Genomic DNA, 56,035 nt, shown 5'->3' on the forward strand with positions numbered 1-56,035 from the left:
GTACCGCGGTCGACGCCGACGCGCCCATCGGCACCACCCAGGCGATGACCGCGCCGTCGCGCACCACGAGGAAGCGGCCTGCCGCGGGCGTCGGCCACGCCTCATCCTCGCTCAGCTCGCGGAAGCCCGCATCCCGCAGCCGGCGCGCCACCTCGGCGGCCGCGTGATAGCTCGACGGCGATGCGGCCACGAAGTCGGCCAGGTCGTCGGCATGGGTGCGGGCGGCGGCGGGGACGGGCACGGCGGACCTCCTCGGAGAGACGGACGGTCCTCCGATGCTACGCGGGCTGCGACTTCTTCTTCAGTTGCAGGCGGATGCCGCCGGGCTTCGTCTCGATGGTGAACAGGCCGATCGCCTTCACGAGATCGGAGAGCTTGGCATAGCCCCAGTTGCGGGAGTCGAAGTCGGGCTGCTGCTTGCGCATGAGCTGGCCGACGGCCCCGAGGTTCGCCCAGCCGTCGTCGTCGGATGCGGTGTCGACCGCCTTGCGCAGTGCGGAGGTGAGCTTCGCGTCGCCCCGCAGCTTCGCCGGCGGCACGCGCGTCGACGGGGCCGCCGCGGTGTCCGCCACCTCCGGCTCCTCGACCTCGAGCACCTCGAGGAACGTGAACTTGTCGCACGCGTTGCGGAACGCATCCGGGGTCTTGCGCTCGCCGAAGCCGTACACCGTCACGCCGTCCTCGCGGATGCGCGAGGCGAGGCGTGTGAAGTCGCTGTCGGACGACACGATGCAGAACCCCTGGAACCGGCCGGTGTAGAGCAGGTCCATCGCGTCGATGATGAGCGCACTGTCCGTCGCGTTCTTGCCTGTCGTGTTGTCGAACTGCTGGATCGGCTGGATGACGTGCTCGCTCGCCGCATCCTTCCATCCGCGCAGCTGGGTCTTCGTCCAGTCGCCGTACACGCGTTTGACGGATGCCGTGCCGTACTGGGCGATCTCGGCGAGAACGGCATCGATGCGCGCCGGCGAGACGTTGTCCGCGTCGATCAGGACGGCGAGGAGGTCGTTCGGCTGGGCCATGCGCCACACACTAACGTGAAGCGGTGACTTCCGTATCGGGCGAATGGGATGTCGTGGTCGTCGGGGCCGGGCCCGCCGGCTCGATCGCCGCTCGGGCAGCGGCGGCCGGCGGCGCCCGAACGCTCATCATCGACCGTGCGACTTTCCCCCGCTACAAGACCTGCGGCGGCGGACTGATCGGGAGGAGCCTCTCGCTCCTGCCCGCTGCGGCGACCGAGACGATCGAGCAGCGGGTGAACACGGTCGTGTTCACCCTGCGGGGTTCGCACCCCGTGCGTGTGGCGAGGGATGTGCCGTTCCTCGCGATGACCCGCCGCGAGACGTTCGACGCCGCGCTCCTCGCGGACGCGCAGGCCGCCGGCGCCGTGTTCGTCGGCGGCGCGGCACTGCGCGAGATCGCGGCGGAGGACGACGGCGTCCGTCTCGTGACCAGCGCCGGCGATGCGACGGCGCGGTGCGTCGTGGGGGCCGACGGCGTCGGCGGGCGCGTCGGGAGGTACGTCGGTGTCGTCCCGGAGCGCATCGACCTGGGGCTGGAGGACGAGGTCGCCGCCTCGGGAGACTCGACCGTGCTTCTGGACTGGGGGCCGGGAGCCGGAAGCTACGCCTGGACCTTCCCGAAGGACGCGATCGACACCGTCGGGGTGATCGAGGCGAAGGGCCACGCCGAGCGGACGCGCGCGTACCTCGCCGAGTGGCGGTCGCAGCAGGCGGATCCGGATGCGGCGCTCGTGCACTCGAGCGGGCACCTCACGCAATGGCGCCGCGCGGATTCGCCGCTGCGTCGCGGGCCTGTGCTGGTCGCCGGCGACGCAGCCGGGCTCCTCGAGCCCTGGACGCGCGAGGGGATCTCGTTCGCGCTGCGCTCCGGCGCGCTCGCCGGCCGGGCGGCCGCCGCCTTCGTCGCGTCCGGCGACGAGCGGGCCCTCGACTCCTATGTCTCCGGGGTCGAGCAGACGCTCGTGCCGGACATGACGGTCGGGGCGCTGCTGCTCGCGGTGTTCGAGAAGCACCCGCGACTCGTCCACCGTGCCTTCCGGCACTCGCGCGCAGCCCGCCGGTTCTTCGTCGATTTCTGCGCCGGCAGGCGCAGCCTCGCCGACCTCGGCGAGAAGCGGTGGCTCATGCACGGCCTCCGCCTGCTCGCCTGAGTCGGATCGGCGTCAGGCCTCGACGAGCACCTTCTCCACCGCGGGTCGCCAGCAGCGAGCCGTCACCCCGATGGCGTTCCAGGCGTTGATGCTGACGAGCAGCGCAAGGATCGCGGCGGCCTCCGCCTCCGTCCAGACCTCCCGCAGTTCGGAGACCACGGCATCCGGCACGTGCGTCTCGGCCATGCGGGCGACGGAGTCGGCGAGCGCGAACGCCGTGCGCTCCTTCGCGGTGAAGAAGGTCGCCTCCTCCCAGACCGCGACGGCGGAGATGCGCTGGAAGGACTCCCCCGCATCGCGGGCGGCCCGCGAGTGCAGGTCGACGCAGTAGGAGCAGCCGTTGAGCTGCGAGGTGCGCAGGCGCAGCAGCTCGACGAGACCGCTCGGGATGCCGGCGGCCTCCACCTCCGCGACGGCTGCATCGTCGAGCGCGCTGACCGCGCGCGAGAACGCGGGCACCAGGCTGTCGAAGTCGAGGCGTCGGGCGGGGCGGATGACGGTGTCTGTCGTGTTCATGACCTCCACGCTACGGACCGATTGTCCTGGGCTGCAGTCCAATAGAGTGGCTGTCATGTGGGCCAATTCCGGGCTCGATCTCCATCTCGACCTCGACCCCGCGCGAAAGACCGATTCGCTCGAGCGCGGGCTCCGCGATGCCATCCGGAGCGGACTGCTCACGCCGGGAGAGCGGATGCCGACGAGCCGCAGTCTCGCCGGCGACCTCGGAATCTCGCGCAACAGCGTGGCCGAGGTGTACGGGCGGCTGACCAGCGAGGGTTGGCTCGAGGCTCGCGTCGGAGCCGGCACGTGGGTGGCCGCGACACCTCGCGTGATTGCGCCGTCCGCTCCCCGGGCGCGGCGGCAGACCACCGCCCGGCTCGATCTGCGCGCCGGCATCCCGGATGCCACGGCCTTCCCCGTGGCGGCGTGGGTCGCCGCATCCCGCCGTGCCCTGACGGCCGTGCCGACGTCGGCGTTCGGCTACGGCGACCTCCGGGGGGCGCCGCCGCTGCGCGAGGCTCTCGCCGCCTACGTGTCGCGTGCCCGCGGGGTATGGGCCTCCGCCGAGGCCGTCCACGTGACGCACGGCTTCGGGGAGGCGCTGGCGCTCGTCGGGGGCGCGCTCGTCGATCGCGGCGCGCGGACCGTCGCCGTCGAGGAGTACGGCCACGCGCTGCACCGAGACATCCTCCGTGCCGCCGGGCTCAGGGTCGTTCCGATGCGGGTGGACGCGGAGGGCGCCGATCCTTCTGCGCTCGGTGAGGCGGCCGCGGATGCCGTGCTGCTGACGCCGGCGCACCAGTTCCCGACGGGTGCGGTTCTGTCCGCCGGGCGGCGAGCGGCATTCGTCGAGTGGGCGCGACGGACCGGCGGCATCCTCATCGAGGACGACTACGACGGCGAGTTCCGATACGACCGTCGCGCGGTGGGCGCCCTGCAGGCACTCGCGCCCGAGCACGTGGTGTACGCCGGCACCGCCAGCAAGGCGCTGACGCCGGCCCTCGGCCTCGCGTGGTGCGTGCTGCCGCAGAGTCTGGGCGGACTCGTCGCCGACCGCGCGCGGCTCTCCGGCGCCGCGACCGATGTGCCGTCACAGCTCACACTCGCCGAATTCCTCCGGCACGGCGACTACGACCGGGCAGTACGCTCATCGCGGGCGCAATACCGCGCCCGGCGCGAGCGGCTCGACGACCTCATCGGCGAGCGGCTGACGGGTGCCCGCCTGGGCGATGCGCAGGCCGGTCTGCAGAGCGTGCTGGAGCTCCCGCCCGGAGCCTCGGAGCAGGCGGTGACGGATGCGGCGGCATCCCGTTCACTCGCCCTCGAGGGTCTCGGCGCATACTTCTTCGGCGACTGCGCGAACCGCCCGCCGACGATGGTCATCGGGTTCGGCGCACCGCCGCCGCACCTGTTCGAGGATGCGGCGGCGGCCGCCGTGATGGCTGTGCGCGAGGCCTCACGCGGGACTGCGTGAGGCCCGTCCATCTGCGGGTGTCCGCCCCTCGCGCGGGGGCGATCGTTGCCGTGCCCGCGCGGGGACCCCGGTGCTCTCATGGCAGCCGGCGCACGGCGTCGTCCGACCGCGCGACTGCGACCCGGCCTGCGGTCCCCGCAGGTGTGGTCCGCCGGTCCGGGTGGGCAGGGTCGAGCGCCAGCCGGCGGAGACGATGGCTTCGAACTCCGCCGCCAGCAGCTCTTCGTCGTCGCAGATGACGTCGAAGAACCTCGCCTCGAGAGACTCGAGTTCGAGCGGGTCGGCAGGTGTCGCACTCATGCGTGCTCCTCCCCGCGGTCAGGCGTTGATCGCCTGTGGCGACTCGCTGCTCGTGATGGAGATCTTCCGCGGCTTGGCGCGTTCGGCCACGGGGATCTGGAGCGCGAGCACACCGGCGTCGTAGCGGGCGCTGATGTGATCGGTGTCCAGATTGTCACCGAGGACCAGCTGACGGCTGAAGATGCCGCGGGGTCGCTCGGCCGCGATCAGCTCGGCGTCGCTTGCTCGCAGGGGCCGCTCTGCCTTGACCGTGATCACGTTGCGTTCGACGTCCAGATCGATCGAACCCGGATCGACACCGGGAAGGTCGAATTCGACATGGAATGTGTCGTTGTCCCGCCAGGCATCCATCGGCATCGCCGCCGGACGAGCCATCGTGCCGTCGGCACCGAAGACCTGCTGGGTGAGCCTGTCCAGCTCACGGAACGGGTCAGTGCGCATCAACATCGTTCCACCTCCGTCTTCTCTGTTCTGTTGATGCTGCGGACGCCGCCGACCACCGCTGAGATCTATGGCATCCGCTATAGTTTTTTTGTATCACTCGCGGCATGATGATGCAAGAGGCAATCAGCGGATGCTGAGCGGAAGCAGCGTGACGGCATGACGGACCACCAGCCGGACCCCGACCGGGCCGTCTACGGCATCTCGGTCGCCGCCGAACTGGCGGGCACCGGGGTCCAGAACCTGCGGGCGTACGAGGCCCGCGGGCTGCTCCTTCCTGCCCGCTCCGAGGGCGGGACGCGCCGCTACAGCGCGAACGACCTCGTGACCGTGCGCCGGATCGGCGACCTGCTCGCCGCCGGCCTCAACCTCGCGGGCATCGCCATGGTGCTCCCCCTGCAGGACGAGAACGCGCGCCTGCGCGCCGAGAGGGACGATGACCGATGACGGGCGGACTGCGCATCCGAACGGCGATCGCGGCGCGCCGAGGCGGTTCAGCGCTCGGTCTGCTCGTGCAGCACGATGGCGCCCGGCATCCGCTTCACGACCGGGCGGAAGAGTGCCCTCGTGAGCGCCGTCGCCTCCACCGCGTCGATGATGCGCGGATTCGTCGCGTGAACCGTCCGCCCCTTCCACGTGAGGTCGACGCCACCGGCGGCGATGACGTTGCGCGCCCAGTTGGTCTCGCGTCCCCACGGCAGTCCGATGAGGACGCTGCCGCGACCGACCGTCGGCACGACGGCGACCGGCGTCTTGTACGCCGTGCCGCTGCGGCGCCCGCGATGATTCACGACGGCATAGAGCGGGAACCAGCGGCGGCCGCTCATCGCGAGCGCGAGCGGCTCGATCGACTTCTGCAGCCTGTGGGAGAAGGACTGTTTCGCCATGCCTCCAGCATGCGCCGAATCGGGCCCGGCGTCGCGACGTCGGGACGACTCCGCGCCCATCAGCGCTGCCCCGCGGGTTGACGGATCGCCGCGTTGAGCCGGTTCCAGACGTTGATCGCGCCGATCTCCAGCAGGAGGGCGGCGACCTGGCGCTTGCTGAACAGCGCCGTCACCTCCGCCCAGAGTTCGTCCGGCACCGGGTCCGGACGGTCTGCGCACCGCGTCAGGGCCTCGGTGAGCGCCAGCGCGGCGCGCTCGCGCGCCGTGAAGTACGGCGCCTCGCGCCAAGCGGCGACGGCGGCGATCCGCGTCTCGCTCGAGCCGTCGCCTCGCAGCTCCGCCGCGTGCTCGACGGTGCACCAGCTGCATCCGTTGATCTGGCTGGCGCGGAGCGTGACGAGGTGGAGGATGACCGGCGGAACGTCGGCGGATGCCACCGCCCGGTTCATGGCCTGCAGCGCATCCATCGCGCCCTCGAGCAGGAAGGCCGGGTGCGGCATCCGCGCCTTCGGTGCGATGATCTCGTCGATGCGGTGCTCGTCGATGCGGTGCTCGTCGATGCCGGTGCTCTCGATCGTCTCGTGCATGTGGGCCATCCGTTCCGTCTCACGCCGTCTCGTCCGAGGCGGTCACTAGGGTGACCCGTGGCACGGGAGGAATGTGACATGACCGACGAAGAAGCCCTCGCGATGCGTTTCGAGGAGCATCGACCGCGGCTCACGCGGCTGGCACATCGGATGCTCGGCTCGGCGGCCGAGGCGGAGGATGCCGTGCAGGAGACGTGGTTGCGTGTCGCCGCCGCCGGCGACGACGACGTGGCGAACTTCGCCGGGTGGCTCACGACGATCACCTCCCGCGTATGCCTCAACATGCTGCGTGCGCGCGCCACGCGCGCCGAGGCGGAGCTCGACGAGTCGCCCGGGCCTCTCGTGGAGGCGGTCGACTCCTCGGGTGACCCGGCCGCGACGGCACAGCTGTCCGACGCGGTCGAGACCGCTCTGCTGCTCGTCCTCGATCGGCTGAGCCCCGCCGAACGTGTCGCGTTCGTCCTGCACGACACGTTCGACGTGCCGTTCGAGCAGATCGGCGAGCTGCTCGAGCGCTCCCCCGAGTCGGTCCGCCAGCTGGCCAGCCGCGGCCGCCGCCGCGTGCGGCAGGAGGCGCCGGCGCGCAACGCGCGCGATGCCGGCGGTCGGCGGATCGTCGACGCCTTCTTCGCGGCCGCCCGCGACGGCGACTTCGACCGTCTGGTCGCGGTGCTCGCGCCCGATGTGCTCCTGCGCACCGACGGCGTCGCCTCGGCGACCGTGATCGTGCGCGGCGCCGCATCCGTCGCCGGTCGTGCCCTGATGTTCGCCAATCCGCGCGCCGAGGTGCGGCCGGTGCTCGTGGACGGCCTGCCGGGTGTGCTCGTGCGCGTCGGCGGCCGCGCCCAGTCACTCATCGCCTTCCGCGTCGAGGGCGACACCATCGCCGCGATCGACACCTACGTCGCGTCCCGGCTGGAGCGGATCGCACTGCCGCCGGCGTGAAGGCGTCAGGTGAGCCCGGAGACCGGGACCCCGAGCCATTCGGCCAGCTCGGAGATCTCGGCGCGCACCATCTCGTGCTCCTCCGGCTCCCACGGCAGGAACTCATGCACCGCGTTGACCCGCAGCACCTCGTTCGTGCGGTCGACCTCGGCGTCCAGCATCCCGATGAACCGGTCGCCGAGCAGGATCGGGTGCGCGAAGAATCCGTACCGGCGCTGCGCCTTCGGCTTGAACTGCTCGAGCACGTACGTGAACTCGAAGAGCTCCTCGAGCCGTCGCCGGTCGAACAGGAGACTGTCGTACGGGTTGAGGAAGGCGACGCGCCCGCCGGCGTCCTCGTCGAGTGCGGCGAGCGCCTCGGGATCGACCCGCCAGGTCAGGGTGCTCCCCTCGACGACCGCGGCCTCACCCGTCGTCTTGCCCACGCCGGTCCAGTACCAGTGCGGCCTCCCGATGCCGGCGGCCTGCAGGCTGCGCTCCTCGAGCAGGCGGGCCGCCTCCTCGGCACTGTACTCGGGCAGGTCCCGGGGGTAGACGCGCTCGGCGAGGTCCCATCGCCTGTGGCGCCCTTCGCGGCCGACGACGGCGACCTCGCCGCGCCGCGACAGGAAGTCGAGCATCGTCGGCACCTGGTTCGAGCCCGACCAGCCGTCCGGCGCCCGACTCACTTGGGCGGTGTCGGGGATGTCGCTCGCCAGCAGAGGCCCGTCGGCCCGCAGTCGCGCGAGGACATCGCGTCGGAAGCGATCGTTCGCCTCGAGCCATTGCCGCGTGCTCTCGCGCTTCGGCCACTGACGCATGCCGGGAAGCATGAGCGGGAGGATACTGATCGGGCGGAACGCGCCGTCCAGCTCGAACAGGTGGCGGTCGACCTCGACGGCCTTCTGCAGCTGTCCGCCTTCGTAGGACCACCCGATGCGCGACCACAGCACCGTGTGCTCGCACGGCGCGATCGTCGCTGTGGGATCGATCTTCACGTAGCCGAGCTGCTCGGCCACCTCGACGACGTCGCCCGGCCGATCGGCGTCGAGCAGCTGCGCGCGAACGGTGATACGGCGGGCCTCGTCGCGAGTGAGCCGGTGGGTCACAGATCGAGCGTAGACGGATGCGGGGTCCCGCGCTCCGGGCCTACGAGCAGTTGAAGGTCCAGGTCAGGCTGCTGGGCCGCGTTCCCGCCGGCAGGAACGACCAGCTCAGGTTGTAGACGGCGTCCGCGGGAGCGCGGAACGTCATGCCGGTGGCGGGCGCGGTCGCGAAGGTGATCGACAACCCGATGCTCCACACGAGCTCGATCTGGTCGCCCGCGGCGGCGGGCGACGCGGTCGTCGTGATCGTCTGACCGGCCTTCAGGGCGACACCGTTGTACGCCACCGAACTCTGGCTGGAGACGAGGCCGGCGAACGTGGCGCAGGAGTACGAGGCCGCCGGTGCAGGCGGCTGCTTCTTGCCGTTGCCGCCGCCGTGCGAGGCCGCCATGGCCCCTGAGCCGGCGACGAGGGCGACCACGAGACCCAATGACGCTCCGAGCGCGCCGAGCTTGGCCAACCGTGCGTTCATGTTCCTGCCTCGATCCTGGGGGGTGGATTTCGGTTCGACTCTGCGCTTCGCCGCGCACGGTCGTATACATCACTATCAGATGTCACTCCTGTAACGCCACACCCCGCGTTGCGGATACAGCGCTCGACCGGCGGGCGGCGACCGGCATCCATTCAGCGGAATACACTCCGCGCGGGTAGGGTTGCATGCGTCATGCAGCGCTTCGGAACCCTCTCGTTCGGCCACTACGGTCCCCTCGGCGGAGGCCGCGAGCTGACTGCGCGCGACTCGCTCCACCAGGCGATCGACCTCGCGCAGGGCATGGACGATCTCGGCGTCAACGGCGTCTACTTCCGCGTGCACCACTTCGCCCGCCAGCAGTCCTCGCCGATGACCCTCCTCGCCGCGATCGCGGCGCGCACCGAGCGCATCGAGATGGGCACCGGCGTCATCGACATGCGCTACGAGAACCCTCTCTACCTCGCCGAGGAGGCGGCATCGGTCGACCTGCTCAGCGACGGCAGGCTCGCCCTCGGCGTGAGCCGCGGCTCTCCCGAGACCGTCATCCGCGGGTATGAGGCCTTCGGCTACACCGGATCTCAGGATCCGCGAGGTGCCGACATCGCCCGCGAGCACTTCGCGACCTTCCTCGAGGCGATCGAAGGCGCGGGCCTGGCGGAGCGCGACTCGACGAGCCCGTTCGGCGCGGGGGCTCGGGGGATGCAGCGCATCGAGCCGCACTCCCCCGGCCTGCGTTCGCGCATCTGGTGGGGTGCCGGCAACCGCGACAGCGCCGAGTGGGCCGGTCGCATCGGCGTGAATCTCATGTCGTCGACCCTCCTGACCGAGGATCGCGGCATCCCGTTCGACGAGCTCCAGGCCCAGCAGATCGACGCGTTCCGGGCTGCGTGGAAGGATGCCGGCCACCCCGGCGAACCGCGCACCTCGGTGAGCCGCAGCATCTTCCCGATCACGACCGCGCAGGATGCGATGTACTTCGGTCGCGCCGACAGCGAGGGCGTGGGGTACATCGACGGGATGCGGTCGACCTTCGGCAAGACGTATGCCGCCGAGCCCGACGCCCTCGTGGAGCAGCTCCTGGATGACGCCGCCATCCGCTCTGCAGACACGCTCATGCTGACCATCCCCAGCCAGCTCGGCGTCGAGTACAACCTCCACATCGTCGAGTCCTTCGCCGCGCACGTGGCTCCGGCGCTCGGCTGGCAGAGCACGAGGGCCTGATCAGGCCCGCTGCAGGTCCCACGTCCGAAGAGCCCGGGTCGCCGTGAACGTGACCCACTTCGACGGCTCGCCCGGTGGAACGTCCACGGCGAACCACTCCCGTCCGGGGTAGTGCGTCTCCTGCAGCCACGTGCCGTCCGGCTGCCGCTTCGCACGCACCGCCTCGACGGCGGCCGCCATCCGCGGATCGGGCTCGGCACCGTCGAACTCGTTCGCCTCCAGGAAGTAGTCGATCGCACGCAGGGCGGTGTAGCGCCAGCGCGTGGGGTACGCGTATGCCGTGACCCACCGCCCCACGACCTCACCGGTCGACAGCCGGTTCAGCAACCGCCGGCGCAGCAGGTACTCCTGCGCTCCGAGCCGCGCCTCGCGCAGCTCGGGCGAGGCGCCGGTCGCCTTCTCGTACGCGAGGATGCCGACGAGCGCATTGAGCGTGGAGTGGAAGGACGACACGGTCGACCCGTCGACCCAGTCGCAGTTCCATCCGCCGTCGTCCATCCGGTGCTCGAGGAACCAGTCGGCGATGCCGGACACGTCCGCGCCGAGCCACGCGCCGTTGGCGATCGTCCAGCCGTTGATGCAGCAGTCGACCTCGCCGCCCCAGTAGGGCAGGTCCTCGTACTCCCACCGGCTGTTGCGGTCGAGGCGCTGCGCGGTATCGCCGAGGACCGACGCATCCACTCCCCACTCGCGCAAGGACTTCAGGCTCCAGGTCGTGGCGGTCCACGGCTGGCCGTCCTCACCGTCGCGGAAGTCCGCGGGGAAGAACGCGCCGCCCGCCCACTGGCCATCCGCATCCTGCAGCGCGAGCAGCCGCGCGCCGAACCCCTCGGTCGGCACCCGCGCCCGAGTCGCCCGCCAGACCTCCTCGGGCTCGCCGGCCAGGTCGCGCTCCACCTGCCACCGCAGGGCCGGGTCGGAGTCCCGCATCCATTCGATGACGTCCATGCCGGCAACGCTACGCCGCCCGCCCGACACTCAGCGGTGCGGGGTGAACCGTCCGTCCTCCAGCCGTTCGGCACGATCGACGAGGCCTTCGGGCACCTCGACGTGCGAGATGAGCACCACCGTGCGCCTGGCCGCGGCCGAGAGCAGATCGGTCAGGAGGGCATCGGATGCGGCGGGGTCGACGCCGGCCGTGGGCTCGTCGAACACGACGACCGGGAAATCCGCGAGCAGCGCACGTGCGAGGGCGATCCGCTGCGCCTGTCCGCCCGAGACGGCCGCTCCCCGGTCGCCGACGCGGGCGTCGAGGCCGCCTCTGTCCCGCGCCCAGTCGTGCAGGCCGACACGCGAGAGCACAGCCCACAGGTCGTCGTCGGTCGACGCGTCGCGCGCGAAGAGCAGATTCTGCCGAATCGACTCGTCGAACAGGTACGGTGTCTGCTCGCACAGGCCGATCGCGAGCCGCACGTCTTCGCCGGCGAGCGCGCGTGCCTCGACGCCGCCGATCGTGAACGAGCCGGAGTATTCGAGGAAGCGCACGAGCACGTGCGCCAGCGTGGTCTTGCCGGCGCCACTGGGACCGGTCACCAGCAGGCGCTCGCCCGTCCGCACCTCGAGGTCGACTCCGCGCAGCGGCGACGCCGCATCCATGCGCGGCCAGCGCGCAGAGACCCCGCGCAGCACGAGCCCCTCGCCGACGGCGGGAGGGATGCCGGTCGCTGCCGGCTCATCGTGCGGCAGTTCGGCCGGAACCTCCGCCGGGACATCGTCGGCGATGCGCTCCGCCGCCCCCCGTACCTCGCGCCACGAGGCAAGCGCCAGCGGCAGCGGCCCGAACACCTCGAACACGGCCATGGGCAGAAGCACGACGACGGCGAGCGCGGGGCCCGTGAAACCCCCGGTGCCGAGGTGGGGGGCGGCGACGACGATCGCGAGCAGCGACGCGAGCCCCGCCATCGCCGAGACGGCTCCGGCGGTGAGCCCCTGTGCGGTCGCGCGGCGGACCGTCGCGGCGCGCAGAGCGGTGTCGGCATCGTGGATGCGGCGGGCCGCGACATCCGTCGCCCCATAGGCGACGAGCACGTCGAGCGAGGTGAGCTCGTCCATCAGGGCACCGGCGAGCCGCGAGCGCAGGGGTGCCAGGGTGCGCTCGGCACGGGCGCCCACCGCCCACCCCACCCAGACAGCGAGGGCGAAGGCCGCCGTGAGGCACGCCGCGAGGGCGAGGGCCGCGGGCGGCGACAGGAACGCGACGAACACGACACTGCCGATGCTCGCGAGACCCGCGACCGCGATGGGCTGGACGACGCGCAGCGGCAGGTTCTGCAGCGCGTCGACATCGTCGACGAGGTTGGACTGCAGCGCGCCCTGGCCGGCCCTCACCCCGTCCGGTGCGAGGGGAACCAGTCGGCGCACGAGCCCCGCGCGCACATCGGCGAGCCGGTTCAGCGTCGCGTCGTGCCCGGTCAGCCGCTCGAGGTAGCGGAACGTGCCGCGCGACAGCGCGAACGCGCGCACGGCGACGATCACGGCGGACAGGAACACGAGCCCCGGCTGTTCGGCGGCACGGGCGATCAGCCAGGCGCTGGCCGCCAGCAGGGCGATCGAGCTCGCCGCCGTCCCGAACCCGGTCACCAGCGCGGGCCAGAAGCGGCGCAGGGGCGGCTGGGCCGAGCGCAGGACATCGCGCGCACGCGTGTCGAGAGCACTCACGATGCCACCCCCACGCGAGCCGGCGGCATCCGCACGACGTCGTCGGCGATCGCTCGCGCGGAGGTGCGATGCGAGACGAGCAGCACCCCCGCACCCTCGCCGGCGACGGCGCGGAGCGTCTCCCACAGCCGGGCCTCGGTCGCGGCGTCCAGCGCGCTGGACGGCTCGTCGAGCACGAGCACGTGGGCGGATGTCGACCGCAGGCGGTACAGCGCCCGCGCCACGGCGACGCGCTGCGCCTGTCCGCCGGAGAGACCGGCTCCGCCCACTCCGAGCTCTCGCGACAGAGGGATGCCGTGGGCCTGCGCATCGCGCAGGCACCGTGCGGCGAGCTCCTCGTCGGCGTGGACCGCACCGAGCGCCACATTCTCCGACACCGTGCCTTCGACGAGCCCCGCGCGCTGTCCGCTCCATGCGATCGCATCCGCTGCCGAGCCTCCACCCGCCACCTCGACCACCCCGGCGTGCTCGACGAAGCCGAGCAGCGCCGCGAGCACCGACGACTTGCCCGCGCCGCTCGGGCCCTCGAGCAGGACGATCCGCCCGGCGCACACGGTCAGATCGAGGGGACCGATGGCATGCGGCCCGCGCTGCACCCGGAGGTCCCGCGCGCCGAGCAGCACGCCCTCCGGGGCCGGCTCGACAGTCGCGACGACGGCTGGAGGAGCCTGGGCGCCGAGCACGTCGAAGATCGCGTCGGTCGCCGCCGCCCCCTCCGATGCCGCGTGGAACTGCACGCCCACCTGCCGCAGCGGCAGATACGCCTCAGGCGCGAGAAGCAGCACGAAGAGCCCGATCGTCAGGTCGAGCTGACCGTCGAGCAGCCGCAGACCGATCGTGACGGCGACGATCGCGACGGAGATGCTCGCGAGGAACTCCAGCGCGAAGCCCGAGAGGAACGACACCCGCAGGACGCCCATCGTGTCGCGCGCGTATCGTCGCGTGACGTGCTCGATGGATGCTGCGGCCCTCCGCTCGCGGCCGAAGACCTTCAGCGTGCCGAGACCTCGGACCGTGTCGGCGAACCGCGCCGCGAGCTGCTGCAGGGAGTCGAACTGCCTGCGCTGCACCCCGCGGGTCGCGAGACCGATGAGCACCATGAAGATCGGGATGAGCGGCAGCGTGAGCACGACGATGAGCCCGGAGACCGGATCCGTCAGGGCGATCGCCACGACGATGACGGGCATCGCGATCACGGTCGCGACGAGCTGCGGCAGGTACCGGCCGAAGTACGCGTCGAGCGCCTCCAGCCCGTGTCCCGCGGTGACGGCGAGGGCCGCCGCATTGCGCTGCTCCAGCCAGCCGGGGCCGCGCCGGGCCACGGCATCCACCAGCGCAGCGCGCAGCTGCACAGACGCCTGCGCCGCGCCGCGCGCGCCCACTCGCTCCGCCAGCGCGGCGAGCGCCCCGCGAACGACGACGAGAGCGAGCGCCCCGCCGACCAGAGGCCACAGCGAGTCGACCGCATCGCCCTGGATCGCGCCGACCAGCGCCTGCGTCAGCAGCCAGGCGAACCCGATGATGATCGCGGTCTGGCACATGGTGATCGCGCCTGACGCGGCGAGGAACCACCGCGCTGCCGAGGCCCGCTTCAGCAGCCGCGGGTCGACGGGACCCCGGATCCGTCCTGGAGGGGTGATCGCCGTGCTCAGTGCGCCTCCGCGGCCGCGGCCCTCTCGATGCGCGTGCGCGAGACCCGGCGCCGGAACACCCAGTACGTCCAGCCCTGATAGGCCAGGGCGAGCGGCAGGAAGACGAGCGCCGCCCACGACATGATCGTCAACGTGTACGGGGTGCTCGACGCGTTGGCGATCGTCAGGCTGTGCGCGATGTCGGTCGACGACGGCATGACGTACGGGAAGAGCGCCGTCCAGAGCGTCAGCACGGCGAAGACGACCGTGACCGCTCCCCCGCCGAACGCCGCGCCCTCGCGTCCGCGTACGTTCGCGAGCACCGAGACGACAAGCGCGACCGCGGCGATCGCCGCGCATGCGATGGTGAGACCGATGAGCGGCGCACCCTTGCCGGCCGCCATGACGACGGTCCACAGGAGGAACAGCGCCGCGATGACGATCGTGATGATCCCCGAGCGGGTCGCAAGTCGCCGCGCCTTCTCGCGGACCTCGCCGTCGGTCTTCAGCGCGACGAAGGAGACGCCGTGGGTGAAGAACAGGAGAAGCGTCGTCAGTCCGCCGAGCAGCGCATACGGGTTCAGGAGCGTCAGCAGCGACCCGGTGAAGTTGTGCCCGGCATCCAGCGGCACGCCGTGCACGACGTTCGAGAACGCGACGCCCCACAGGAAGGCGGGGACAGCCGACCCGACGACGATCATGGTGTCGAAGCCGGCCTTCCAGCGCAGTGAGTCGCGCTGGTGCCGGTACTCGAACGAGACGCCGCGCAGGATGAGCGCGAGCAGGATGAGCAGCAGCGCGAGATAGAACCCGCTGAAGAGCGTCGCGTACCACTCCGGGAAAGCGGCGAACAGGCACGCGCCCGCGACGATGACCCAGGTCTCGTTGAGGTCCCACACGGGGCCGATGGTGTTGATGATCTGCCGTCGGCCGATGTCGTCCTTCGCGAGGAAGGGCAGCGACATCCCGACGCCGAAGTCGAACCCGTCGAGCACGAAGTACCCGACGAACAGCACGCCGACGATCCAGAACCAGAGGTGAGCGAGGTCCATGGCGTTCTCCTAGTACACCGTCGTGGGCGCGTCTTCGAGCGCGGACTCGGATGGATGCCCGGCCGCCGGGACGGGTGCCGGCCCCTTGCGCACAGTGCGGAAGATGAGGCCGAACTCGACCACCGCGAGCGAGGCGTAGATGGCCGTGAACGCGACCAGCGACACGAGCACCTGCCATCCCGGCACGTTCGGCGAGACGCCGTGCTGCGTCAGCATCAGGCTGAACACGATCCACGGCTGGCGGCCCATCTCGGTGAAGATCCAGCCGACGAGGCTCGCGAGCAGCGGGAGCGGCGCCGACCAGATCGCGATCGTCCACGCCCAGCGCGGCACCGCGCGCTTGGCGCTCTTGCGCGTGAGCCAGAGCCCGACGACCGAGATGACCGCGGCGAGCGCGCCCAGGCCGATCATCCAGCGGAACGCCCAGTACGTGATCCAGATGATCGGCGTGAAGTCGTCGATGCCGAAGTGGGCGAACTTCGTCTGGTACAGCGCGTTGAGGTCGTTGATCCCCTCGACGCAGCCGTTGAAAGAGTGGGTCGACAGCAGGGCGAGCAGGTACGGCACGCGGATCGAAAAGATCTCGCTCGTCCCGTCCGGCGTGCCCAGGGAGAAGATCGAGAAGGATGCATTGGCCCCGCACGCCGAGTTGTAGAGCGCCTCGGCGGCCGCCATCTTCATGGGCTGGGTCGCGACCATCTGCAGGCCGAGCTGATCGCCCGCGACGAACACTCCGACGAACGCGACGATCATGCCCCACAGGCCGAACCGCAGCGCCGGTCGCATGATGTCGACGTGCTGGCCGCGCTTGAGGTGCCACGCGGTCGCCGCGATGACGACGGCAGCGGCGAACATGAACGCCGCGAACATCGTGTGCGGGAAGGTGGCGAGGGCGACCCGATTCGTCAGCACCGCCCAGAAGTCGACGAGCTCGGCGCGTGCCCCGTCGGGCGCCATCTTGTAGCCGACGGGATTCTGCATCCACGCGTTCGCGGCGAGGATGAAGTACGCGGACAGGGTCGCCCCGATCCACGCGATCCAGATCGTCGCGAGGTGGGCGAGTCGCGGCAGCTTGTCCCACCCGAAGATCCAGAGGCCGAGGAACGTCGCCTCGATGAAGAAGGCCAGCAGTCCCTCGAACGCGAGCGGCGCGCCGAAGACGTCGCCGACGAACCGCGAGTAGTCCGACCAGTTCATCCCGAACTGGAACTCCTGCACGATGCCGGTCACGACGCCCATGGCGAAGTTGATGAGGAAGATCTGCCCGAAGAATCGCGTCAGCTGCAGCCACCGGACGTGCCCCGTTCGGTACCACGCGGTCTGGAACAGCGCGACCACGAGCCCCATTCCGATGGTGAGCGGCACGAAGATGAAGTGGTACAGCGTCGTCAGCCCGAACTGCCAGCGGGCGAGGATGAGCGGGTCGAGCAGGTCCATGGACAGCGCCTCCGTTCGCGAAGGTCCTCTCTTGACTCACGGTACACAGAGCCGCGACAATCCGCGGGTCCGAGGGCCGTGAATAAAGTCAGGCCGGGTGCATGGCGAGCTGTACGATGCACTGCGACGGATCGCAGGCGGGCAGCATCCCGTCGACGCCCAACGGTCCGCCGGCCTCCGTCAGCACGCCCTGCATGAGTCCGAGGTGCACCGAGCACAGTCGCTCGCGCTGCTCCGGCTCGATCGCCGCGTAGGCGCAGGGCGTGAGGTCGACGGTCAGGGCGTCCTCGTCGACGACGGCGTCGAAGCCGCCGGCGCCGAGATCGTCCACGAGCGCGTCCAGCTGGTGCATGACGTCGTCCGGCAGCGCGCCGGCGTCGGAATCCGGGAGGACCCGGCGCATGAGGTCGCCCCGCGCGGCCGCGGCGCGGACACGGTCGCGTGCGACGGCGCTGGATGCGGCGTCCTCCCCCGTCGCCGCGCTGTACAGCACGCGCGGGCGTCCCCGGGTGGTGCGGTGCTCGGTCGCCGCGACGACGTAGCCGGCGTCGGCGAGACGCTGCAGGTGCTCGCGCACGGTGTTGGCGTGCAGCCCGGTCTCGTCGCAGAGCTCGGCGATCGTCCGCTCGGGACGGTCCTGCAGAGTGTGCAGGATCGTCACCCGCGAAGAGCTGGAGATGGCGCTGTAGCCGGGCCGGGCCATGCATCCATCCTCGCAGACGCGGCGTGTGCGCCGCCCGCGTGTCAGGGGGTGAGGAAGGGGTCCGCGTAGAGCCGCTCAGGCACCCGGAAGCCGAAGATCGCGCGGCCGGAGTGCCAGATCGCGGCGGCACCGGCGCGCACGAGATCGATGGGGTCGTCCCCCTCGGCGTCGATCACGAGGTCGGCGCCGTCGATCCGCACGCTCGCGCCGCGGACGGTGACCGTGTCGCCCTTGATGCGCGTGGCGGGATACGGCTCCTCGAGCCCGCGGAGATCGCGGAGGATGTAGGTCGGCCGCGCGTCCGGTGGCGCCGCGAGCAGGTGCTTCGGCCGGTCGATCCCGGTCAGCACGAACGCGGACGGGATGCCGGCTCGCTGCGAGCCCAGGATGTCGGTGTCGAGGCGGTCACCGATGAACAGTGGATGCTGCGCCCCGAACCGAGCGACCGCCTCCTCGAAGATCGGCGTCTCCGGCTTGCCCGCGACGGTCGCCAGTCGGCCGACGGCGGTGTGGACAGCGGACACGAGTGTGCCGTTGCCGGGAGCGATGCCCCGCTCCTGCGGGATCGTCCAGTCGGTGTTCGTGGCGATCCACGGGATGCCGCCCTCTTCGACCGGAGTCTTGAGCGCGAATGCCGCCTCCGCCAGCTGCGTCCAGCCCACCTCCGGGGCGAAGCCCTGCACGACCGCCGCGGGAGAATCCTCCGCGGACCGTGTGACCGTGAACCCTGCCTTCTGGAGTTCGTCCACGAGTCCGGCTCCGCCGACGACGAGCACGGTCGCCCCGGCGGGCACCATTCCGGACAGCAGGCGTACGGCGGCCTGCGGGCTCGTGACGATGTCGGTCGGCTGCGTGCTCTCGAGACCGAGGTCGCGCAGGTGCGCGGCGACCGACGCATCCGTCCGCGATGCGTTGTTGGTGATGAAGCCGAGCCGGCGCGTTCGGGCGGCGGCGTTGAGGCTCTCGACCGCATACGGGAGCGCACCCGGTCCCGCGTAGACGACGCCGTCGAGGTCGGCGAGCACGGTATCGACACCGTCGAGCGGAGTGCGCTCCTTCTCGCGCCCGAACAGTGCCATCAGTCGGCGTCCTCCTCGGTCCGCTCCTCGGTTCCGTCGGCGCTCTCGAGCTCGTCCTCCGTCGGAGGGAACTCGGCCTCGTCCACGCCATCCGCTCCGGCGTCATCGTCCGGCTCGCTGTCGTCGTCGTCGATCACGTCGTCACGATCGTCGGCGTCGGTCTCGTCCTCCTCGAGTTCCTCGACGTAGACGACCTCGTCCATGCCCTCTTCGTACCCCGCTGCGTCGTCGAGCGCTTCGGCTGCGATCACGGCGCGACGCTGCCACTCGGCGGCCTCTTCCGTACGGCCGAGCTCCTCGAGGACGCCGGCTCGCGCGGCGAACAGGGAGGGGCTCCACTCGTGCGCGTGGTTCGGGTCGAGTTCGGGGATGTCGAGCTCGATGAGGGCGCGCTCGGTCTCGCCGAGGTCGAGCCGCGCACCCGAGAGGGCGATCGCGAGTTCCACCCGAACGGGGGCGGGCAGCGCAGAGCGGTCGACCGAGCGCCCCTCCTCGAGGGCGCGATCGGGGCGTCCCATACCTCGCTCACTGTCGACGATCAGCGCGATCTGGTCGTCGCTGCCCGAGATCCGCCGGTACGTGCGCAACTCGCGGAGCGCAAGGGCGTAGTCGCCGAGCGCGTAGGCGGTGATGGCCACTGTCTCACGGACCACGCCGACGCGTCCCGCTCGCCGGCTGGCGGCGAGGGCGTGCTCGTGCGCGAGCGCGGGGTCGTCGTCGATCAGACGCGCGGCCATCGCCAGGTGACGTGCCGTCGCCTCGGCGTTCTCCTTGCTCAGGGTCTTCAGCTCGTTGCGCGCCGCCGGGTTCAGATCGCGAGCCGTGATGTCGTCAGGCAGTTCGGGGGCCGGGATGCGGCGCTCCGAATCCTGCGGCGGGCGGGATGCGCGCTCCGACCGGTCGTCGTAAGACCGGTGGTCGGAACGATCCCCGTACGGCTTGCGGTCATGCTGAGGGCGATCCCCATACGGCTTCCGATCACCCTGCGGGCGATCCCCATACGAACGACGCTCACCCTGCGGGCGATCCCCATACGGCTTCCGATCACCCTGCGGGCGATCCCCATACGGCTTCCGATCACCCTGAGGGCGATCCCCATACGAACGACGCTCACCCTGAGGGCGATCCCCGTACGGCTTCCGATCACCCTGAGGGCGGTCACCATAGGAACGACGCTCACCCTGCGGACGGTCGCCCCACGGCTTGCGATCGTGCTGCGGACGGTCCCCATACGGCTTCCGATCCTGCTGCGGACGGTCCCCATACGAACGACGCTCACCCTGAGGGCGATCCCCGTACGGCTTCCGATCACCCTGAGGGCGGTCACCATAGGAACGACGCTCACCCTGAGGACGGTCGCCGTACGGCTTGCGATCCTGCTGCGGCCGATCCCCATACGGCTTGCGGTCGTGCTGCGGACGATCCCCAAACGGCTTCCGGTCCTGCTGCGGACGGTCCCCATACGAACGACGCTCACCCTGAGGACGGTCGCCGTACGGCTTGCGATCCTGCTGCGGCCGATCCCCGTACGGCTTGCGGTCGTGCTGCGGACGATCCCCGTACGGCTTCCGGTCTTGCTGCGGCCGATCACCATACGAACGACGCTCACCCTGAGGGCGGTCACCATAGGAACGACGCTCACCACGGTCATCAGCGGGACGGCCACGATAGCCGCCGCGGTCCGACGGCTGCCGGTCGTGTCCGCCACGGTCGCTCGACCGGTCAGTTCGATTCGCGGAGTCTCCGCGTACGCGATTCGAGGTGTAGCCCCGGTCGCTGTCCCGCTTGTCGCGCCGGTCGCCTGAATCGGCAGAGGAGTAGCGCGGCTTCCTCGGGCGCTCCGTAGCGTCGCGTCCCTCGTTCTGGTCGGGCATGCCGGCCCCTCTCATCGACTCGTAAAACGAAAAATGGCCACCCATCGATGGGTGGCCATTTCTCGGAAGAAGTCCGGCGGTGTCCTACTCTCCCACAGGGTCTCCCCTGCAGTACCATCGGCGCTGAGAGGCTTAGCTTCCGGGTTCGGAATGTGACCGGGCGTTTCCCTCTCGCTATGGCCGCCGAAACACTATTGATGTTTCAAACAAACACAACAAAAAGATGTGTGTCGTGTTCTCGATTGTGTTCGTACATCGAGAACCACTCAGTGGACGCGAGCATCAAGCTCAAAAAGGGTGTTATCAAGTCATCGGCTTATTAGTACCGGTCAGCTGCACGTGTTGCCACGCTTCCACATCCGGCCTATCAACCCAGTAGTCTGGCTGGGAGCCTCTCACCCGTAGGTATGGAAGTCTCATCTTGAGGCCGGCTTCCCGCTTAGATGCTTTCAGCGGTTATCCATCCCGAACGTAGCTAACCAGCGGTGCTCCTGGCGGAACAACTGGCACACCAGAGGTTCGTCCAACCCGGTCCTCTCGTACTAGGGTCAGATCCTCTCAAACTTCCTACGCGCGCAGCGGATAGGGACCGAACTGTCTCACGACGTTCTAAACCCAGCTCGCGTACCGCTTTAATGGGCGAACAGCCCAACCCTTGGGACCTACTCCAGCCCCAGGATGCGACGAGCCGACATCGAGGTGCCAAACCATGCCGTCGATATGGACTCTTGGGCAAGATCAGCCTGTTATCCCCGAGGTACCTTTTATCCGTTGAGCGACAGCGCTTCCACAAGCCACTGCCGGATCACTAGTCCCGACTTTCGTCCCTGCTCGACCTGTCAGTCTCACAGTCAAGCTCCCTTGTGCACTTACACTCGCCACCTGATTGCCAACCAGGTTGAGGGAACCTTTGGGCGCCTCCGTTACTTTTTGGGAGGCAACCGCCCCAGTTAAACTACCCACCAGGCACTGTCCCTGAACCGGATCACGGTTCTAAGTTAGACATCCAGAGTGACCAGAGTGGTATTTCAACAACGACTCCACATGAACTGGCGTCCACGCTTCAAAGTCTCCCACCTATCCTACACAAGCCACACCGAACACCAATACCAAGCTGTAGTAAAGGTCACGGGGTCTTTCCGTCCTGCTGCGCGTAACGAGCATCTTTACTCGTAATGCAATTTCGCCGAGTTCGCGGTTGAGACAGTTGGGAAGTCGTTACGCCATTCGTGCAGGTCGGAACTTACCCGACAAGGAATTTCGCTACCTTAGGATGGTTATAGTTACCACCGCCGTTTACTGGGGCTTAAATTCGCAGCTTCGCCTTGCGGCTGACCGCTCCTCTTAACCTTCCAGCACCGGGCAGGCGTCAGTCCGTATACATCGTCTTGCGACTTGGCACGGACCTGTGTTTTTAGTAAACAGTCGCTACCCACTAGTCTCTGCGGCCCCCACACGCTTTCGGAGCAAGTCCTAATACGCGGAGGGCCCCCCTTCTCCCGAAGTTACGGGGGCATTTTGCCGAGTTCCTTAACCACGATTCTCTCGATCTCCTTGGTATTCTCTACCTGACCACCTGAGTCGGTTTGGGGTACGGGCGGCTGGAACCTCGCGTCGATGCTTTTCTTGGCAGCATAGGATCACCCACTTTTTATCCGCATCGTGTCTCAGCCTGTATGACTCCCGGATTTGCCTAGGAGTCGGCCTACGCACTTGCACCAGGACAACCATCGCCTGGCTTGGGCTACCTTCCTGCGTCACACCTGTTAATACGCTAACCGCCTCAGCATAGGGTCGTGTGCTAGGCCCAACGCTTCACCCCGAAGGGATCCGTCAAAGGGATTCAGACACTTAGCATTACTGGATTGGTTTGGGCGGTTCTTCGCCGGTACGGGAATATCAACCCGTTGTCCATCGACTACGCCTGTCGGCCTCGCCTTAGGTCCCGACTTACCCAGGGCAGATTAGCTTGACCCTGGAACCCTTGGTCTTTCGGAGGACGTGTTTCTCACACGTCTTTCGCTACTCATGCCTGCATTCTCACTCGTGTGCCGTCCACGGCTGGGTCACCCCGCCGCTTCACCCGGCACACGACGCTCTCCTACCCATCAACACGGCTGGACCACGAAGGCCTACCACTAATGTCAATGCCACAACTTCGGTGGCGTGCTTGAGCCCCGTTACATTGTCGGCGCGGAATCACTTGACCAGTGAGCTATTACGCACTCTTTCAAGGGTGGCTGCTTCTAAGCCAACCTCCTGGTTGTCAGAGCAACTCCACATCCTTTCCCACTTAGCACGCGCTTAGGGACCTTAGTTGGTGGTCTGGGTTGTTTCCCTCTCGACTATGAAGCTTATCCCCCACAGTCTCACTGCTGCGCTCTCACTTACCGGCATTCGGAGTTTGGCTGACGTCAGTAACCTGGTAGGGCCCATCGGCCATCCAGTAGCTCTACCTCCGGCAAGAAACACGCAACGCTGCACCTAAATGCATTTCGGAGAGAACCAGCTATCACGAAGTTTGATTGGCCTTTCACCCCTATCCACAGCTCATCCCCTCAGTTTTCAACCTAAGTGGGTTCGGCCCTCCACGACGTCTTACCGTCGCTTCAGCCTGGCCATGGATAGATCACTTCGCTTCGGGTCTAGGACACGCGACTGAATCGCCCTATTCAGACTCGCTTTCGCTACGGCTCCCCCACACGGGTTAACCTCGCCACGTATCGCTAACTCGCAGGCTCATTCTTCAAAAGGCACGCTGTCACCCCTGCTAAGGAGGCTCCAACGGTTTGTAAGCAAACGGTTTCAGGTACTATTTCACTCCCCTCCCGGGGTACTTTTCACCTTTCCCTCACGGTACTTGTCCGCTATCGGTCATCTGGGAGTATTTAGGCTTATCAGGTGGTCCTGACAGATTCACACGGGATTTCTCGGGCCCCGTGCTACTTGGGATACTCTCCACGCCGTTCACGCATTTCGGCTACGGGGCTGGCACCCACTATGGCCGGCCTTTCAAGACCGTTCGCCTATACGCTCGCGTCACGTCGACCACTCGGCAGAATGATCAAGAAAGTCCCACAACCCCCACCATGCAACTCCTGCCGGATATCACACACAATAGGTTTAGCCTCTTCCGGTTTCGCTCGCCACTACTCACGGAATCACGGTTGTTTTCTCTTCCTGCGGGTACTGAGATGTTTCACTTCCCCGCGTTCCCTCTACCCGCCCTATATATTCAGGCGGGAGTCACCAGGTCGCACAAACGCCTGGCGGGGTTTCCCCATTCGGACATCCTCGGATCAAAGCTCGCTTATCAACTCCCCGAGGCTTATCGCAGATTGCTACGTCCTTCTTCGGCTCCAGATGCCAAGGCATCCACCGTTTGCTCTTAAAGACTTGAAATCACATGAGCTGATCTATCGATCAATAGTGATGACAACCCGAAGGTCGCCATCTTTAAGATGCTCGCGTCCACTGTGTAGTTCTCAAAGTACGAACAGCACCCCACCCCTGACCACAACCCGTGACCAGCCGGCAAGGCCTGCAAAAGGCACCACCCCGACCCGAAAGCCGGCGCCCGGTCCCTCAGGACCCAACAACGTGCACGCGCCCACCCCACCCCCCGAACCCGTTCCTACCACCGAAGCAGCGTACTCAGACCCGAAAGACACAATGAGCGCCCTGTCACATGTTCCACCCATGAGCACCCCGCAGAGACGAACGCTCTGATCGGGGGCCTGGAAGGCCGAAACCTCCAGATGCTCCTTAGAAAGGAGGTGATCCAGCCGCACCTTCCGGTACGGCTACCTTGTTACGACTTAGTCCTAATTACCGATCCCACCTTCGACGGCTCCCTCCACAAGGGTTGGGCCACCGGCTTCAGGTGTTACCGACTTTCATGACTTGACGGGCGGTGTGTACAAGACCCGGGAACGTATTCACCGCAGCGTTGCTGATCTGCGATTACTAGCGACTCCGACTTCATGAGGTCGAGTTGCAGACCTCAATCCGAACTGGGACCGGCTTTTTGGGATTCGCTCCACCTCGCGGTATCGCAGCCCTTTGTACCGGCCATTGTAGCATGCGTGAAGCCCAAGACATAAGGGGCATGATGATTTGACGTCATCCCCACCTTCCTCCGAGTTGACCCCGGCAGTATCCCATGAGTTCCCACCATTACGTGCTGGCAACATAGAACGAGGGTTGCGCTCGTTGCGGGACTTAACCCAACATCTCACGACACGAGCTGACGACAACCATGCACCACCTGTACACCGACCTTGCGGGGCGACCATCTCTGGCCGTTTCCGGTGTATGTCAAGCCTTGGTAAGGTTCTTCGCGTTGCATCGAATTAATCCGCATGCTCCGCCGCTTGTGCGGGTCCCCGTCAATTCCTTTGAGTTTTAGCCTTGCGGCCGTACTCCCCAGGCGGGGAACTTAATGCGTTAGCTGCGTCACGGAATCCGTGGAAAGGACCCCACAACTAGTTCCCAACGTTTACGGGGTGGACTACCAGGGTATCTAAGCCTGTTTGCTCCCCACCCTTTCGCTCCTCAGCGTCAGTTACGGCCCAGAGATCTGCCTTCGCCATCGGTGTTCCTCCTGATATCTGCGCATTCCACCGCTACACCAGGAATTCCAATCTCCCCTACCGCACTCTAGTCTGCCCGTACCCACTGCAGACCCGAAGTTGAGCCTCGGGATTTCACAGCAGACGCGACAAACCGCCTACGAGCTCTTTACGCCCAATAATTCCGGATAACGCTTGCGCCCTACGTATTACCGCGGCTGCTGGCACGTAGTTAGCCGGCGCTTTTTCTGCAGGTACCGTCACTCACGCTTCTTCCCTGCTAAAAGAGGTTTACAACCCGAAGGCCGTCATCCCCCACGCGGCGTTGCTGCATCAGGCTTCCGCCCATTGTGCAATATTCCCCACTGCTGCCTCCCGTAGGAGTCTGGGCCGTGTCTCAGTCCCAGTGTGGCCGGTCACCCTCTCAGGCCGGCTACCCGTCGACGCCTTGGTAAGCCATTACCTCACCAACAAGCTGATAGGCCGCGAGCCCATCCCGAACCGAAAAATCTTTCCAACCACAGACCATGCGGTCATGGCTCATATCCAGTATTAGACACCGTTTCCAGCGCTTATCCCAGAGTCCGGGGCAGGTTGCTCACGTGTTACTCACCCGTTCGCCACTAATCCAGGAAGCAAGCTCCCCTTCATCGTTCGACTTGCATGTGTTAAGCACGCCGCCAGCGTTCATCCTGAGCCAGGATCAAACTCTCCGTAAAAAACGAATGCATACGAACCACCGGGAAAACAGCAGAACGCAGCGAGTTCAACCTGACCAAAAAACGAACATCATTGCTGACATCCATATAAATTGATCCAAAGGAATTCTCAACCAGCATCAAAAAACACTGGACGAGGATAATTTGGCATATGACAAGTGCACGCTGTTGAGTTCTCAAGGATCGGACGCACCCACGCTTCTGACCTCTCAGCCAGGCCCGTAGGGCAACTTCTCAAGCTTACCCCGAGCGAATCACGCTGTCAAAACGCGATCCGAGTTCATCCGCAGTCGCCGAAGCGCCACGAGAACATCGGGGGAAGCACCCATCCTAGCCGGAGGCAACCCGCCACACAAGGCGACGGACGTTCAGATGGGGTTCTGTTCGCTGCTTGAGGGAGCAAGGCCTTCCGGCCCTTCGCTCTACCCTTTGGGGCGAACAACAAGAACATTACGCGACCCCGGCGGCCTCGACAAATCGAGCTCTCCCGCCGGGCGTGTCGCCCTCACGCGGGCACGATGCGGAGGGTCGCCTGAGCCGACAGACCGCCCGCGACGGCGCCCATGATGGCGGGCGGCGACACGGCGTACTTCGAGCGGAAGCCGGCATCCACCACCGTGAACTCGGCAGGTGTCACTGCGAGCTGCTCGAGCAGGACCTCATGCTGGGCCTTGCCCGCGAGGATCGACGCGCGGCCGGTCCCGATCGCGCGCAGGAAGAACGGATCGTTGGCCCCATAGATCGACCGGACGTAGAGCTCGTCGTACACGCGGGCGATCCACACGGGGGCGGGCGCGCTGAGAGTCCCGTCAGGCTCGCGCGCGGACAGGAAGGCCTGCGGCGCGGGCCCCAGTGCGGTCAGTTGGGCGGTCGTCCAGGCGGTCATGCTCGTCCTTCCACGGCGACAGGGGTTGCGGTATCCATCCGCACCCGTTCCATTCCGGCATACACGTTCATGGAGGGCGCCCGAAGGAAGCCGACGAGGGTGAGACCCGCATCCATCGCCAACTCCACCGCGAGGGAGGACGGCGCCGACACGGCGGCGAGGATCGGGATGCCGGCCATCACCGACTTCTGCGCGAGTTCGAAACCGGCGCGACCGGAGACCATGAGGACCGTGCCCCGCAACGGGAGGCGATCCGCCAGCAACGCCCAGCCGACCACCTTGTCGACCGCGTTGTGCCGTCCGACGTCCTCTCTGAGGACGAGGAGCTCCCCCGTCGCAGCGTCGAACAGTCCGGCCGCGTGGAGGCCCCCCGTCTTGTCGAACACATCCTGGTGAGCGCGCAGCACGCCGGGAAGGCTCGCCAGGAGGGATGCATCCACCGTCGTCGCATCCGTCGCCACGTCGTAGGCGGACTCGGTGCGGACAGCGTCGATCGAGGTCTTGCCGCACACGCCGCACGAGCTGGTCGTGTAGACGTTCCGGGCGATGTCGCGCAGCGGGACGTGCACATGCGAGGCGAGCGCGAGGTCGAGCACGTTGTACGTGTTCTGCGCACCGCCGGTGCCCGGCCCGCCGCAGTGGATCGCGGAACGGAACTGGTCGCCGCGCGAGATCACGCCCTCCGACACGAGGAAACCGGCGGCGAGCTCGACATCGTGGCCGGGTGTCCGCATCGTGACCGACAGCGGTTCGCCGCCGACGCGGATCTCGAGGGGCTCCTCGACGGCGAGCGTGTCGACGCGGCGGGTCTCCCCCGCATCCACGGTGATCCGGCGCACCGGGCGCCGCATCGTGAGGCGTCCCATACGCGACAGCCTATGCCCGAACTACCCTGGCGGTATGCCCGCGAGAGCCCAGCGCACCGTCGACGAGCACCGTGCGGAGATCCTCGCCGCGATCCCGGCTCCGGAGGCGGTGACAGTGCCGCTTCGCGATGCCGGCGGCTACACCCTCGCAGCTGCCGCACGCGCCCGCGTCGACGGACCCGCATTCGACAGCTCGGCGATGGACGGGTTCGCCGTGCATGCCGCCGACGCGGCTCTCGCCTCCCGAGAGGCGCCCGCGCGACTGCGCGTCGTCGCCGATCTGCCGGCGGGCAGCGGGTCCGATCCTGCGCTGGGACCGGGTGAGGCGGCGCGCATCATGACCGGGGCTGCGGTTCCGACGGACGCCGACGCGGTCGTCCCGCTCGAGCACACGATCGGCGGCCTCGACCACACCGGCGAGGTCGAGATCGTGCGCAGGCCCGCCCTGGGCGCCAACATCCGCCGCGCGGGCGAGGACGTGCGGGCGGGCGCGGAGATCCTTCCCGCGGGTGTGCGCCTCGGCACGCTGCAGCTCGCCGCACTCGCCTCCGCCGGCGTGACCGAGGTCGAGGTCGCTGCGCGCCCCCGGGTCGCCGTCATCTCCACAGGGTCGGAGCTGGCACCAGCGGGACACGCCCTGACGCGCGGACACATCCCGGAGTCCAACGTCCCGCTTCTGGCCGGACTGGCAGAGCAGGCGGGCGCGATCGTGGTGCACACCGCGACGGTTCCCGACGAGGTGCCGGCGCTCGAGAGGGCCCTCGCCGCCGCCGGATCGGCACGCGCGGATGTCGTCATCACGTCGGGAGGCGTCGGTCCGGGAGCCTACGAGGTCGTGCGCATCGCGCTCGACGGTCCGCTGAGCTTCGTGACCGTGGCGATGCGGCCGGGTCGCCCGCAGGGCTTCGGCCGGCTGCCGAGCGGGCAGCTCGCGTTCGGGCTCCCGGGCACGCCGGTCGGAGCCGCGGTCTCGTTCGAGGTCTTCGTGCGGCCGGCGCTGCTCGCGCTGCAAGGGAGGGCCGAGCTGCAGCGGCCCGTGCTGCGGCTGCCGGCAGCGGTGGGGTGGGACGCACGCTCCGGGTTCCGGAGGTATGTGCCGGTGGCGATCGACCCGAGCGCGGCGTGGGCTGTGCGCCCTGCCGCCTCCGACGGGCACTCCAGCGTCGTGCTCGCGACGACCGACGGGTTCGCCGTCATCCCTCCGGACACCGTCGTGCGTCCCGGCGACCTCGTGGACACCATCCTGCTCGGCGGGCTCTTGTGAGGGCCGCGGCGATCCTCCTCGCGGGCGGACGCGCGACGCGCATGGGCGGAGTCGACAAGCCGCTCGTCGAGGTGCACGGACGATCCCTGCTGCAGAGGGCGGTGGATGCCGTGCACCACTGCTCCCCGATCGTGGTCGTCGGCCCGCCATCGTCGGTCGAGGGCGCGCAGCCGGTGTGGGTGCGCGAGGACCCTCCGTTCGGCGGACCGGCCGCCGCGATCGTCGCCGCGGTCGACCTCGTCGGCGAGAGCGACTGGACCTTCGTGCTCGCCTGCGACCTTCCGTTCGCCGCAGATGCGGTGGCCGCGCTCACGCAGGCGATCGGCACCCTCCCGGCCGGCGTCGACGGCGTGTGCCTGGGCGATGGATCGAGCAGGCCGCAGTGGCTCTCGGGCGTCTACGGAACGCGAGCGCTGCGGGAGGCGGCATCCACCCTCCCCGATCGCGGGCGGGATGCGCCGGTCCGCGCGCTGATCGACGAGCTCGCGATCGCCGTGGTTGCCGCGCCGCACGCTGCGCAGGACATCGACACGTGGGAGGATCTGCGAGAGATCGAGGAGGACCGTCATGAGTGAGAACCACCTGCCCCCTGAGGCGCTCGACGACTGGGCGGCCGCGCTCTGCGAGCAGTTCGCGCTCGCCCCGGAGGACGTGCCGATCTCACTCATCCTCGACCTCGCCGCCGATGTCTCGCGAGGCGTCGCGCGGCCGGCCGCTCCGTTCAGCGCGTATGTCGCCGGGCTCGTCGCCGGGCGCCGCGGCGGCAGCCCCGATGCCGTCCGCGAGGCCGTGGCCGAGATCTCCCGCATGGCGGCCGCCTGGACCGCGAGGCCCCTGCCCGATCAGCCGTGATCGCCGCCGTCGACCTGCGACAGGACATGCGCGGCGACCGAGAGGATGACGGGCATCCCGTCCCGTACGCCCCCGGGCGACCCGGGCAGGTTGACGATCAGCGCCTCCCCCGCCATCCCGGCGAGACCGCGGGTCAGCATCCCCGCAGGCAGGACCTCCGCCCCACGACGGCGCAGCTCCTCGGCGATTCCCGGCACTTCGCGGTCCAGGACGCGACGCGTGCCCTCCGGTGTGCGGTCGCGAGGGCCGACGCCGGTTCCGCCCGTCGTGACGATCAGGCGTGCGCCGGCCGCGAGCGCGGAGCGCAGGGCCGTCTCGACGCTCTCGGCGCCATCGGGGACGACGGATGCGTCGCCGCACGCGAAGCCCGCCTCGCGCAGGGCTGACACTGCCAGCGGGCCGCCGGCATCCACTCGTGTCCCCGCCGCCGAGCGGTCGGACACGGTGATGACGGCCGCGGTGTATCGCACCGGCCCAGCCTAGGCGGCGCGCCGCTCCAGCCGGACGACGACCGACTTGGACGTCGGCGTTCCGCTCACGTCGGCGACGGATTCGAGCGGCACGAGGACGTTCGTCTCGGGGTAGTACGCCGCAGCGTTGCCGCGCGGCGTGTCGTAGGCGACGATCCGGAACTCCTCCGCTCGTCGCTCCTCGGTGGCGCCGTCCGGCGCCTGCCATTCGGACACGAGGTCGACGACCTCACCCTCGGCGAAGCCGAGTGCGCCGATGTCGTGCGCATTGACGAGGACCACGCGGCGGCCGCCGTGGATGCCGCGGTACCGGTCGTCCTTGCCGTAGATCGTGGTGTTGTACTGGTCGTGCGAGCGCAGGGTCTGCAGCAGCAGGCGACCGCGCGGGATCCGCGGGTACTCCAGCGGGTTGACGGTGAACATCGCCTTGCCGGTCGCGGTGGCGAAGGCGCGATCGTCGCGGGGACCGTTCGGCAGCACGAAGGTGCGCCCCTTGTCGATCTTCCCCTCGAAGCCGCCGAACCCCGGGACGACCGCCTCGATGTGCGAGCGGATGCGCGCGTAATCGGTCTCGAGCGCCGTCCAGTCGGCCTGCGGGGCATCCGCGTCGCCGTCGAAGGTCAGTGCGCACAGCCGCGCGAGGATCGCGACCTCGCTGAGCATGTCGTGCGTGGGCGGTGCCAGCCGGCCCCGCGAGGAGTGCACGGCGCTCATCGAGTCCTCGACGGTCACCTTCTGCTCCACGCCGCCGCGGACATCCCGGTCCGTGCGCCCGAGGGTCGGGAGGATGATCGCGCGACGCCCGACGACCACGTGGGAGCGGTTGAGCTTCGTGGAGACCTGGATCGTGAGGTCCGTGGACCGCAGCGCCGCCTCGGTCACGGTGGTGTCCGGCGTCGCGGAGACGAAGTTGCCGCCCATCGCCATGAACACCCGCACCGTGCCGTCGCGCATCGCCTTGATGGCCTCGACCGTGTCGTAGCCGTGGGCGCGGGGCGCGTGGAACGCGAACTCGCGGTCGAGCGCCGCGAGGAAGCTCTCCGACGGCTTCTCGTAGATGCCCATCGTGCGGTCGCCCTGGACGTTCGAGTGCCCGCGCACCGGGCACACCCCCGCGCCCGGTCGGCCGATGTTGCCCTGCAGCAGCAGGACGTTGACCACGTCGCGCAGGGTCGCCACAGCATGCTTGTGCTGCGTGAGGCCCATGGCCCAGCACACGATCGTGGCCGGCGACGTGCGCACCGCCTCGCCGACCCGGCGCAGCGTCTGCAGCGGCAGTCCGGTCGCCGCGACGAACTCCGACCACGGCGCATCCGCCATCGCCTGCCTGTACTCCTCGAAGCCGCTCGTGTGGGCGGCGATGAACTCGTGGTCGAGCACGTCGCCGCGGGTCTGCTCGGCCTCGAGCAGATGCTTGCCGATCGCCTGGAACAGCGCCTGGTCGCCGCCCAGGCGGATCTGCAGGAACTGGTCGGCGATCTTCGTGCCGCCGAGGATCACACCCTTGACCGTCTGGGGGTTCTCGAACCTGACGAGACCGGCCTCGGGCAGCGGGTTCACGGCGATGACCGTCGCGCCACGGCTCTTGGCCTTCTCGAGCGCCGTCAGCATGCGCGGGTGGTTGGTACCCGGGTTCTGTCCGGCGACGATCAGGAGGTCGGCGTTCCAGACGTCCTCGAGCGAGACCGTGCCCTTGCCGATTCCGAGGGTCTGGGTGAGCGCCGAGCCGGATGACTCGTGGCACATGTTGGAGCAGTCGGGGAGGTTGTTCGTGCCGAGCCCGCGCACGAGCAGCTGGTAGAGGAAAGCGGCTTCGTTCGAGGTGCGCCCGGACGTGTAGAAGACGGCCTCGTCGGGCTGGACGGCGCGCAGCGCGTCGGCGATCTCGTGGAGCGCGTCATCCCACGAGATGGGGCGATAGTGCGTCGCGCCCTCGTCGAGGATCATCGGATGCGTCAGCCGACCCTGCTGGCCGAGCCACCAGTCGTCGTGGCCCGCCAGGTCGGCGAGCGAGTGCTCGGCGAAGAACTCCGGGCCGACCCGTCGCACGGTCGCCTCCTCGGCGACAGCCTTCGCGCCGTTCTCGCAGAACTCGGCGATGTGCCGGTGATCGGCCTCGGGCCACGCGCATCCCGGGCAGTCGAAGCCGTCCTTCTGGTTGACCCGCAGGAGCGTCTGCGCGCTGCGCGCGACGCCCATCTGGTCGTAGGCGATCTCGAGCGCGTGCACGACCGCGGGGACGCCGACGGCGACCTTCTTGCGAGAGGAGACCCGGGTCTTCGCCTCGTCGATGTCGGTGGTCGGTGCCTTGCGAGCCATGGCAGAACCTCCTCGTTCAGCTTCCATCGTAGGCGCGCCCCGAGGTCAGCGTTCGTGATACCTTGAGCTGCAAGGTACGTAGAACTGCGAGGTATGCGGATGCACATCGGCAAGGATCTCGTCGCGGCCGCCGCGACGCCCCTCGTGCTGGGGATCCTGACAGAGGGCGAGTCGTACGGCTACGCCATCCTGCAGCGCGTCAACACCCTGTCGAACGGGCAGCTCGAGTGGAGCGACGGGATGCTGTACCCCCTGCTGCACCGTCTCGAGAGGCTCGGCCAGATCGAGGCGGCCTGGGGCTCGTCTCCCACAGGACGCCCGCGCAAGCACTACCGCCTCAGTTCGGCCGGCGTCGCCGCCCTCGCCGAGCACCGTCGCCAGTGGACCGTCGTGAGCGAGGCCCTCTCGCGCGTCTGGGACGACCGCTCGCCCTTCGTCCCGGTAGGAGCCTGACATGGGAGTGGAAGAACGCATCGTCGAGTGGCGCGGGTTCGTCGCGAGACGCGAGGCCATCGGCGCCGACGTCGACGAGCTCGAGGCGCATCTGCGCGACCAGATCGATGTGCTGGTCGCATCCGGTCTCTCCGAGGATGAGGCCTTCCTGATCGCCGTCTCACGCATGGGCAAGCTCGATGAGCTGTCTCAGGAGTTCGCCCGCGAGCACAGCGACCGCCTCTGGAAGCAGCTCGTCGTCGGGAGCGCCGAGCCGATGCGGCGCACGACGGGGCTGTGGCTCGCGCTGGCGTTCGCCGTCGGCGGCGCCGTGCTCGTCAAGGTGCCGTCTCTGCTCGGCATGCCGATGCCGGAGATCACGCGCAATGCGGCGGTGCTGCTGCTGCCGGCGCTCGCCGCCTACTTCCTCGTATGCCGTCGTGCGTCGCCGGCGACGATCATCGCGGTCGCGGTGCCCTTCGCCGCCGCAGCCGTGCTGCTCAACGTCTATCCCTTCGCACCGGGCGGGGTCACGGCGGTGCTCGCGGCCGTCCATGCCGCTGTCGCCCTGTGGATCGTGACCGGCATCGCGTATGCCCGCGGCGAATGGCGCAGCGAGCGCGCCCGGATGGACTTCATCCGCTTCACGGGCGAATGGGTGGTCTATTACGCGCTGATCGCGCTCGGCGGCGGCGTCCTCGTCGCCCTGACGATGGGCGTCTTCTCGGCCGTGGGGGTGGACGCGACCGCCTTCGTGGGGAACTGGCTGATCCCCTGCGGCGCAGCCGGGGCGATCGTGATCGCGGCGTGGCTCGTCGAGGCCAAGCAGGCTGTCATCGAGAACATCGCGCCCGTGCTGACGAAGGTCTTCACGCCGCTGTTCACCCTGCTGCTGCTCGCCCTCATCGTGGCTGCGGTCGTGCAGGCGGTTTCGACGGGCGGATTCGTGGATGCGCAGCGCGAGGTGCTCATCATCTTCGACCTCGTGCTCGTCGTGGTCGTCGGACTGCTCCTGTACGCGCTCTCCGCCCGCGGCGCGGACCTCCGGCCCGGCTGGTTCGACCGGCTGCAAGTGCTGCTGGTGGCGGCCGCGATCATCGTCGACCTGCTCGTGCTCATCGCCATGCTGGGGCGGATCGGAGCGTTCGGCGCGAGCGCGAACAAGATCGCGTCGCTCGGGCTCAACGTGATCCTGCTCGTGAATCTCGCCGGGTCGCTCTGGCTGCAGCTGGGCTTCGTCCGCGGACGCAGCGGGATCGGGCGCCTGGAGCGCTGGCAGACCGGGTTCCTGCCGGTCTACCTCGCGTGGGCGACGATCGTCGTGGTCGTCTTCCCGCCGGTGTTCGGCTTCGCGTAGGAGTCAGAGCCGCCGGACGAACACCAGGACGCCGGGCTCCGACGGCACGAGCGTGAAGCCGACACGGGGATAGAACGCCGCTGCCCCGGTGTTGCGCGCCGAGGCGACGAGGTGGACGCCGGGGACGCCGGCATCCCGGAACCGGTCCATGAGCGTCTCGATGAGGGCGCGGCCGAAGCCCTGCCCCTGCGTCTCGGGCATCAGGTCGATGTGCAGGTGGGCCGGGTAGTCGCTCGCGGCGCTCTCGGAGGGACCGGAAGCGCGGCGGTAGGCGCCGTCGAGGATGTGGTCCTCCTCCGACTCCCGTCCCGTCTGCGGAGGGAACTGCTCCCGATACCGCGGCCACCATTCGTCGCGGAACCATGCATCGAAGGCCCGCGTGTCGGGAGCGCCCACGACATAGCCGATGACCCGACCGTCGTCGGACTCGACGACCCACGCGTAGTCCGGGTGACGCGCGACGTAGGGCAACACGAAGATCGCGCCCAGGAGGTCATCGCTCGAGTAGAGGCCCGTCGCATCGCCGCCGGCATCCCCCGTCCGTACGCAGATGTCGGAGAGCGCGGGCTCGTCGCCGGGCCGGAAGGGACGGATGCGCGCCACTCAGCGCCGCCCGGTGCCGAAGAGGCCGCGGATGACACCGGTGATGATCGTCTGCGTCGACTTCGAGTTGAGGATCTGCTCCATCGGCGACTTCTGCGTGCTGCGGGCTGTCCGCGTCGTGCGGCCGGTGCCGCCGGTCTGGCGCAGGATGCGGTCGTACTCGGCCTGACGCGCCTTCTCCTCGGCCGCGGCTTTCTTCATCGCGTCCTTCTCGGCCGCGGCCTGGGCCTTCGCCGCCGCCGCATCGGCCTTCGCCTTCTCGGCCGCGGCCTGCTCGGCGGCCGCCGCCTGCGTGGCGGCCTCTAGGCGGGCAGCGAGGATCTCGCGGGCGGACTCGGGGTCCACGGCGGTGCCGTACTTCGGCATGAGCGGGGATGCCGCCACCGCGGCGTCGATCTGGGCGTCGGGTGTCGGCGACATCAGCCCTTGCGGCGCGCGAAGGCGGGTCCAGGCGACCGGGGTGGGGGCGCCCTTCTCGCCCATGACGGTCACGATGGCCTCGCCGGTGCCGAGCTCCTGCAGGACCCGCTCGAGGTCGTAACCGCTCTTCGGGTACGTGCCGACCGTGGCGCGCAGCGCCTTCGCGTCGTCGGGGGTGAAGGCGCGGAGGGCGTGCTGCACGCGCGAGCCGAGCTGGCCGAGGATGTCGGAGGGGACGTCCTTGGGCGTCTGCGTCACGAAGAAGACACCGACGCCCTTGGAGCGGATGAGCCGGACCGTCTGGGTGATGGCGGCGACGAAGTCCTTCGAGGCGTCCCGGAACAGCAGGTGCGCCTCGTCGAAGAAGAAGACCAGCTTCGGCTTGTCGGCATCGCCGACCTCGGGAAGCACCTCGAAGAGCTCGGCGAGCAGGTACATCAGGAACGTGGAGAACAGCGCCGGCTTGTCCGCCACCCCCGGCACCTCGAGGAGGCTGATGATGCCCCGGCCGTCCGGTGCGATGCGGAGGATGTCCTTCACGTCGAACTCGGGCTCTCCGAAGAACACATCCGCACCGCCGTCGGCGAAGGAGATGAGCTCGCGCAGGATGACGCCGGCCGTCGCCGCCGAGAGGCCGCCGAGGTCCTTGAGCTCGCCCTTGCCCTCATCGCTCGTGAGATACGTGAGCACCGCGCGGAGGTCGGAAAGGTCGACCAGAGCGAGCCCGTGCTGGTCGGCGAAGTGGAACACGAGACCCAGGCTCGACTCCTGTGTGGCGTTGAGGCCGAGGACCTTGCTCAGCAGGAGCGGTCCGAAGCCGGTGACCGTCGCGCGCACGGGCACGCCCTTGCCGACGCCGCCGAGGGCGTAGTACTCGGTGACGGATGCCTCCGGCTGCCAGTCCTGCCCGATGGCCGACGTCCGGGCGAGCAGCTTCTCGTTCGGCTCCCCCGCCGTCGCGACGCCGGAGAGGTCGCCCTTGATGTCGGCGGCGAACACCGGGACGCCCTTCGACGCCAGCTGCTCGGCGAGCCCCTGGAGGGTGCGGGTCTTGCCGGTGCCTGTGGCGCCGGCGACGAGACCGTGGCGGTTCAGCATCGCGATCGGGATGCGGATCTGCGCAGACGGCACCGGCGCGGCGTTGACGAGGGCGCCGAGGTCGAGGGTCGTCCCCTCGAAGGCGTAGCCGGCCGCCACGGCGGCGACCTGGGACGGATCCAGCGGGCCGGCTCCCCCGGTCCCCGAGCCTGTCCCTCCGGTCCCCGAGCCCGTCCCCCCGGTGCCCGAGCCTGTCCCTCCGGTCCCCGAGCCCGTCGAGGGGTCGCCCGATGAAGCGCTGGTCTGCCGCGCCTCGACAGGCTCGGCGACCGGTGCAGGCTCGGCGACCGGTGACGGTGACGGGTCGGCGACCGGGGCGGGTGAGGGATCCGGGGCCGGCGCGGGCGCGGCAGGGGCCGCGGATTCAGCGCGGGCCTTGGCGGCCTCGGCCTCGGCGGCCGCGAGCGCGGCCTTCGCCTGCGCGGCCTTCAGCTGCGCCTCGGCGGCTTCGGCCTCGGCGCGGAGGCGGGCGAGCTCGGCTTCTGCGGCGGTGACATCGGCGTCCGTCATGGACGTCAGCCTACTGACGGAGGACCGCCAGACACGGGCAGAATGCAGCTATGGCCGGTCTCGTCTCCGTCGTCCGCTCGATCGTCGCTCCGCTGACCCGGACGCGACTGTTCCGGGTGGCGGCACCCGTCCTGCTGCCGCCGATCGAGCGACTGCTCGCGGCCCTCACGGGTGGTCGCGTCCAGCTGAGCGCCCTGCTCGTCCCCTCACTGGTGCTCCACACGATCGGCGCACGCACGGGCGAGGTGCGCGACGTGCCCCTCATGTACACACCCGACGGCCGCGGCCGGGCGATCGTGGCGGGAACGAACTTCGCCGGGACGAAGCATCCCGCCTGGACGGCGAACCTGCTCGCACACCCCGATGCCACGATCACCGTGCGCGGGCGTGAGCTCCCGGTGCGCGCCTCGCTCATCCCCGATGCCGAGCGTGATGCGACGTGGGCGCGCATCGAGGCGCAGTGGCCGGGATACCGCGGCTACGAGCGCGATTCCGGCCGAACCGTGCGGCTCTTCCGGCTCCAGCCGGTCTGATCGTCAGGGCGTCAGCATCGGCACGGAGCGCGGGCGCACCAGCAGCCAGAGCGACGCCACGCCGATCAGGGCGCAGCCCACCATGACACTGGCCATGGTGGTCGCGGTGATGCCCGAGTCCTTCGCCAGCCAGCCGACGAGCGGCGACACGAGCCCGGCGATCCCGAAGTTCGCGGCGCCGATGAGGGATGCAGCGGTCCCCGCGGCCTTGCCGTGCCGGTCGAGCGCGAGCACCTGGACGCACGGGAAGGTGAACCCGCACGCGGTCATGAAGACGAAGAGCGGGATGATCGTGCCCCACAGTCCGAGGTGCAGCTGATCCGTCACGATGATGGATGCCGAGGCCAGCACGAGCACGGACGTCGACCATGCCATCACCCACTGCGGTCCGAAGCGTGCCGCGAGGCGCGACGCGAACTGCACGCCGACGACGACACCGAGCGAGTTGGCCGCGAAGAGCAGGCCGAACTGCTGCGGCGTGAAGTCGTAGCCCTGCTGGAAGAGGAACGACGAGCTCGAGAGGTACGAGAACAGGCCGCTGAAGGTCATGGCGCCGATGATCAGTACGCCGATGAACACGCGGTCGCTCAGCACGCCCCCGTATCGCTGCCAGACCGTGGTCGCACCGCGTTCGTGGCGCCGGGCTTTCGGCAGCGTCTCGGGAAGGATGAACAGCGAGCACGCGAGCATGACCGCGCCGTACACGGCGAGCACGACGAAGATGCCGCGCCACGGCATGACGAGCAGCAGCGTCGATCCGACGAGCGGTGCGAGCACCGGCGCCACGCCGGAGACGAGCGCCAGGCGGCTCAGCATGACGACGAGTCGGCGTCCGCCGAAGAGGTCGCGCACCATGGCCATCGCCACGACACCGCCGGCCGCGGCGCCGATCCCCTGGAACACGCGTGCCGTGCCCAGCAGCAACAGCGTCGGCGCCAGTGCGGCCGCGAGGCTCGCCAGGATGTGCAAGGCCGTCACCGAGAGCAGGGGGATGCGCCGCCCCACCTTGTCGCTCAGCGGCCCGACGATCAGCTGCCCGAGCCCGAAGCCGATCATGGTGCCGGTGAGGGTCAGCTGCACCATCGCGGCGGTCGTGTGGAAGTCGCTCTCGACGATCGGGAACGCCGGCAGGTACAGGTCGACCGTGAACGGACCCAGGGCGGTGAGGGCGCCGAGCAGGATGACGTAGACGACGCGTCGGGCATGCGGGATCGCGTCGCCAGGGTGGAGCATGATCGGCGCGGTGGCCGGGTTGCTGCCCAGGGTGCGGATGGCGCCGGTGGAGTCGGAGACCCGGATCGAGCCCGTGGAGGTGCGCTCGGGTGCGGGAGGAGGAGTCCGCGGGGTGGTCTCTGCGGAGGTGGGGACGACGGGGATGGTCGTGGTGTCGCGCACGGATGGTCAATCTGCCGAAAGGCGTCGAATCGATTCGATCAAACCGCCAGGATACCCGAATACGAGCGGTGCCGAAAGCTACGCTTCGGTGCGTCGCAGCCACATGAGCTGGATCGCGCGCGCGATGCCGATCAGCACGATGCCGACGGCCGAGATCCACCACATGAGCGACAGCGCGTCGCCTGTCGGGGGCGTCATCTGGAAGAAGTCGGCGACGAACGGGATGGCCAGTGCCAGGCCCAACCCGATCACCATCGCCCCGACGATCGCGCCTTTGATCCAGGTGAAGGGCAGGGCGATGAGCACCAGCAGCCACAGCCCGAGGAAGGCGATGATCAGCGTGGAGCCCGTGCGCACCATCTCGAGCGGCACGTTCCACTCCTCGCCCGCGATCCGCGAGTAGGCGGTGATCGCCAGGCCGATGATGACACCGGCCGGGATGGCGAAACTCAGCGACCGCCTGAGGAACCCGGGCACGTACCGCTGCGCGTTCGGCAGCAGCGCCAGGAAGAACGCGGGGATGCCGATCGTGAGCCCATCGGTCAGGGAGAGCTGCCGTGGGAGGAACGGGATCGGCAGCAGCAGGACCCCGAACAGCAGCGCGATGGCGGTCGCGTACGTGGTCTTGGTGAGAAAGAGCATCGAGACGCGCTCGATGTTCGCCGTCACCCGCCGTCCCTCGGCGACGACCCCCGGGAGATGGGAGAACTTGCCGTCCAGCAGCACCAGCCGGGCCACGGCCTTGGTGGCGGCAGAGCCGGACTCCATCGCGATACCGATGTCGGCGTTCTTGATCGCGAGCGCGTCGTTCACACCGTCGCCCGTCATCGCGACGACATGCCCGCGGCTCTGCAGAGCCGCCACCATCGCCTTCTTCTGGTCGGGCGCCACGCGACCGAAGACGCTGTGCGTCTCGAGCACCTCCGCGAGCGCGTCGACGTCGCCAGGCAGGGTCTGGGCGTCGATGCCGGCATCCACCTCGAGTCCGAGCCGCCGCGCGATGGTCGCGACCGTGTCCGGACTGTCGCCCGAGATCACCTTCACCGTGACACCCTGCTCGGCGAAATAGGCGAGGGTCTGCGCCGCATCCGGACGCACCTGCTCGACGAGCGTCACGAGCGCGACCGGAGCGACCGGTGGCAGCCGCTCCCCCTCGACGTCGGCCTCGTCGAGCGGAGTCTCGCCGTACGCCAGGACCAGCGTGCGCTTGCCTTGCGACGAGAGCTCGCGCACGGCGTCGGCGAGTGAGCCGGCGCCGCTCACGGTGATCCGCGCCGCGGCCGGGAAGACGAGGCCCGGGGCGCCCAGCACCCACGTGCCCGGAAGCTCGGCGAGCGAGACCGCGCTCCACTTCCGTGCGGACGAGAAGGGGATGCTGTGCTCCTCCGTCAGCTCCCGGGTCACCGGATGCCCCACGCCGATGCTGCGGGCGGTGGCGTTCGCATCGGGCGCCGCGCCGAACCAGGCCAAGGCGTCGCGCCAGCCGGGGACCTCGTCGAGCGGGTGGTCGGCATCGAAGGTGATCTCGCCGAAGGTCAGAGTGCCGGTCTTGTCGAGGCAGATGACATCCACGCGGGCGAGGCCCTCGACAGCCGGCAGCTCCTGCACGAGCACCTGCTGGCTCGCCAGGCGCGCGGCGCCGACCGCGAAGGCGATGCTCGTCATGAGCACGAGCCCCAGGGGGATCATGGCGATGATGATCGCGATCGAGGAGACCGCGGCATCCCGCCATCCGCCCGTCTCGATCGCGACCCGCCACCCGCCCTCGACCTGCACCTGCGAGTTCGTGACGAGAAGGGCCACCGGGCCGATCGCCCAGCCGACCCATGTGAGGACGCGATCGATGCCGCGCTTGAGCTCCGACCGCATCATCGAGAACGATCGCGCCTCTTGGGCGAAGGAGTTGGCGTAGGAATCGGCGCCGACCCGCGTCGCCTGTGCCGTGCCCGCTCCCCCGACGACGATCGATCCGGACAGCAGCTCGTCGCCGGTCCGCTTGTCGACAGGGTCCGATTCCCCGGTGAGCAGGGACTCGTCGACCTGCAGCCCGCGCTCGCTGCGGACCACGGCATCCGCCGCGACCTGGTCGCCCGCCCGCAGCACGAGGAGGTCGTCGATCACGACCTCGCCCTGTGCGATCTCCGCGTCGGCGCCGTCCCGACGCACCAGGGTGCGCGGCGCGTGGAGCAGCGCGAGCCGGTCGAGGGCGATCTTGGCGCGGATCTCCTGGTAGCACCCGATCAGCGTGTTGAAGATCGCCGCGAAGCCGAACAGTGCGTCCTGCCAGTGGCCGAGCAGCATCAGGACGGCGAAGCACGCGATCACGATGCCGTTGAACAGCGTGAAGACGTTGGCGCGGACGATGTTCCACCACGTGCGGCTCGTCGACGCCTCGAAGGCGTTCGTCGCTCCCGCGGCGGTCCGCTCCGCGACCTCGGCCGAACTGAGTCCGTCGAGGGTCACGGCATCCATGCGTCACACGATAGTGCTAGCCCTTCGTCGATCCCGCGAGCAGACCGCGCACGAAGTAGCGCTGCAGCGAGAAGAAGACGATGAGCGGAACAAGGATCGCGACGAACGCGCCGGCCGTCAGGAGGGCCCAGTCGTTGCCGCGGGATCCGGTGATCTCGGCGAGCAGCTTCGTGATCGGCGCGACCTCTCCATCCGCGAAGATGAGGGCGACCAGCAGGTCGTTCCACACCCACAGGAACTGGAAGATCGCGAACGAGGCGATGGCGGGCATCGTCAGCGGCAGCACGATCCGGAAGAAGACCTGCCCGCGGGATGCGCCGTCCACACGCGCGGCCTCGATGATCTCGGACGGGATCTCGGCCATGAAGTTGTGCAGCAGGTAGATCGCGAGCGGCAAGGCGAACATCGAATGGGCGATCCACACCTGGGCATAGCCGCCCGCGATGCCGAGCGGTCCCGTGACCTGCAGTCCGAAGAGGTTGAGGCCGCGCGAGAACGAGCTCAGCAGCGGCACCAGCGCCATCTGGATGGGCACGATCTGCAGGGCGAACACGAAGACGAACAGGATGTTGCGTCCCTTGAAGTCCGTCCACGCGAAGGCGTAGGCCGCGAGCGCTGCGATCGTGAGCGGCACGATCGTCGCCGGCACGGTGATGGCGATCGAGTTGACGAAGGCATCCGCCATCGTCAGCTGGGTGTTGCCGGCATCCAGGACTTTGATGTAGTTCTCGAGCGTCAGCTGCGGGTTCTGGAAGAACGTCCACCAGCCGGTCGTCTGGATGAGCACCTGCGGCCGGAAGGACGACACGAACAGGCCGAACGTCGGGATGGTCCAGACGATCGCGATGACGATCGCCGCCGCCGACGCCCACGGCTTGGAGAGCGTCTTGCGCGTGCGTCGCGCCGTGCCCTGCATGCGGCGCTCGCCGCGCACCAGCTCCTTCTGCGTCTCTTCGTCGAGAGGCAGATCGATCGGCATGACCTCGCTCATCGGATCTCCCTCTGCTTCGCGATCTGGCGCGCGTTGTAGATGACGATCGGCAGGATCAGGAGGAACAGGATCACCGCGAACGCGGCGCTGCGCCCAGCCTCGAAGTTCGTGAACTGGGTGTACATCTCGTTCGCGAGCGTCGAGGTCTCGAAGTTGCCGCCCGTCATCGTGCGGACGATGTCGAAGACCTTCAGGGCGGCGATCGAGATGGTCGTGAGGACGACGATGATCGCGGGCCGGATGGCGGGGACCGTCACCGATCGGAAGCGCTGCCACGCATTGGCCCCGTCCAGCTGGGCGGCCTCGAGAAGCTCGGTAGGCACGCCCTTGATGGATGCGGAGAGCACGACCATCGCGAAGCCGGTCTGCACCCAGATGAGCACGACGATGAGGAAGCCCGTGTTCCAGGGCGAATTCAGGAGGAACTGCTGCGGCGGCAGGCCGAGCGAGACGAGGATCTGATTCAGCACGCCGATCTGCGAGAACTGCTCGCCACGGTAGGCGTACACGAACTTGAAGATGATGCTCGCGCCGACGAACGAGATCGCCATCGGCATGAAGACCAGGACCTTGTAGACCTTCTCACCACGGGTGCGGTCGATGAAGACGGCGTACGCCAGTCCGACTGCGGTCGAGACGACGGGGACGACGAGGACCCACACGATCGTGTTCACGACGACGCGGAGGCCGTCGGGCTGGGTGAACACCCAGACGAAGTTGTCGAGACCGATGAACCTGTTGCCCGCCGAGTTCATGAACGAGGCGATGAACGTCTTGACCGAGGGGAGGATGAGGCCGACCAGCAGCAGCAGCGCCGCCGGCGTGAGGAATGCGATGAGCTGGATGAGGTAGCCCCTGCCGGCTCTCGACCGGATGTCGAGCAGGAACAGCCCGGCGCCGAGCACCGCCGCAACGACGACCGCCCACGGAAGGGAGTTGAAGGCGACGGCGACGATCACCGGGATGAGCACGCACATGCCGAGACGGATCCAGGTGTAGAGCGTGCCCGAGCGAGGCGCGATGTCGATGAGGAAGAGGATCAGTCCCACGACGACGAGGAAGGCCACGACCACCGCGATCGCCTGAAGGATGGGATGCAGCGTCCCGATCCACGTGAACAGAGCAGTCATCTCGCCCCTTCGAGAGTGAGGACGGGCCGCCCCGTCACCGGGGCGGCCCGTCGCCGATTCAGTTGGAGGGCCAGCCGGCCTGGATCTGCTGGACCACCTGGTCGACGGGGGTGCCGTTCACCCACGCGACAATGCCCTTCCAGAACGTGCCCGCGCCCACGGCGCCCGGCATGAGGTCGGAGCCGTCGAAGCGGAGCGTCGTCTTGTCGTCCTGGAGGATCTTGATCGACTCCTTCAGGATCGGGCTCGATGCGTTCTCCGGGTTCAGGCCCTTGTTCGCCGAGATGACGCCGCCGAGCTTGACGCGGGAGTTCGCCCACTCGGGGCTGGACAGGTACGTCAGGAACTTCTGCACCGCCGGCTTGTCGCTGAAGCCGCCGACGATCTCACCGCCACCGGTGATCGCCTGGCCGCCGGCCTCCTTCGGAGGCGTCATGAACGCCCAGATCGCCTTGTCGGGCCCGACCTGACCGCCCGCCTGGCTCAGGAAGCCGTCGAAGAACGACGCCTGGTGCGTGAGCGCGCAAGTGCCCTTCACGACCGGGTTCGCCACATCGCCGAACGCGGTGGAGTTGATCGACTTCACGTCACCGATGCCCGCGTTGACGTTCTTCGGGTCGAGCAGGATCTTGCCGACCGCGTCGAAGGCCTCTGTGATGCGCGAGTCGGTGAATTTGATCTTGCCCTTCACCCAGTCGTCGTACACCTGCGTGCCGTCGTACCGGATGATGTAGTCCTCGATCCAGTCGGTGCCCGGCCAGCCGGTCGCGGCGTCCGATCCGAATCCGGCGCACCAGGCGGGCTTGCCGGTCTTCGCCTCGATGGTCGAGGTGAGCGTCATCATCTCGTCCCAGGTCTTCGGAACCTGGACGCCCCACTCCTGGAACTTGGCCGGCGAGTACCAGACCCACCCCTTGACGTTCGCCATGAGGGGCGCGCCATAGAAGGTGCCGTCGACGGTGCCGTAGTTCTGCCAGTCCTTCGACCAGTACTTCTCGGCGTTGGACTTGACCGAGGCCGGCGCCTCCTTCAGGTAGCCGCGCGTCGCGAAGTCGGCGAACAGGCCGGGCTGCGGGAAGATCGCGACGTCCGGGGGGTTGCCTCCCTGCGCACGGATGCCGATCTGCTTCTCGAACTCCTGGTTGCCCTCGTACTTGACCTTGATGTCGTTCTTCTCGGCCCAGTCGGCCCACGACTTCTGCAACAGCTTCGCCTCGTCGCCGACGACCGTGCCGTACACGGTGACCGTGTTGTCACCGGAGCTGCCTGCGCCGGTGGTGCCGGAGCATCCGGCGAGCACGATGCCCGCCGCAGCGGCGAGGGCCAGCGGAGCCAGGATGCGGCGGCGCTGCGGATTCCCCATGTGATTCCTCCTCTTCGAGTGTCCGGTTCCGTGGATTCATCTCATGAACTCAGGAACCGATTCCACGTAAAGCTATTCGACAAACGTCGGATATACAACGCAGACGGATCACAAGTCCATAACCGGCGGCCGAGAGCGCTCCCAGCTCCTCGGCATTCTTTCTGGAACCGGTTCCCTTTTCGGTACACCGGGGCATAGCATTCATGCGGGAGGCGGCATTCGTGAACGGGATCGCTGAGGTCGCCCGCGTCGCGGGCGTGTCGAAGTCGACCGCGAGCCGTGCCCTGTCGGGCGCCGGCTACGTATCGGAGGAGACGCGACGGAGAGTCGCATCCGCCGCATCCGAGGTGGGCTACGTGCCGTCCGCGCCCGCCGTGAGCCTCGCGAGCGGACGCACCAGGACCGTGGGCGTCGTCCTGCCCGGGGTGACCCGCTGGTTCTTCGCGCAGGTGCTCGAAGGCATCCAGGAGTCGCTCCTGTCCGCCGGGCTCGACCTCGTCCTCTACGACGCGCGCAGCGGCACCCCCGGCCGCCGCCGCATCTTCGACGACTTCCTCGCGCGTCGCCGTTTCGACGGACTGATCGCGGTCGGCGTGGAGCCGCACGACGCGGAGCTCGAGCGCATCGAGGCCGTCCGATGCCCCGTCGTGAGCGTCGCGAGCGCAGGCTTCCCGGACGACATCGCGATCGACGACATCGACGTCTCGCGCCGCGCGACCGAGCACCTGCTGGGGCTGGGGCATCGGCGCATCCTGTTCCTGGGCGGTGGGACGGGTCGGAGGACCAGTGTGGAGAGCCGCCGATTCGAGGGCTACCGTGTCGCGATGGATGCCGCAGGCCTCGGCGAGCGCGCCACGCACGTGCACTGCGACGTGACGGTCCCCGGCGGCTACGCGGCCGCGGCCGACATCCTCGGCGACCTGCGCGCCCGGCCGACGGGCATCGTGGCCGTGGCGGATGAGGTCGCGATCGGCGCGATCATCGCGGCGCAGCGGCTCGGGATCGAGATCCCCCACGGCCTCAGCGTGATCGGCGTCGACGACCACGAGTACGCCGGCATGTTCCTGCTGACGACACTGGCTCAGGATGCGCGGGCTCAGGGCTCCGCGGCCGTCGACCTGCTGCTGCGCCGCATGGCAGCGGAACCCGGCGGGTTGGTCGCCCCTGCCTCGCAGCCGCAGGTGCGACTCGTGGTGCGCAACTCGACGTCCGCTCCGTTCGAGACGCCCCAGGCATGACGAGAGCCCCGGATGCGTGGCACCCGGGGCTCTCGAACGCGTCGTTACTTGAGGGTGACGGTCGCGCCGGCCTCTTCGAGAGCGGCCTTGGCCTTCTCGGCGGCCTCCTTGGTCGCGCCCTCGAGGACGGCCTTGGGGGCACCGTCGACGACGGCCTTGGCCTCGCCGAGGCCCAGCGAGGTGAGCTCGCGGACCGTCTTGATGACCTGGATCTTCTTGTCGCCGGCAGCCTCGAGGATGACGTCGAACGAGTCCTTCTCCTCCTCGGCCTCGGCCTCGGCACCCGCGCCACCGGCGCCGGCGACGGCGACGGGAGCAGCAGCGGTGACGTCGAACTTCTCCTCGAACGCCTTCACGAACTCGCTGAGCTCGACAAGGGTCAGACCAGCGAACTGGTCGAGCAGCTCCTCAGTGGTGAGCTTCGCCATGGTGTATCTCCTAGATAGATGGGGGTTTGTGGAAGAGATCGCCGGTCGCTCACGCGGCCTCGGCGGCCTCCAGCTTTTCGCGAAGCGCGTCGATGGTGGCGGCAGCCTTGCCCATCGTCGCCTTCATCATGCCCGCCGCCTTCGCAAGCAGAACCTCACGGCTCTCGAGCGAGGCGTACTTGTTGACCTCGTCGGCGCTGAGGGTGTTGCCCTCGAACACACCGCCCTTGATCACGAGAAGCGGGTTGGCCTTGGCGAAGTCACGCAGAGCCTTCGCGGTGGCGACGAAGTCGCCGTGCACGAACGCGATGGCCGACGGACCCTTCAGGTCGTCGTCCAGCGACGTGATCCCCACATTGTTCGCGGCGATCTTGGTCAGCGTGTTCTTCACCACGGCGTATTCCGCGTCCTGACGGATGCTGTTGCGCAGCTGCTTGAGCTGGGCGACCGTCAGACCGCGGTACTCGGTCAGCAGTACGGCGTTCGAGTTCTCGAAGTTCTTCGTGAGCTCGGCGACCGATGCATCCTTCTGCGCCATGGTCACTCCTTGTGTGTACGTCACGCGCCGCAGTGGCGGCTCGTGAGCCTCGGTGCCGGCCAGCCCCGGAAAACAGAAGAGCTCCGGCGCAAGCGCACGGAGCTCGGAATCCTCGCGGATCTCGTTCGTGTCACCTGCGCGGGCCCCTGCTGTGCAGAGCTTCGATCGTCTTGCGCTTTCGCGCGCCACGATGACCGGCGGTCTTCGGCTTCGATCAAGTGTACGGGATGCGCCGTGCCCGCCCAAATCGGGAGCACGGCACGCGCTCATCCCATGTCGTGCGCGTCGTCGGGGATCGCGTGGAGCCTCATGTCCTTCGCCGCCAGCGAGATGCGGGCGGCGAGCGCAGCATCCGCGTCCGTCAGTCCCTTCGCGGAGTGGGTGAAGAGCCGCACCCGCAGCGTCCCGTACCGGACATCGACGTCGGGATGATGATCGGCCGCGTCGGCGAGCACCGCGATCTGGGAGAAGAGTCGCGCCCCGGTCGCGAAGTCGCCGGTGTCGAAGGTGACGAAGGCGCCCGATTCGGTCGGGTTCCACTGCTCGACGCCGTCGCGGTCGCGGAACTGCTGAGGGGTGATGGTGTCCATGCCTCCGACGATGCCACCGAGCGCGCGGATCGCAAGCCCCCCTGGACAGGGCCGCCTCGCGTGTGAATGCTTCGGGTGCCGCGTCGCAGCCGGTGCGCGTCCGGCCTCCGGCGTACGCTCGAAGCGTGACCCCGGAACTGGCCGCTCGCATCGTCGCGGACTCGCGCGACCGGGTGGCCTGGGTGCGGGCGCGCTCGCGAGGCATCACGGCGACGGATGTCGCGACCCTCACCAGCACTCGCGCCATCTCGCGCGCGGCGGACGCGAAGCTCCACGGCTCCGGGTTCTCCGGCAACGCCTTCACCGACCACGGCAGACGACGCGAACCCGAGATCGCGGGATGGGTCGCGGCGACGCACGGCATCCAGCCGTCCACCGCACTGTTCCACGCGGTCGTCGAGAAACGACACCTCGCCACGCCGGACGGCATCGCGCTGGACGTCAACGGGCACGTGATCCTCGCCGAGATCAAGACCACGAACAAGGCCTGGCGGTCGATCCCCCGGTCGTACCTTCGGCAGGTGTGGTGGCAGCAGCACGTCCTCGGCGCGGAGCGCACTCTCGTCGCGTGGGAGCAGCACACCGAATTCGTGCCCGTCGACGACGAGCCGCGCTGCGCGTGGGTGGATCGCGACGAAGCCGAGATCGCCAAGCTCGTCGGCCTCGCGACCGCGCTGATCGACGAGCTGTACCTGCGCACGCAGCACGGGCGCCGCAACGACGGAATGCCGCGCGTGGATGCATCCCGCGACATGTACCGATCGCTCGCTCTGACCGACTGAGCCCGCCTCGATCCCCCGTCGGCGAGCTCGGCTGCGGTGACCGGGGAATAGTTGACGTTCGTCAACGGTTGTGGATATGGTTGACCAAGCTCAACTGTTGACAGAAATCAACCATGCGGGGCGTCTCCCGCATTCGCGAAGGAAATGATGTCCTCCTCATCCGCTCTCGAAGCGCCCAAGATGTCGCACCGTCAGGTGCTCGAGGCGCTATCCGGCCTCCTGCTCGGCATGTTCGTGTCGATGCTCGCGTCGACCGTCGTGTCGTCGTCGCTGCCGGTCATCGTGCACGACCTCGACGGCAACCAGGCCGCCTTCACCTGGGTCGTCACGGCAACGCTGCTCACGACGGCCATCTCGACGCCCATCTGGGGCAAACTGGCCGACCTCTTCAACCGCAAGCTGCTGTTCCAGTTCGCGATCGTGATCTTCGTCCTGGCGACCGCGACCGCGGGCTTCGCGCAGAATCCCGAGATGCTCATCGCGTCCCGCGCCTTGCAGGGCGTCGGCGCCGGCGGCCTCGCCGCCCTCAGCCAGGTGCTGATGGCCGACATCATCAGCCCCCGCGAGCGCGGTCGCTACATGGGCCTGTTCGGCGCGGTCATGGCGCTCGCCACCATCGGCGGCCCGCTTCTCGGCGGTGTGATCACCGACGCGTGGGGGTGGCGCTGGAACTTCTTCGTGGCCCTGCCGGTCGCGATCGTCGCCCTGATCATCGTCCAGAGGACCCTGCACATCCCCGTCCGCGCGAAGCGCGCGGTGTCGATCGACTACCTCGGCATCGTCCTGCTGTCGGCGGCCGTATCGCTCCTTCTCATCTGGGTCACCAACGCCGGCACGGCGACCAAGGGCGAATGGTCGGACCTCGCGAACAACTCCTGGTGGAGCCTCACGACCGTCCTCATGATCGGCGGTGCGGTGCTCGCCGGCATCCTGTTCATCGTGGTCGAGCTGCGCTCGAAGGAGCCGCTCATCCCGCTGACCCTGTTCCGCGACCGCACGTTCACGCTGGCCGTCATCGCGTCGATCGCGACCGGCATCGCGATGTTCGGCGCATCCGTCTTCCTCAGCCAGTACATGCAGCTGGCCCGGGGCGCCACGCCCACGCAGGCCGGCCTCATGACCATCCCGATGATCGCGGGCCTGCTCGTGGCATCCGTGGGCATCGGCGGCCTCGTCACGAAGTTCGGGCGGTGGAAGCCGTACCTCATCGCCGGCGCCGTCCTCCTGATCGCCGGGTCGTACCTGCTGTCGACCATCCACTACAACACGAACTTCGCCCTGGTCTCGGTCTACATGTTCATCCTCGGCGCGGGCGTCGGCATGACGATGCAGAACCTCGTCCTGGTCGTGCAGAACTCGTCGAAGCCGAACGAGATCGGCGTCGCGAGCTCGGGCGTGACGTTCTTCCGGAGCCTGGGCGGCACGATCGGCGTCTCGCTGATGGGCGCGGCTCTCGCCTCGCGCGTGACCGAGCTGCTCGGCGACGCGAAGGACGACCTCGTCACGGCGATCATGAGCCTCGGGGCGGATGCCCCGCACTGGGCCGCCGTGCTGAAGTCGTCGTCGCTGCCCAAGGTGTCGGCGATGCCGCACGCGCTCCAGGTGATCTTCGAGGACATCTACGCACAGGGCATCTCGCACTCGTTCCTCATCGCGGTGCCGTTCGCTGTGGTGAGCCTCATCGCGATCGTCTTCCTGCCCAACAAGCCGCTCACCCGCATGACCACCAGCGAGCGCCTGCACGCCGGCGAGGCCGATCTGGCGACCGTGTCGGTCGACGAGGGCATGGCCGTGCTCACCGCCACCGGCTCGCTCGCCACGGTGGGCGCACAGGATGCTCGCACCTCGGGCATCGATTCGGCGAAGTAGCCTCATTCCCATGGTCACGACCCACACTCCGGAGGCCCGCACGCCCGCGGCGCGGGCCTCTGCGGGCGATGAGCACGCCCTCGCCGTCCAGGCTCTCGAGGCGGAGTTCGGCGAGCTGATCGCACGCTTCCGGCGCCTCATCACCGAGGCCGCGCACCGCGTGAGTCCCGGCATGCTTCCCGGTGCCTACAAGGTGTTCACGACCATCGTCCGCCGCGAGCACACCACGATGTCGGCGCTCGCCGAGATGCTCATCATGGACAAGGGGCAGCTCAGCCGCACGGTCCGCGAGCTCGAGCAGCTCGGGCTCGTCACCCGGGTCCCCGATCCCAAGGACGGGCGCTCCAGCATCCTCTCGCCGACCGCCGAGGGGCTCGCTCGCCTCGAGGCCGCCCGGGTCCCGCAGGAGGACGGACTCGGACACGCCCTGGCGGGGTGGGACGTCGACGACATCCGCGAGCTCACGCGTCTCCTGCACGCGCTGCTGAGCGAGGAGCCGCCCGCGCGCTGATCGGCCCGGTCAGCCGGACGACGTCGCGCCGACGATGACGAGCGTGAGGATGAAGCCCACCAGCGGTCCGACGATCGAGACGATCAGAGCCGCCACTCCCCGACGCTCCTTGCGGACGACGGCCACGATGCCGAAGGCCAGTGCGGCGAACCCGACGAGGAAGAAATCGACGTACGGGATGACGGACAGCCCGCCGAGCACGAACGCGAGCGTCGACCAGAGCTGAGACGGACGGCCGGGGCTCGACGCATCCGTCGTCTTCTGCTCGGCCGCCGCACGCGGGTGCGTGTGCTCCGTCCACCTCGCGCCGTCCCAGTACCGATCGATGCCCGGATCCTTGCCGTCCTGGTACCAGCCGGCCGGCGCCTTCGACCGGGGCGTCGACATCGGCGTCGGCGTCGACATCGGCGTGGACGGGGGCGGCGGCTGCGGCGTGACGATCGGCGTCGACTCCGGAGCGGGCACAGGAATCGGCTCCGGCTTCGGGATCGTCTCGGGCACCCCCTCCGCCTGCCGGGGCTCCGCCGGCACGGGCCTCCCTGCCAGAACCTCGTCGATCTCGGTGACGACGGCATGCGTCGCATCCGGTCGCTCGCGCAGCGCGCGCAGGAGGCTGCGCACACTCGTCCGCACCTGCTCGCTGCGCTCCTCCCGGAGTGCGGCGCGCAGCTGGGCGAGGATCAGCTGCTGGTCGGTGCGCGAGATGTCGGCCCGGCCGCGCACGACCGAGCCCAGACGCAGCAGGTACAGGTACGGGATGGGCGGCTCCGGCGGGAGGGGATCGGGGAGCGGCTGCTTGTCGCGCTCCCGCTCGGTGAGGGCGCGGACGAGGGCGATGGCATGGTCGGCGGTCGGCGCCCGGTAGTCGACGAGCTGCTCGCTGTAGACCTCGTAGTTCCGGCGCTCCTCGGGCGGAACGTCCCCGACTTCGACCGGCAGGATGGGCCGCCCCAGCGCTTTCGCATACTCGAACTCCGCCATGCAGGGATCGGAGTCGAGGGAGTTCATCGAGAGGGCGAACACGAACACGTCGCACTCGCGGATCTGCGTGAGGATGGCGCTCCACCATGCCTCACCCCCGACGAGGCTCTCGTTGTCGAGCCAGACCGTGCGGCCCGCCGTCTGCAGGCTGCGGACGAGCACCTGCACGGCGTCCGTGTCGGTGCTGGAGTGAGAGACGAATACGGTCATTGGATGCGATCCTGCCTCGCGACGGCGCTCGGACTGTGATCGCGATCGTAGCCCTTCCTCAGCGCTGTCTCACTGAGGAGAGGGCGCGGGGCCGCCCCCGGATACGCGCACATCACGGCACCTCGAGGTCGTGCATCGTGGTCGTCGTCGACCAGTCCTGGGATTCCGCCGCGAGCACCGGCTGCATCGCCGCGAGGACGGCGTGGAGCTGCGCCGGATTCGCGGCGCGGTCCACGCTCGATCGGGCCGCGCGCAGCGTGTCCGCCGCCTGCCGCGAGCGCCGGGCCCGCCGCACGTATTCGCGCTGGCCGACGTAGCCGCTGACGGCGGCCGCAGCGGTCGGGGCGATGATCGACACGTACGACCAATAGGCCGGCATCCCCTCGAACACGAACAGATCGAGGCTGTGCATGATCGCGGCGGCGAGGCTCAGCACGAAGAGCCCGACGGTGATCGGGACGACCACGCGGAGCCGACTCTGCGCGCGCGCCTCGGCGCTGTCGTGGTACGCGATCTGCGGATCGAGCCAGCCGGTGACGAGGGCGTTCTGGAGCTGTGCGAACGACCGGTCGACGGGGCCGTCGGGAGCCCGCATCCACAGTTCTTCGACAGCACGCTCGACCCAGTCGCCGTCGTCGAGGACCGGGCCCCAGCGCGGCGGGTCGGGCATGCCCGCAGAACGCAGCACCGTCGCCACCCTGATCCGCTCGGCGAGCTGCCGTGCCGACAGCCACCGGCGCAGCAGCTGCAGGCGCCGGCCGAGGAACAGCACGATCGTGATGATCGCGAGCGCCGCCACCTCGATCCAGGCCGGCCACCGTTCCTGCGGAAAGAAGACGAGCTGGCCCGCGACGGATGCGACCGCCACCACCGCGAGCGCATAGATCAGCTGGCTCGATCGGAGCAGCCACCGCTGATACCGGCCGGCGAGGCGGTCGGCGCGCGCGAAGTACGGCTGGAAGAAGCGGGCGTCCTCGGGTCCGGCTGCCGCGTCGGCGGGCCGGACGGACTGCGAGTTGTAGGCATCGAGCGCACGGAAGGCGCGCGGCGACAGGGGTCCGAGGTCGTCCGGAACGGGGTGCTCTCGACGCTCGCGGATCCCGATGATCCCGGCGGCGGGTTCGACCCGCAGCCAGCGCACCGGCCTGCCGATGGCGTCGGCGTACGCCACGATCTCGGCCGTGCCTCCGGTGCCCCGCGCCGGCTCGCCGTCCCAGATCGCGATCACGGCGTCGCAGCGTTCGACGACCCGCATCCCGCCCTCGAGATAGGCCGCGTCACGGTCGTCGCGGATCGGCAGTGCGGTGACGGATGCCGCGTCGGCGAGGAGCTCCCGGTACCGCGCGAGCGACTCCGGCGTCTGGAAGTCCTTCTCGTAGTCGGCCGACGGCAGGGGCAGCACGACCTCCAGTCGTGCGCCGCGGTCCACGGCAGCCGCCGCCGCGATGCGGTCAGCACCCTCCGCGAGCGCAGACACCACGGTCAGACCGACGGAGGTGTTCGCCGTCGCGCTGTTCGAACGGCGCTGCCAGAGGTCGTCGACGGCCGCGGCCACGGCACCGCGCGTGACGTCGTCGTCCTCGAGCCACCGGTGCCCGACGATGCCGATCCTCAGCTCCACAGGCACCCGCCCGTGCGTATCCGGCCGGTGCGCGACAGACGTCGCGGCAGAGGCCCCCGTCCCCCGAACGTCAGCCATGTGCACACTGTGCCACGGCGGCTTCTCGAGAGGTAGGGCCGTCAGCGCAGGGCGCGGCGGCCCTCCTCGACGATCGCTGCGCCCACCGCGTCGAGCAGACCGGAACGCAGATTCCACTGCTGCCAGTACAGGCGCACCTCGATCGGCGGCCCGCCGAGCTCGATGAGGCGTCCGCCCGCCAGCTCGTCGTCGCACTGGAAGGGCGGCAGCATCCCCCACCCCATCCCGAGCCGGACGGCGGTGGCGAAGTCCGCGGACGACGGAACGTGGTGCCGGGGCGGGGCACCCGAGTCGACGCCACAGGCGACGAGCCACTCCGTCTGGAGCTCATCCTTGCGGTTGAAGTCGACGACCGGTGCGACCGCGAGCGCGTCGACGGTCGCGCCGTGCGGGAACCAGGTGGCGGCGAACTCCGGCTGGGCCACGGCACGGTAGGCCATCGTGCCGATCGGCACGACGCTGCATCCCGCGACCGCCTCCGCCTGCGAGGTGACCGCACCCATCACGAGCCCCTCCTCGAGCTGGCCCGTCGTGTACTCCTGGTCGTCGCGATGGAGTTCGAAGGTGACGGGATGCTCGTGCGCCAGCCGTGCGAGCGGCGGCAGGAACCACGTCGCGAGCGAGTCGGCGTTCACGGCGAGGGGCACGGTGACCCGATGCGCGGCGCCCTCGCCCTCGCCGCCGAGCGCCGTGCGCGCATCGTGCTCGAGCAGGGCGAGCTGCCGCGCGAGCCGGATGACGACCGTGCCCGCCTCGGTGGCACGCGCGGGCTTCGACCGCACGAGCAGAACGCGGCCGACCTCGCGCTCGAGCGCCTTGATGCGCTGGCTGACGGCCGACGGAGTGATGTGCAGCCTCCGGGCGGCCGCATCCAGCGTGCCCTCGTCGACGACGGCGGCGACGGTCTCGGCCAACTCGAACGGAATCCTCATCAACAGCCACGCTAATGCATCTGAAGAATCATGAGCTGGACTGAATGGATGCCGGCCCCTACCGTCGAAGGGTGCTCACCTCCGTCGTCGCCGGCCTCGGCCTCGGGTTCTCGCTCATCGTCGCCATCGGCGCGCAGAACCTCTACGTCCTGCGGCAGGGACTGCGCCGCGAGCACGTGCCGGCGGTGGCGCTCATCTGCGCCGTGTCGGACATCGTGCTGATCTCACTCGGCGTCTCGGGGATCGGCCTCGCGCTGCAGGCCGTCCCGTGGCTGGTCGGCGTCGTGCGCTGGGTCGGCGCCGCATTCCTGCTCGTGTACGCCGGCATGGCCGGCTGGCGCGCCCTCCGGCCCTCGGGTGAGGCGCTCGTCGCCGACGCAGCGAGTCCGACGCCCTCCGTGCACACCCGCCCCGGTGGCACGACGACGGTCGCCGCTCAGCGCCTGGGAACCGTCATCCTCACGTGCCTCGCCCTCACCTGGCTGAACCCGCACGTGTATCTCGACACCGTGTTCCTGCTGGGCTCGATCGCGAACTCGCACGGCGACCAGCGGTGGGCCTTCGCGGTCGGGGCGATGATGGCGAGCGCCGTGTGGTTCTTCGGCCTCGCCTACGGCGCACGCTATCTCGGGCGGTGGCTGGCGACGACCCGAGCATGGCGCATCCTGGACGGGATCATCGCCGTCGTCATGGTCGTGATCGCCCTCAACCTCGCGCTCGGCGCGTGAGCCCCGGGTCTTCGATCTCCGCGATCCGCGCCGCCACGATCGCACGGATCGTGTCGTCGGGCAGGGGATGCTCCGGCTGGAAGCGGATCGTGCCCTTGTCGTACTCGAAGCCGCCGAGCGCGTCCGCGACCACCTGAGGCACGCGCCCGCTGAACGGGTACACGCCGATGTGCTTCTTCGTCCGCATCACGGCGAGGAGCGCCTTGCCGTGATACAACAGCGACGGCATCGCGTAGCTCGTGCCCTGCACCGTCTCGATGCCTTCGCCCGCCACCGCGTACACGTGCGCGATGACCTCGCGATCGCGCGGCTCGAGGCCTGCGAGGTAGTCGTCGATCGTCCCCATGACGGCATCCTGGCATGATCGAGGCATGCGGCGGGTGCACGTGTTCGTGACCGGCGACGTCCAGGGCGTCGGCTACCGCTACACGATGCGCATGGTCGCCCACGAGGCCGGCGTCTCCGGATGGGTGCGCAACCGCCGCGACGGCTCCGTCGAGGCCGAGGTCGAGGGCACCGACGAGCAGGTCGACGATGTGCTCGCGTGGATGGCCGAGGGCCCGCCCGGCTCGCGACCGTCCACCGCGAAGGTCGAGGAGATCCCCGCGACCGGCGCACGCGGGTTCGAGGTGAGGGCGACAGCCTGACTCGAGGTCCGCACGACCATGGTCGTCGGCCGGCGAGCCCCGGAGGACCGAAGAAGGGCCCCGCCGTGAGGCGGGACCCTTCTCGAGTGCTGCAGCGTCAGAGCGCGGCGA

54 protein-coding genes and 3 rRNA genes (2 of these 57 cut by a window edge) are annotated in these 56,035 nt (G+C 68.8%); 18 read left to right on the forward strand and 39 right to left on the reverse strand.

Annotated elements, in window-relative coordinates; all coding sequences use genetic code 11:
* Positions 1–241 carry the start of a M18 family aminopeptidase gene (locus SM116_RS14565; protein WP_320941690.1) on the reverse strand. It extends 1,043 nt beyond the left edge of the window, so only the first 241 of its 1,284 coding nucleotides appear in the window; the start codon lies at positions 239–241; the stop codon falls past the left edge of the window.
* A gap of 37 nt (positions 242–278) precedes the next feature.
* Complete coding sequence (locus tag SM116_RS14570; RefSeq protein ID WP_320941691.1) at positions 279–1,022, reverse strand: NYN domain-containing protein; 744 nt, start codon at positions 1,020–1,022, stop codon at positions 279–281.
* A 23-nt stretch (positions 1,023–1,045) separates the two neighbouring features.
* On the opposite strand from SM116_RS14570, the gene SM116_RS14575 reads away from it, so the two are divergent.
* Positions 1,046–2,173, forward strand: a complete 1,128-nt coding sequence (locus SM116_RS14575; RefSeq protein WP_320941692.1) for a geranylgeranyl reductase family protein — start codon at positions 1,046–1,048, stop codon at positions 2,171–2,173.
* A 12-nt stretch (positions 2,174–2,185) separates the two neighbouring features.
* Here the strand turns inward: SM116_RS14575 and SM116_RS14580 are convergent, their stop codons facing one another.
* Positions 2,186–2,689 (reverse strand): carboxymuconolactone decarboxylase family protein, encoded by a 504-nt coding sequence (locus SM116_RS14580; protein ID WP_320941693.1) that lies wholly within the window; start codon positions 2,687–2,689, stop codon positions 2,186–2,188.
* Positions 2,690–2,744: 55 nt separating this feature from the next.
* Here SM116_RS14580 and pdxR point away from each other — a divergent pair, with 55 nt between their 5' ends.
* A complete protein-coding gene (gene pdxR / locus SM116_RS14585; protein ID WP_320941694.1) occupies positions 2,745–4,148 on the forward strand; it encodes a MocR-like pyridoxine biosynthesis transcription factor PdxR in 1,404 nt (467 codons plus the stop codon).
* Here pdxR and SM116_RS14590 read toward each other — a convergent pair.
* Together SM116_RS14590 and SM116_RS14595 are read right to left on the reverse strand one after the other, a co-directional pair.
* Positions 4,131–4,448 (reverse strand): hypothetical protein, encoded by a 318-nt coding sequence (locus tag SM116_RS14590; RefSeq protein ID WP_320941695.1) that lies wholly within the window; start codon positions 4,446–4,448, stop codon positions 4,131–4,133. The two genes, pdxR and SM116_RS14590, sit on opposite strands and share 18 nt — an antisense overlap.
* 18 nt (positions 4,449–4,466) lie before the next feature.
* The gene (locus tag SM116_RS14595) at positions 4,467–4,895 is read right to left on the reverse strand and encodes an Hsp20/alpha crystallin family protein (RefSeq protein WP_320941696.1); all 429 of its coding nucleotides are present in this window, start codon (positions 4,893–4,895) and stop codon (positions 4,467–4,469) included.
* 153 nt (positions 4,896–5,048) lie between these two features.
* On the opposite strand from SM116_RS14595, the gene SM116_RS14600 reads away from it, so the two are divergent.
* Complete coding sequence (locus SM116_RS14600) at positions 5,049–5,336, forward strand: MerR family transcriptional regulator (protein ID WP_320941697.1); 288 nt, start codon at positions 5,049–5,051, stop codon at positions 5,334–5,336.
* Between the two features lie 47 nt (positions 5,337–5,383).
* Here SM116_RS14600 and SM116_RS14605 read toward each other — a convergent pair whose 3' ends face one another.
* A complete protein-coding gene (locus tag SM116_RS14605; RefSeq protein WP_320941698.1) occupies positions 5,384–5,776 on the reverse strand; it encodes a nitroreductase family deazaflavin-dependent oxidoreductase in 393 nt (130 codons plus the stop codon).
* A gap of 59 nt (positions 5,777–5,835) precedes the next feature.
* Entirely contained in the window at positions 5,836–6,363 is a 528-nt protein-coding gene (locus SM116_RS14610) for a carboxymuconolactone decarboxylase family protein (RefSeq protein WP_320941699.1), read from the reverse strand.
* A 78-nt stretch (positions 6,364–6,441) separates the two neighbouring features.
* Between SM116_RS14610 and SM116_RS14615 the strand changes: the two genes are divergently transcribed.
* The gene (locus tag SM116_RS14615; RefSeq protein WP_320941700.1) at positions 6,442–7,308 is read left to right on the forward strand and encodes a sigma-70 family RNA polymerase sigma factor; all 867 of its coding nucleotides are present in this window, start codon (positions 6,442–6,444) and stop codon (positions 7,306–7,308) included.
* A gap of 5 nt (positions 7,309–7,313) precedes the next feature.
* On the opposite strand, the gene SM116_RS14620 is transcribed toward SM116_RS14615, so the two are convergent.
* Together SM116_RS14620 and SM116_RS14625 are read right to left on the reverse strand one after the other, a co-directional pair.
* The gene (locus SM116_RS14620; protein ID WP_320941701.1) at positions 7,314–8,396 is read right to left on the reverse strand and encodes a DNA glycosylase AlkZ-like family protein; all 1,083 of its coding nucleotides are present in this window, start codon (positions 8,394–8,396) and stop codon (positions 7,314–7,316) included.
* 40 nt (positions 8,397–8,436) lie between these two features.
* Positions 8,437–8,865, reverse strand: coding sequence for a hypothetical protein (locus SM116_RS14625; protein ID WP_320941702.1), 429 nt, complete (start codon positions 8,863–8,865; stop codon positions 8,437–8,439).
* Between the two features lie 192 nt (positions 8,866–9,057).
* Here SM116_RS14625 and SM116_RS14630 point away from each other — a divergent pair, with 192 nt between their 5' ends.
* Positions 9,058–10,086 carry an LLM class flavin-dependent oxidoreductase gene (locus SM116_RS14630; protein ID WP_320941703.1) on the forward strand — a complete coding sequence of 343 codons (1,029 nt, stop codon included), beginning with the start codon at positions 9,058–9,060 and terminating at the stop codon, positions 10,084–10,086.
* Here SM116_RS14630 and SM116_RS14635 read toward each other — a convergent pair whose 3' ends face one another.
* The 8 genes from SM116_RS14635 to SM116_RS14670 all read right to left on the reverse strand — a co-directional run bounded on the left by SM116_RS14635 (position 10,087) and on the right by SM116_RS14670 (position 19,383).
* Positions 10,087–11,034 (reverse strand): squalene cyclase, encoded by a 948-nt coding sequence (locus SM116_RS14635; protein WP_320941704.1) that lies wholly within the window; start codon positions 11,032–11,034, stop codon positions 10,087–10,089.
* A gap of 30 nt (positions 11,035–11,064) precedes the next feature.
* Positions 11,065–12,744, reverse strand: coding sequence for a thiol reductant ABC exporter subunit CydC (gene cydC / locus SM116_RS14640; protein ID WP_320941705.1), 1,680 nt, complete (start codon positions 12,742–12,744; stop codon positions 11,065–11,067).
* Entirely contained in the window at positions 12,741–14,384 is a 1,644-nt protein-coding gene (gene cydD / locus SM116_RS14645; protein WP_425563282.1) for a thiol reductant ABC exporter subunit CydD, read from the reverse strand. The genes cydC and cydD overlap by 4 nt, the downstream gene beginning before the upstream one ends.
* An 8-nt stretch (positions 14,385–14,392) precedes the next feature.
* Positions 14,393–15,427 (reverse strand): cytochrome d ubiquinol oxidase subunit II, encoded by a 1,035-nt coding sequence (gene cydB, locus SM116_RS14650; RefSeq protein ID WP_320941706.1) that lies wholly within the window; start codon positions 15,425–15,427, stop codon positions 14,393–14,395.
* Positions 15,428–15,436: 9 nt separating this feature from the next.
* Positions 15,437–16,864, reverse strand: coding sequence for a cytochrome ubiquinol oxidase subunit I (locus tag SM116_RS14655; RefSeq protein WP_320941707.1), 1,428 nt, complete (start codon positions 16,862–16,864; stop codon positions 15,437–15,439).
* Positions 16,865–16,952: 88 nt separating this feature from the next.
* Positions 16,953–17,567: a helix-turn-helix transcriptional regulator gene (locus SM116_RS14660; RefSeq protein ID WP_320941708.1), complete on the reverse strand. Its 615-nt coding sequence runs from the start codon at positions 17,565–17,567 to the stop codon at positions 16,953–16,955.
* A gap of 41 nt (positions 17,568–17,608) precedes the next feature.
* Entirely contained in the window at positions 17,609–18,646 is a 1,038-nt protein-coding gene (locus SM116_RS14665; protein WP_320941709.1) for an HAD-IIA family hydrolase, read from the reverse strand.
* The gene (locus SM116_RS14670) at positions 18,646–19,383 is read right to left on the reverse strand and encodes a tetratricopeptide repeat protein (RefSeq protein ID WP_320941710.1); all 738 of its coding nucleotides are present in this window, start codon (positions 19,381–19,383) and stop codon (positions 18,646–18,648) included. Before SM116_RS14670 ends, SM116_RS14665 begins: the two co-directional genes overlap by 1 nt.
* A 210-nt stretch (positions 19,384–19,593) precedes the next feature.
* On the opposite strand from SM116_RS14670, the gene SM116_RS14675 reads away from it, so the two are divergent.
* A complete protein-coding gene (locus tag SM116_RS14675) occupies positions 19,594–20,451 on the forward strand; it encodes a hypothetical protein (RefSeq protein WP_320941711.1) in 858 nt (285 codons plus the stop codon).
* Between the two features lie 140 nt (positions 20,452–20,591).
* On the opposite strand, the gene rrf is transcribed toward SM116_RS14675, so the two are convergent.
* The 5 genes from rrf to fdhD all read right to left on the reverse strand — a co-directional run bounded on the left by rrf (position 20,592) and on the right by fdhD (position 27,562).
* Positions 20,592–20,708, reverse strand: a 5S ribosomal RNA gene (gene rrf / locus SM116_RS14680).
* Positions 20,709–20,819: 111 nt separating this feature from the next.
* Positions 20,820–23,922 (reverse strand): 23S ribosomal RNA (locus SM116_RS14685).
* A 367-nt stretch (positions 23,923–24,289) separates the two neighbouring features.
* Positions 24,290–25,810, reverse strand: a 16S ribosomal RNA gene (locus tag SM116_RS14690).
* Together the 16S, 23S and 5S rRNA genes form the textbook arrangement of a ribosomal RNA operon.
* A 505-nt stretch (positions 25,811–26,315) precedes the next feature.
* Positions 26,316–26,696, reverse strand: coding sequence for a DUF2255 family protein (locus tag SM116_RS14695; RefSeq protein WP_320941712.1), 381 nt, complete (start codon positions 26,694–26,696; stop codon positions 26,316–26,318).
* Positions 26,693–27,562 (reverse strand): formate dehydrogenase accessory sulfurtransferase FdhD, encoded by an 870-nt coding sequence (fdhD, locus tag SM116_RS14700; protein ID WP_320941713.1) that lies wholly within the window; start codon positions 27,560–27,562, stop codon positions 26,693–26,695. The genes SM116_RS14695 and fdhD overlap by 4 nt, the downstream gene beginning before the upstream one ends.
* A 34-nt stretch (positions 27,563–27,596) precedes the next feature.
* Here fdhD and SM116_RS14705 point away from each other — a divergent pair, with 34 nt between their 5' ends.
* From SM116_RS14705 to SM116_RS14715, 3 genes are read left to right on the forward strand one after another with little or no spacing between them, the layout of a single operon-like run.
* On the forward strand, positions 27,597–28,826 hold the full coding sequence (locus SM116_RS14705; protein ID WP_320941714.1) for a molybdopterin molybdotransferase MoeA: 1,230 nt from the start codon (positions 27,597–27,599) through the stop codon (positions 28,824–28,826).
* On the forward strand, positions 28,823–29,401 hold the full coding sequence (gene mobA, locus SM116_RS14710) for a molybdenum cofactor guanylyltransferase (RefSeq protein ID WP_320941715.1): 579 nt from the start codon (positions 28,823–28,825) through the stop codon (positions 29,399–29,401). Before SM116_RS14705 ends, mobA begins: the two co-directional genes overlap by 4 nt.
* Positions 29,394–29,678 carry a DUF6457 domain-containing protein gene (locus tag SM116_RS14715; protein ID WP_320941716.1) on the forward strand — a complete coding sequence of 95 codons (285 nt, stop codon included), beginning with the start codon at positions 29,394–29,396 and terminating at the stop codon, positions 29,676–29,678. Before mobA ends, SM116_RS14715 begins: the two co-directional genes overlap by 8 nt.
* Here the strand turns inward: SM116_RS14715 and SM116_RS14720 are convergent.
* Entirely contained in the window at positions 29,669–30,148 is a 480-nt protein-coding gene (locus SM116_RS14720; RefSeq protein WP_320941717.1) for a MogA/MoaB family molybdenum cofactor biosynthesis protein, read from the reverse strand. The genes SM116_RS14715 and SM116_RS14720 overlap by 10 nt on opposite strands.
* A gap of 9 nt (positions 30,149–30,157) precedes the next feature.
* The gene (locus SM116_RS14725; RefSeq protein WP_320941718.1) at positions 30,158–32,467 is read right to left on the reverse strand and encodes an FdhF/YdeP family oxidoreductase; all 2,310 of its coding nucleotides are present in this window, start codon (positions 32,465–32,467) and stop codon (positions 30,158–30,160) included.
* A 93-nt stretch (positions 32,468–32,560) separates the two neighbouring features.
* On the opposite strand from SM116_RS14725, the gene SM116_RS14730 reads away from it, so the two are divergent.
* Positions 32,561–32,920: a PadR family transcriptional regulator gene (locus tag SM116_RS14730; RefSeq protein WP_320941719.1), complete on the forward strand. Its 360-nt coding sequence runs from the start codon at positions 32,561–32,563 to the stop codon at positions 32,918–32,920.
* Position 32,921: 1 nt separating this feature from the next.
* Positions 32,922–34,256, forward strand: coding sequence for a permease prefix domain 1-containing protein (locus SM116_RS14735; RefSeq protein WP_320941720.1), 1,335 nt, complete (start codon positions 32,922–32,924; stop codon positions 34,254–34,256).
* 3 nt (positions 34,257–34,259) lie between these two features.
* Here the strand turns inward: SM116_RS14735 and SM116_RS14740 are convergent, their stop codons facing one another.
* Positions 34,260–34,859, reverse strand: coding sequence for a GNAT family N-acetyltransferase (locus SM116_RS14740; protein WP_320941721.1), 600 nt, complete (start codon positions 34,857–34,859; stop codon positions 34,260–34,262).
* The gene (locus SM116_RS14745) at positions 34,860–36,887 is read right to left on the reverse strand and encodes a helicase HerA-like domain-containing protein (RefSeq protein ID WP_320941722.1); all 2,028 of its coding nucleotides are present in this window, start codon (positions 36,885–36,887) and stop codon (positions 34,860–34,862) included. It abuts the gene before it with no gap.
* 50 nt (positions 36,888–36,937) lie between these two features.
* Between SM116_RS14745 and SM116_RS14750 the strand changes: the two genes are divergently transcribed.
* Positions 36,938–37,420 carry a nitroreductase family deazaflavin-dependent oxidoreductase gene (locus SM116_RS14750; RefSeq protein WP_320941723.1) on the forward strand — a complete coding sequence of 161 codons (483 nt, stop codon included), beginning with the start codon at positions 36,938–36,940 and terminating at the stop codon, positions 37,418–37,420.
* A 3-nt stretch (positions 37,421–37,423) separates the two neighbouring features.
* On the opposite strand, the gene SM116_RS14755 is transcribed toward SM116_RS14750, so the two are convergent.
* From SM116_RS14755 to SM116_RS14775, 5 genes are all read right to left on the reverse strand, one after another.
* Entirely contained in the window at positions 37,424–38,815 is a 1,392-nt protein-coding gene (locus SM116_RS14755) for a multidrug effflux MFS transporter (protein ID WP_425563188.1), read from the reverse strand.
* A 78-nt stretch (positions 38,816–38,893) separates the two neighbouring features.
* Complete coding sequence (locus SM116_RS14760; protein WP_320941724.1) at positions 38,894–41,287, reverse strand: HAD-IC family P-type ATPase; 2,394 nt, start codon at positions 41,285–41,287, stop codon at positions 38,894–38,896.
* Between the two features lie 16 nt (positions 41,288–41,303).
* Entirely contained in the window at positions 41,304–42,278 is a 975-nt protein-coding gene (locus SM116_RS14765) for a carbohydrate ABC transporter permease (protein WP_320941725.1), read from the reverse strand.
* Positions 42,275–43,408 (reverse strand): carbohydrate ABC transporter permease, encoded by a 1,134-nt coding sequence (locus SM116_RS14770; RefSeq protein WP_320941726.1) that lies wholly within the window; start codon positions 43,406–43,408, stop codon positions 42,275–42,277. The genes SM116_RS14765 and SM116_RS14770 overlap by 4 nt, the downstream gene beginning before the upstream one ends.
* Positions 43,409–43,466: 58 nt before the next feature.
* Positions 43,467–44,771, reverse strand: a complete 1,305-nt coding sequence (locus SM116_RS14775; protein ID WP_320941727.1) for an ABC transporter substrate-binding protein — start codon at positions 44,769–44,771, stop codon at positions 43,467–43,469.
* 221 nt (positions 44,772–44,992) lie between these two features.
* On the opposite strand from SM116_RS14775, the gene SM116_RS14780 reads away from it, so the two are divergent.
* Positions 44,993–46,009 (forward strand): LacI family DNA-binding transcriptional regulator, encoded by a 1,017-nt coding sequence (locus tag SM116_RS14780; protein WP_320941728.1) that lies wholly within the window; start codon positions 44,993–44,995, stop codon positions 46,007–46,009.
* A 44-nt stretch (positions 46,010–46,053) separates the two neighbouring features.
* On the opposite strand, the gene rplL is transcribed toward SM116_RS14780, so the two are convergent.
* The 3 genes from rplL to SM116_RS14795 form a co-directional block, all read right to left on the reverse strand.
* Positions 46,054–46,437: a 50S ribosomal protein L7/L12 gene (gene rplL, locus SM116_RS14785; RefSeq protein WP_320941729.1), complete on the reverse strand. Its 384-nt coding sequence runs from the start codon at positions 46,435–46,437 to the stop codon at positions 46,054–46,056.
* A gap of 49 nt (positions 46,438–46,486) precedes the next feature.
* Complete coding sequence (gene rplJ, locus SM116_RS14790; protein WP_320941730.1) at positions 46,487–46,975, reverse strand: 50S ribosomal protein L10; 489 nt, start codon at positions 46,973–46,975, stop codon at positions 46,487–46,489.
* A gap of 266 nt (positions 46,976–47,241) precedes the next feature.
* Positions 47,242–47,565 (reverse strand): 4a-hydroxytetrahydrobiopterin dehydratase, encoded by a 324-nt coding sequence (locus SM116_RS14795; RefSeq protein WP_320941731.1) that lies wholly within the window; start codon positions 47,563–47,565, stop codon positions 47,242–47,244.
* Between the two features lie 125 nt (positions 47,566–47,690).
* Between SM116_RS14795 and SM116_RS14800 the strand changes: the two genes are divergently transcribed.
* The 3 genes from SM116_RS14800 (at position 47,691) to SM116_RS14810 (ending at position 50,727) form a co-directional block, all read left to right on the forward strand.
* Positions 47,691–48,347: a YqaJ viral recombinase family protein gene (locus SM116_RS14800; RefSeq protein WP_320941732.1), complete on the forward strand. Its 657-nt coding sequence runs from the start codon at positions 47,691–47,693 to the stop codon at positions 48,345–48,347.
* A gap of 180 nt (positions 48,348–48,527) precedes the next feature.
* Positions 48,528–50,216: an MDR family MFS transporter gene (locus tag SM116_RS14805; RefSeq protein ID WP_320941733.1), complete on the forward strand. Its 1,689-nt coding sequence runs from the start codon at positions 48,528–48,530 to the stop codon at positions 50,214–50,216.
* A gap of 10 nt (positions 50,217–50,226) precedes the next feature.
* Positions 50,227–50,727, forward strand: coding sequence for a MarR family winged helix-turn-helix transcriptional regulator (locus tag SM116_RS14810; RefSeq protein WP_320941734.1), 501 nt, complete (start codon positions 50,227–50,229; stop codon positions 50,725–50,727).
* 9 nt (positions 50,728–50,736) lie between these two features.
* Here SM116_RS14810 and SM116_RS14815 read toward each other — a convergent pair whose 3' ends face one another.
* From SM116_RS14815 to SM116_RS14825, 3 genes are all read right to left on the reverse strand, one after another.
* Complete coding sequence (locus tag SM116_RS14815) at positions 50,737–51,918, reverse strand: TIR domain-containing protein (protein ID WP_320941735.1); 1,182 nt, start codon at positions 51,916–51,918, stop codon at positions 50,737–50,739.
* Positions 51,919–52,030: 112 nt separating this feature from the next.
* Entirely contained in the window at positions 52,031–53,545 is a 1,515-nt protein-coding gene (locus SM116_RS14820; RefSeq protein ID WP_320941736.1) for a hypothetical protein, read from the reverse strand.
* Positions 53,546–53,658: 113 nt separating this feature from the next.
* Complete coding sequence (locus tag SM116_RS14825) at positions 53,659–54,549, reverse strand: LysR family transcriptional regulator ArgP (protein ID WP_320941737.1); 891 nt, start codon at positions 54,547–54,549, stop codon at positions 53,659–53,661.
* Between the two features lie 71 nt (positions 54,550–54,620).
* Between SM116_RS14825 and SM116_RS14830 the strand changes: the two genes are divergently transcribed.
* Positions 54,621–55,277 (forward strand): LysE/ArgO family amino acid transporter, encoded by a 657-nt coding sequence (locus SM116_RS14830; RefSeq protein WP_320941738.1) that lies wholly within the window; start codon positions 54,621–54,623, stop codon positions 55,275–55,277.
* Here the strand turns inward: SM116_RS14830 and SM116_RS14835 are convergent.
* Positions 55,255–55,623, reverse strand: coding sequence for an iron chaperone (locus tag SM116_RS14835; protein ID WP_320941739.1), 369 nt, complete (start codon positions 55,621–55,623; stop codon positions 55,255–55,257). The genes SM116_RS14830 and SM116_RS14835 overlap by 23 nt on opposite strands.
* Before the next feature lie 25 nt (positions 55,624–55,648).
* On the opposite strand from SM116_RS14835, the gene SM116_RS14840 reads away from it, so the two are divergent.
* Complete coding sequence (locus SM116_RS14840) at positions 55,649–55,924, forward strand: acylphosphatase (protein ID WP_320941740.1); 276 nt, start codon at positions 55,649–55,651, stop codon at positions 55,922–55,924.
* Positions 55,925–56,021: 97 nt separating this feature from the next.
* On the opposite strand, the gene rplA is transcribed toward SM116_RS14840, so the two are convergent.
* Positions 56,022–56,035: the end of a 50S ribosomal protein L1 gene (gene rplA, locus SM116_RS14845; protein WP_320941741.1), read on the reverse strand. It continues 676 nt past the right edge of the window; the window shows 14 of its 690 coding nt (coding positions 677–690); its start codon lies beyond the right edge, outside the window — the gene reads right to left on this strand; the stop codon is at positions 56,022–56,024.

This window comes from Microbacterium rhizosphaerae, from assembly GCF_034120055.1.
Taxonomy (GTDB): domain Bacteria; phylum Actinomycetota; class Actinomycetes; order Actinomycetales; family Microbacteriaceae; genus Microbacterium; species Microbacterium rhizosphaerae.

Bases quoted from the DNA above. Each gene is read 5' to 3' on its own strand.
- SM116_RS14805 (WP_320941733.1), top strand. From the start codon at position 48,528: ATGTCGCACCGTCAGGTGCTCGAGGCGCTATCCGGCCTCCTGCTCGGC.
- pdxR (WP_320941694.1), top strand. From the start codon at position 2,745: ATGTGGGCCAATTCCGGGCTCGATCTCCATCTCGACCTCGACCCCGCG.
- rplJ (WP_320941730.1), bottom strand. From the start codon at position 46,975: ATGGCGCAGAAGGATGCATCGGTCGCCGAGCTCACGAAGAACTTCGAG.
- SM116_RS14570 (WP_320941691.1), bottom strand. From the start codon at position 1,022: ATGGCCCAGCCGAACGACCTCCTCGCCGTCCTGATCGACGCGGACAAC.
- SM116_RS14760 (WP_320941724.1), bottom strand. From the start codon at position 41,287: ATGGATGCCGTGACCCTCGACGGACTCAGTTCGGCCGAGGTCGCGGAG.
- SM116_RS14725 (WP_320941718.1), bottom strand. From the start codon at position 32,467: ATGGCTCGCAAGGCACCGACCACCGACATCGACGAGGCGAAGACCCGG.
- SM116_RS14770 (WP_320941726.1), bottom strand. From the start codon at position 43,408: ATGACTGCTCTGTTCACGTGGATCGGGACGCTGCATCCCATCCTTCAG.
- SM116_RS14735 (WP_320941720.1), top strand. From the start codon at position 32,922: ATGGGAGTGGAAGAACGCATCGTCGAGTGGCGCGGGTTCGTCGCGAGA.
- SM116_RS14670 (WP_320941710.1), bottom strand. From the start codon at position 19,383: ATGGCCGCGCGTCTGATCGACGACGACCCCGCGCTCGCGCACGAGCAC.
- SM116_RS14660 (WP_320941708.1), bottom strand. From the start codon at position 17,567: ATGGCCCGGCCCGGCTACAGCGCCATCTCCAGCTCTTCGCGGGTGACG.
- SM116_RS14595 (WP_320941696.1), bottom strand. From the start codon at position 4,895: ATGTTGATGCGCACTGACCCGTTCCGTGAGCTGGACAGGCTCACCCAG.
- SM116_RS14675 (WP_320941711.1), top strand. From the start codon at position 19,594: ATGCTGAGGGCGATCCCCATACGGCTTCCGATCACCCTGCGGGCGATC.
- SM116_RS14835 (WP_320941739.1), bottom strand. From the start codon at position 55,623: ATGGGGACGATCGACGACTACCTCGCAGGCCTCGAGCCGCGCGATCGC.
- SM116_RS14600 (WP_320941697.1), top strand. From the start codon at position 5,049: ATGACGGACCACCAGCCGGACCCCGACCGGGCCGTCTACGGCATCTCG.
- SM116_RS14635 (WP_320941704.1), bottom strand. From the start codon at position 11,034: ATGGACGTCATCGAATGGATGCGGGACTCCGACCCGGCCCTGCGGTGG.
- SM116_RS14615 (WP_320941700.1), top strand. From the start codon at position 6,442: ATGACCGACGAAGAAGCCCTCGCGATGCGTTTCGAGGAGCATCGACCG.
- SM116_RS14695 (WP_320941712.1), bottom strand. From the start codon at position 26,696: ATGACCGCCTGGACGACCGCCCAACTGACCGCACTGGGGCCCGCGCCG.
- SM116_RS14775 (WP_320941727.1), bottom strand. From the start codon at position 44,771: ATGGGGAATCCGCAGCGCCGCCGCATCCTGGCTCCGCTGGCCCTCGCC.
- SM116_RS14810 (WP_320941734.1), top strand. From the start codon at position 50,227: ATGGTCACGACCCACACTCCGGAGGCCCGCACGCCCGCGGCGCGGGCC.
- SM116_RS14765 (WP_320941725.1), bottom strand. From the start codon at position 42,278: ATGAGCGAGGTCATGCCGATCGATCTGCCTCTCGACGAAGAGACGCAG.
- SM116_RS14605 (WP_320941698.1), bottom strand. From the start codon at position 5,776: ATGGCGAAACAGTCCTTCTCCCACAGGCTGCAGAAGTCGATCGAGCCG.
- SM116_RS14630 (WP_320941703.1), top strand. From the start codon at position 9,058: ATGCAGCGCTTCGGAACCCTCTCGTTCGGCCACTACGGTCCCCTCGGC.
- SM116_RS14750 (WP_320941723.1), top strand. From the start codon at position 36,938: ATGGCCGGTCTCGTCTCCGTCGTCCGCTCGATCGTCGCTCCGCTGACC.
- SM116_RS14705 (WP_320941714.1), top strand. From the start codon at position 27,597: ATGCCCGCGAGAGCCCAGCGCACCGTCGACGAGCACCGTGCGGAGATC.
- SM116_RS14655 (WP_320941707.1), bottom strand. From the start codon at position 16,864: ATGGACCTGCTCGACCCGCTCATCCTCGCCCGCTGGCAGTTCGGGCTG.
- fdhD (WP_320941713.1), bottom strand. From the start codon at position 27,562: ATGGGACGCCTCACGATGCGGCGCCCGGTGCGCCGGATCACCGTGGAT.
- SM116_RS14815 (WP_320941735.1), bottom strand. From the start codon at position 51,918: ATGACCGTATTCGTCTCTCACTCCAGCACCGACACGGACGCCGTGCAG.
- SM116_RS14610 (WP_320941699.1), bottom strand. From the start codon at position 6,363: ATGCACGAGACGATCGAGAGCACCGGCATCGACGAGCACCGCATCGAC.
- SM116_RS14840 (WP_320941740.1), top strand. From the start codon at position 55,649: ATGCGGCGGGTGCACGTGTTCGTGACCGGCGACGTCCAGGGCGTCGGC.
- SM116_RS14715 (WP_320941716.1), top strand. From the start codon at position 29,394: ATGAGTGAGAACCACCTGCCCCCTGAGGCGCTCGACGACTGGGCGGCC.
- SM116_RS14730 (WP_320941719.1), top strand. From the start codon at position 32,561: ATGCGGATGCACATCGGCAAGGATCTCGTCGCGGCCGCCGCGACGCCC.
- SM116_RS14745 (WP_320941722.1), bottom strand. From the start codon at position 36,887: ATGACGGACGCCGATGTCACCGCCGCAGAAGCCGAGCTCGCCCGCCTC.
- SM116_RS14625 (WP_320941702.1), bottom strand. From the start codon at position 8,865: ATGAACGCACGGTTGGCCAAGCTCGGCGCGCTCGGAGCGTCATTGGGT.
- SM116_RS14590 (WP_320941695.1), bottom strand. From the start codon at position 4,448: ATGAGTGCGACACCTGCCGACCCGCTCGAACTCGAGTCTCTCGAGGCG.
- SM116_RS14665 (WP_320941709.1), bottom strand. From the start codon at position 18,646: ATGGCACTGTTCGGGCGCGAGAAGGAGCGCACTCCGCTCGACGGTGTC.
- SM116_RS14580 (WP_320941693.1), bottom strand. From the start codon at position 2,689: ATGAACACGACAGACACCGTCATCCGCCCCGCCCGACGCCTCGACTTC.
- SM116_RS14825 (WP_320941737.1), bottom strand. From the start codon at position 54,549: ATGAGGATTCCGTTCGAGTTGGCCGAGACCGTCGCCGCCGTCGTCGAC.
- SM116_RS14795 (WP_320941731.1), bottom strand. From the start codon at position 47,565: ATGGACACCATCACCCCTCAGCAGTTCCGCGACCGCGACGGCGTCGAG.
- cydB (WP_320941706.1), bottom strand. From the start codon at position 15,427: ATGGACCTCGCTCACCTCTGGTTCTGGATCGTCGGCGTGCTGTTCGTC.
- rplL (WP_320941729.1), bottom strand. From the start codon at position 46,437: ATGGCGAAGCTCACCACTGAGGAGCTGCTCGACCAGTTCGCTGGTCTG.